General features: G+C 36.9%; 57 protein-coding genes and 1 pseudogene (2 of these 58 running past the window's edge). 32 read left to right on the plus strand and 26 right to left on the minus strand.

The features are described from left to right. Nucleotides 1–718, plus strand: partial view of a 5'-nucleotidase, lipoprotein e(P4) family gene (locus COE25_RS11850; protein WP_373605352.1) — the 3' portion only. The gene continues 62 nt to the left of window position 1, outside the view; the window shows 718 of its 780 coding nt (coding positions 63–780); its start codon lies off the left edge, out of view; its stop codon occupies nt 716–718. 77 nt (nt 719–795) lie between these two features. Here COE25_RS11850 and COE25_RS11855 read toward each other — a convergent pair whose 3' ends face one another. From COE25_RS11855 to COE25_RS11865, 3 genes and pseudogenes are all read right to left on the minus strand, one after another. Then, on the minus strand, nt 796–1161 hold the full coding sequence (locus tag COE25_RS11855; protein WP_088085957.1) for a cytochrome-c oxidase: 366 nt from the start codon (nt 1159–1161) through the stop codon (nt 796–798). 153 nt (nt 1162–1314) lie between these two features. Next, a complete protein-coding gene (locus COE25_RS11860; RefSeq protein WP_088085958.1) occupies nt 1315–2571 on the minus strand; it encodes a DUF445 domain-containing protein in 1257 nt (418 codons plus the stop codon). Between the two features lie 131 nt (nt 2572–2702). Beyond that, nucleotides 2703–2834: pseudogene (locus COE25_RS11865) on the minus strand (DUF3939 domain-containing protein); the annotation flags it as partial. A 298-nt stretch (nt 2835–3132) separates the two neighbouring features. Between COE25_RS11865 and COE25_RS11870 the strand changes: the two are divergent. After that, entirely contained in the window at nt 3133–3663 is a 531-nt protein-coding gene (locus COE25_RS11870) for a YgdI/YgdR family lipoprotein (RefSeq protein WP_088085960.1), read from the plus strand. Between the two features lie 77 nt (nt 3664–3740). On the opposite strand, the gene COE25_RS11875 is transcribed toward COE25_RS11870, so the two are convergent. Continuing rightward, nucleotides 3741–4052, minus strand: coding sequence for a HesB/YadR/YfhF family protein (locus tag COE25_RS11875; RefSeq protein ID WP_088085961.1), 312 nt, complete (start codon nt 4050–4052; stop codon nt 3741–3743). Between the two features lie 286 nt (nt 4053–4338). Here COE25_RS11875 and COE25_RS11880 point away from each other — a divergent pair, with 286 nt between their 5' ends. Next, entirely contained in the window at nt 4339–4596 is a 258-nt protein-coding gene (locus COE25_RS11880; RefSeq protein WP_088085962.1) for a CGCGG family putative rSAM-modified RiPP protein, read from the plus strand. A 104-nt stretch (nt 4597–4700) separates the two neighbouring features. Then, complete coding sequence (locus COE25_RS11885; protein WP_088085963.1) at nt 4701–4997, plus strand: hypothetical protein; 297 nt, start codon at nt 4701–4703, stop codon at nt 4995–4997. Between the two features lie 99 nt (nt 4998–5096). Here COE25_RS11885 and COE25_RS11890 read toward each other — a convergent pair whose 3' ends face one another. The 4 genes from COE25_RS11890 to COE25_RS11905 form a co-directional block, all read right to left on the minus strand. Continuing rightward, nucleotides 5097–6449 (minus strand): hemolysin family protein, encoded by a 1353-nt coding sequence (locus COE25_RS11890; protein WP_088085964.1) that lies wholly within the window; start codon nt 6447–6449, stop codon nt 5097–5099. Nucleotides 6450–6741: 292 nt separating this feature from the next. Beyond that, entirely contained in the window at nt 6742–8070 is a 1329-nt protein-coding gene (locus tag COE25_RS11895; protein ID WP_098932805.1) for a hemolysin family protein, read from the minus strand. Nucleotides 8071–8213: 143 nt separating this feature from the next. Beyond that, nucleotides 8214–8768, minus strand: coding sequence for a GNAT family N-acetyltransferase (locus tag COE25_RS11900; RefSeq protein WP_088085966.1), 555 nt, complete (start codon nt 8766–8768; stop codon nt 8214–8216). Between the two features lie 122 nt (nt 8769–8890). Next, the gene (locus COE25_RS11905) at nt 8891–10042 is read right to left on the minus strand and encodes a histidine kinase N-terminal domain-containing protein (RefSeq protein ID WP_088085967.1); all 1152 of its coding nucleotides are present in this window, start codon (nt 10040–10042) and stop codon (nt 8891–8893) included. 295 nt (nt 10043–10337) lie between these two features. Between COE25_RS11905 and COE25_RS11910 the strand changes: the two genes are divergently transcribed. The 7 genes from COE25_RS11910 (at nt 10338) to COE25_RS11940 (ending at nt 19713) form a co-directional block, all read left to right on the plus strand. Next, on the plus strand, nt 10338–10562 hold the full coding sequence (locus COE25_RS11910) for a FeoA family protein (RefSeq protein ID WP_098932806.1): 225 nt from the start codon (nt 10338–10340) through the stop codon (nt 10560–10562). Further along, complete coding sequence (gene feoB, locus COE25_RS11915) at nt 10562–12565, plus strand: ferrous iron transport protein B (RefSeq protein ID WP_098932807.1); 2004 nt, start codon at nt 10562–10564, stop codon at nt 12563–12565. Before COE25_RS11910 ends, feoB begins: the two co-directional genes overlap by 1 nt. Before the next feature lie 21 nt (nt 12566–12586). After that, nucleotides 12587–12742: a FeoB-associated Cys-rich membrane protein gene (locus COE25_RS11920; protein WP_088085970.1), complete on the plus strand. Its 156-nt coding sequence runs from the start codon at nt 12587–12589 to the stop codon at nt 12740–12742. 110 nt (nt 12743–12852) lie between these two features. Continuing rightward, nucleotides 12853–13308, plus strand: a complete 456-nt coding sequence (locus COE25_RS11925) for a helix-turn-helix transcriptional regulator (protein WP_088085971.1) — start codon at nt 12853–12855, stop codon at nt 13306–13308. 153 nt (nt 13309–13461) lie between these two features. Then, nucleotides 13462–15510 carry a transglycosylase domain-containing protein gene (locus tag COE25_RS11930; protein WP_098932808.1) on the plus strand — a complete coding sequence of 683 codons (2049 nt, stop codon included), beginning with the start codon at nt 13462–13464 and terminating at the stop codon, nt 15508–15510. 433 nt (nt 15511–15943) lie between these two features. Beyond that, complete coding sequence (locus tag COE25_RS11935) at nt 15944–17701, plus strand: ABC transporter ATP-binding protein (RefSeq protein ID WP_088085973.1); 1758 nt, start codon at nt 15944–15946, stop codon at nt 17699–17701. Next, nucleotides 17698–19713 carry an ABC transporter ATP-binding protein gene (locus COE25_RS11940; protein ID WP_098932809.1) on the plus strand — a complete coding sequence of 672 codons (2016 nt, stop codon included), beginning with the start codon at nt 17698–17700 and terminating at the stop codon, nt 19711–19713. The genes COE25_RS11935 and COE25_RS11940 overlap by 4 nt, the downstream gene beginning before the upstream one ends. 225 nt (nt 19714–19938) lie before the next feature. Here the strand turns inward: COE25_RS11940 and COE25_RS11945 are convergent, their stop codons facing one another. After that, nucleotides 19939–20559: an NAD(P)-dependent oxidoreductase gene (locus tag COE25_RS11945; RefSeq protein ID WP_098932810.1), complete on the minus strand. Its 621-nt coding sequence runs from the start codon at nt 20557–20559 to the stop codon at nt 19939–19941. A 470-nt stretch (nt 20560–21029) separates the two neighbouring features. On the opposite strand from COE25_RS11945, the gene fumC reads away from it, so the two are divergent. Continuing rightward, nucleotides 21030–22412 (plus strand): class II fumarate hydratase, encoded by a 1383-nt coding sequence (gene fumC, locus COE25_RS11950; protein ID WP_098932811.1) that lies wholly within the window; start codon nt 21030–21032, stop codon nt 22410–22412. A gap of 76 nt (nt 22413–22488) precedes the next feature. Here fumC and COE25_RS11955 read toward each other — a convergent pair whose 3' ends face one another. From COE25_RS11955 to COE25_RS12000, 9 genes are all read right to left on the minus strand, one after another. Further along, nucleotides 22489–22692 (minus strand): alpha/beta-type small acid-soluble spore protein, encoded by a 204-nt coding sequence (locus COE25_RS11955; RefSeq protein WP_026566044.1) that lies wholly within the window; start codon nt 22690–22692, stop codon nt 22489–22491. Between the two features lie 634 nt (nt 22693–23326). Continuing rightward, entirely contained in the window at nt 23327–24427 is a 1101-nt protein-coding gene (locus COE25_RS11965) for an ABC transporter ATP-binding protein (protein ID WP_088085978.1), read from the minus strand. Nucleotides 24428–24532: 105 nt separating this feature from the next. Beyond that, nucleotides 24533–25444, minus strand: coding sequence for a PucR family transcriptional regulator (locus tag COE25_RS11970; RefSeq protein WP_098932812.1), 912 nt, complete (start codon nt 25442–25444; stop codon nt 24533–24535). 129 nt (nt 25445–25573) lie between these two features. Then, on the minus strand, nt 25574–25765 hold the full coding sequence (locus COE25_RS11975) for a hypothetical protein (protein WP_088085980.1): 192 nt from the start codon (nt 25763–25765) through the stop codon (nt 25574–25576). Between the two features lie 80 nt (nt 25766–25845). Beyond that, on the minus strand, nt 25846–26055 hold the full coding sequence (locus COE25_RS11980; RefSeq protein ID WP_088085981.1) for a YheE family protein: 210 nt from the start codon (nt 26053–26055) through the stop codon (nt 25846–25848). A gap of 85 nt (nt 26056–26140) precedes the next feature. Next, nucleotides 26141–27187, minus strand: coding sequence for a YheC/YheD family endospore coat-associated protein (locus COE25_RS11985; RefSeq protein WP_098932813.1), 1047 nt, complete (start codon nt 27185–27187; stop codon nt 26141–26143). Continuing rightward, the gene (locus COE25_RS11990; RefSeq protein WP_098932814.1) at nt 27184–28548 is read right to left on the minus strand and encodes a YheC/YheD family endospore coat-associated protein; all 1365 of its coding nucleotides are present in this window, start codon (nt 28546–28548) and stop codon (nt 27184–27186) included. Before COE25_RS11990 ends, COE25_RS11985 begins: the two co-directional genes overlap by 4 nt. Further along, nucleotides 28526–29629: a YheC/YheD family endospore coat-associated protein gene (locus COE25_RS11995; RefSeq protein ID WP_098932815.1), complete on the minus strand. Its 1104-nt coding sequence runs from the start codon at nt 29627–29629 to the stop codon at nt 28526–28528. The genes COE25_RS11990 and COE25_RS11995 overlap by 23 nt, the downstream gene beginning before the upstream one ends. Nucleotide 29630: 1 nt before the next feature. Continuing rightward, nucleotides 29631–31010 (minus strand): YheC/YheD family endospore coat-associated protein, encoded by a 1380-nt coding sequence (locus COE25_RS12000; RefSeq protein ID WP_179195734.1) that lies wholly within the window; start codon nt 31008–31010, stop codon nt 29631–29633. Between the two features lie 195 nt (nt 31011–31205). Between COE25_RS12000 and COE25_RS12005 the strand changes: the two genes are divergently transcribed. The 4 genes from COE25_RS12005 to COE25_RS12020 all read left to right on the plus strand — a co-directional run bounded on the left by COE25_RS12005 (nt 31206) and on the right by COE25_RS12020 (nt 36219). After that, nucleotides 31206–31553, plus strand: a complete 348-nt coding sequence (locus COE25_RS12005) for a YlbF/YmcA family competence regulator (protein ID WP_098932816.1) — start codon at nt 31206–31208, stop codon at nt 31551–31553. 1007 nt (nt 31554–32560) lie between these two features. Continuing rightward, nucleotides 32561–33430 carry a Cof-type HAD-IIB family hydrolase gene (locus COE25_RS12010; RefSeq protein WP_098932817.1) on the plus strand — a complete coding sequence of 290 codons (870 nt, stop codon included), beginning with the start codon at nt 32561–32563 and terminating at the stop codon, nt 33428–33430. Between the two features lie 221 nt (nt 33431–33651). Further along, the gene (locus COE25_RS12015; protein WP_098932818.1) at nt 33652–35271 is read left to right on the plus strand and encodes a long-chain fatty acid--CoA ligase; all 1620 of its coding nucleotides are present in this window, start codon (nt 33652–33654) and stop codon (nt 35269–35271) included. A 156-nt stretch (nt 35272–35427) separates the two neighbouring features. Beyond that, nucleotides 35428–36219, plus strand: a complete 792-nt coding sequence (locus COE25_RS12020) for an enoyl-CoA hydratase (protein WP_098932819.1) — start codon at nt 35428–35430, stop codon at nt 36217–36219. A 38-nt stretch (nt 36220–36257) separates the two neighbouring features. Here the strand turns inward: COE25_RS12020 and COE25_RS12025 are convergent, their stop codons facing one another. Beyond that, nucleotides 36258–36443: a YhzD family protein gene (locus tag COE25_RS12025; protein ID WP_098932820.1), complete on the minus strand. Its 186-nt coding sequence runs from the start codon at nt 36441–36443 to the stop codon at nt 36258–36260. A 122-nt stretch (nt 36444–36565) separates the two neighbouring features. On the opposite strand from COE25_RS12025, the gene COE25_RS12030 reads away from it, so the two are divergent. The 6 genes from COE25_RS12030 to COE25_RS12055 all read left to right on the plus strand — a co-directional run bounded on the left by COE25_RS12030 (nt 36566) and on the right by COE25_RS12055 (nt 44464). Then, a complete protein-coding gene (locus tag COE25_RS12030) occupies nt 36566–37465 on the plus strand; it encodes an ABC transporter ATP-binding protein (RefSeq protein WP_098932821.1) in 900 nt (299 codons plus the stop codon). Then, entirely contained in the window at nt 37458–38711 is a 1254-nt protein-coding gene (locus tag COE25_RS12035) for an ABC transporter permease (RefSeq protein ID WP_098932822.1), read from the plus strand. Before COE25_RS12030 ends, COE25_RS12035 begins: the two co-directional genes overlap by 8 nt. A 174-nt stretch (nt 38712–38885) precedes the next feature. Next, the gene (locus COE25_RS12040; RefSeq protein ID WP_098932823.1) at nt 38886–40106 is read left to right on the plus strand and encodes a metallophosphoesterase family protein; all 1221 of its coding nucleotides are present in this window, start codon (nt 38886–38888) and stop codon (nt 40104–40106) included. 18 nt (nt 40107–40124) lie between these two features. Next, nucleotides 40125–43130, plus strand: coding sequence for an AAA family ATPase (locus COE25_RS12045; protein WP_098932824.1), 3006 nt, complete (start codon nt 40125–40127; stop codon nt 43128–43130). Between the two features lie 50 nt (nt 43131–43180). Continuing rightward, the gene (yhaM, locus tag COE25_RS12050; RefSeq protein WP_088085995.1) at nt 43181–44125 is read left to right on the plus strand and encodes a 3'-5' exoribonuclease YhaM; all 945 of its coding nucleotides are present in this window, start codon (nt 43181–43183) and stop codon (nt 44123–44125) included. Nucleotides 44126–44239: 114 nt separating this feature from the next. Further along, nucleotides 44240–44464, plus strand: a complete 225-nt coding sequence (locus tag COE25_RS12055) for a sporulation YhaL family protein (RefSeq protein ID WP_098932825.1) — start codon at nt 44240–44242, stop codon at nt 44462–44464. 45 nt (nt 44465–44509) lie between these two features. Here the strand turns inward: COE25_RS12055 and COE25_RS12060 are convergent, their stop codons facing one another. Continuing rightward, nucleotides 44510–45382: a peptidylprolyl isomerase gene (locus COE25_RS12060; RefSeq protein WP_098932826.1), complete on the minus strand. Its 873-nt coding sequence runs from the start codon at nt 45380–45382 to the stop codon at nt 44510–44512. A gap of 209 nt (nt 45383–45591) precedes the next feature. On the opposite strand from COE25_RS12060, the gene COE25_RS12065 reads away from it, so the two are divergent. Beyond that, nucleotides 45592–45678, plus strand: coding sequence for a YjcZ family sporulation protein (locus COE25_RS12065; RefSeq protein WP_088085998.1), 87 nt, complete (start codon nt 45592–45594; stop codon nt 45676–45678). Between the two features lie 35 nt (nt 45679–45713). Then, nucleotides 45714–45806, plus strand: a complete 93-nt coding sequence (locus COE25_RS12070) for a YjcZ family sporulation protein (RefSeq protein ID WP_066251949.1) — start codon at nt 45714–45716, stop codon at nt 45804–45806. Nucleotides 45807–45900: 94 nt separating this feature from the next. Here COE25_RS12070 and COE25_RS12075 read toward each other — a convergent pair whose 3' ends face one another. Then, the gene (locus COE25_RS12075; protein ID WP_088085999.1) at nt 45901–46080 is read right to left on the minus strand and encodes a hypothetical protein; all 180 of its coding nucleotides are present in this window, start codon (nt 46078–46080) and stop codon (nt 45901–45903) included. Nucleotides 46081–46322: 242 nt separating this feature from the next. On the opposite strand from COE25_RS12075, the gene COE25_RS12080 reads away from it, so the two are divergent. Further along, nucleotides 46323–46658 carry a DUF1878 family protein gene (locus COE25_RS12080; protein WP_088086000.1) on the plus strand — a complete coding sequence of 112 codons (336 nt, stop codon included), beginning with the start codon at nt 46323–46325 and terminating at the stop codon, nt 46656–46658. 7 nt (nt 46659–46665) lie between these two features. On the opposite strand, the gene COE25_RS12085 is transcribed toward COE25_RS12080, so the two are convergent. Continuing rightward, a complete protein-coding gene (locus tag COE25_RS12085; RefSeq protein WP_088090333.1) occupies nt 46666–47241 on the minus strand; it encodes an HTH-type transcriptional regulator Hpr in 576 nt (191 codons plus the stop codon). Nucleotides 47242–47577: 336 nt separating this feature from the next. Here COE25_RS12085 and yhzF point away from each other — a divergent pair, with 336 nt between their 5' ends. Beyond that, nucleotides 47578–47769, plus strand: a complete 192-nt coding sequence (gene yhzF / locus COE25_RS12090) for a membrane protein YhzF (RefSeq protein ID WP_088086001.1) — start codon at nt 47578–47580, stop codon at nt 47767–47769. Nucleotides 47770–47826: 57 nt separating this feature from the next. Here yhzF and COE25_RS12095 read toward each other — a convergent pair whose 3' ends face one another. Both COE25_RS12095 and COE25_RS12100 read right to left on the minus strand, forming a co-directional pair. Then, entirely contained in the window at nt 47827–48354 is a 528-nt protein-coding gene (locus COE25_RS12095; RefSeq protein WP_088086002.1) for a tryptophan transporter, read from the minus strand. 145 nt (nt 48355–48499) lie between these two features. Continuing rightward, a complete protein-coding gene (locus tag COE25_RS12100) occupies nt 48500–48919 on the minus strand; it encodes an HIT family protein (RefSeq protein WP_088086003.1) in 420 nt (139 codons plus the stop codon). A 596-nt stretch (nt 48920–49515) separates the two neighbouring features. Here COE25_RS12100 and COE25_RS12105 point away from each other — a divergent pair. The 3 genes from COE25_RS12105 to COE25_RS12115 all read left to right on the plus strand — a co-directional run bounded on the left by COE25_RS12105 (nt 49516) and on the right by COE25_RS12115 (nt 52284). Then, nucleotides 49516–50256: an ABC transporter ATP-binding protein gene (locus COE25_RS12105; protein WP_088086004.1), complete on the plus strand. Its 741-nt coding sequence runs from the start codon at nt 49516–49518 to the stop codon at nt 50254–50256. Continuing rightward, nucleotides 50249–51460 carry an ABC transporter permease gene (locus COE25_RS12110; RefSeq protein ID WP_098932827.1) on the plus strand — a complete coding sequence of 404 codons (1212 nt, stop codon included), beginning with the start codon at nt 50249–50251 and terminating at the stop codon, nt 51458–51460. Before COE25_RS12105 ends, COE25_RS12110 begins: the two co-directional genes overlap by 8 nt. A gap of 98 nt (nt 51461–51558) precedes the next feature. After that, nucleotides 51559–52284, plus strand: a complete 726-nt coding sequence (locus COE25_RS12115; RefSeq protein ID WP_098932828.1) for an EcsC family protein — start codon at nt 51559–51561, stop codon at nt 52282–52284. Nucleotides 52285–52300: 16 nt separating this feature from the next. On the opposite strand, the gene COE25_RS12120 is transcribed toward COE25_RS12115, so the two are convergent. After that, nucleotides 52301–53479, minus strand: a complete 1179-nt coding sequence (locus COE25_RS12120; protein WP_098932829.1) for a M20 family metallopeptidase — start codon at nt 53477–53479, stop codon at nt 52301–52303. A gap of 146 nt (nt 53480–53625) precedes the next feature. Between COE25_RS12120 and COE25_RS12125 the strand changes: the two genes are divergently transcribed. Next, nucleotides 53626–54264 carry a phosphatase PAP2 family protein gene (locus COE25_RS12125; protein WP_180247495.1) on the plus strand — a complete coding sequence of 213 codons (639 nt, stop codon included), beginning with the start codon at nt 53626–53628 and terminating at the stop codon, nt 54262–54264. Between the two features lie 39 nt (nt 54265–54303). Here the strand turns inward: COE25_RS12125 and COE25_RS12130 are convergent, their stop codons facing one another. Further along, the gene (locus tag COE25_RS12130; RefSeq protein ID WP_088086009.1) at nt 54304–55701 is read right to left on the minus strand and encodes a hypothetical protein; all 1398 of its coding nucleotides are present in this window, start codon (nt 55699–55701) and stop codon (nt 54304–54306) included. A 302-nt stretch (nt 55702–56003) separates the two neighbouring features. On the opposite strand from COE25_RS12130, the gene hemE reads away from it, so the two are divergent. Continuing rightward, nucleotides 56004–57050, plus strand: coding sequence for a uroporphyrinogen decarboxylase (hemE, locus tag COE25_RS12135; protein WP_098932831.1), 1047 nt, complete (start codon nt 56004–56006; stop codon nt 57048–57050). Between the two features lie 172 nt (nt 57051–57222). Then, nucleotides 57223–57671, plus strand: the beginning of a protein-coding gene (gene hemH, locus COE25_RS12140; RefSeq protein ID WP_098932832.1) for a ferrochelatase. 484 nt of this gene lie beyond the right edge of the window; the window shows 449 of its 933 coding nt (coding positions 1–449); its start codon is at nt 57223–57225; the stop codon falls past the right edge of the window.

Raw genomic sequence — 57671 nt, forward strand, 5'->3', positions numbered from 1 at the left:
CTTGGCTGAACAAAATACGATGTCGGTACTTTGGTTTCAAAGCGCCGGGGAAGCAAAAGGGTTATATTATCAAGGCTATAACATTGGAAGGATGAGATTGGACGAAATCATGAAAAAAGAAAGGGGGAAAAATAACTTAAAGCCAGCAATTGTCCTTGATATCGATGAAACCATTTTAAATAACAGCCCACACCAAGCTAGGTATGTAATTGCCGGAAGAAAAATTCCTTTTAATTGGAATGAATGGTTCAATCGAACTAAAGCAAAACCACTTCCGGGGGCAATAGAGTTTTTGCATTATGCAAATTCTTTAGGTGTAGAGATTTATTACATTTCCAACCGTTATGAATCACAAAAAACTGCAGCTATTAAAAATTTACAGATTGTAGGTGCACCCCAAGCTGATTCAGACCATGTATTATTACTGCAGCCTGGTGAAATTGGGAAAGAAACGCGCCGCAGGCAAGTAGGGAGAACACATGAAATACTTCTATTATTTGGCGATAACCTTGGAGATTTTAGTGGTTTTGATGTGTTATCCGTTTCAGAAAGAAATCAAGCAGTGGACAGATATCGAGAGGAATTCGGTAAAAAGCTGATTCTGTTTCCAAACCCAATGTATGGTGATTGGGAAGGCGCCATTTATAATTATGATTACAAGAAATCTGATGAAGAAAAAGCCAAACTAAGAAAGAAATTCTTGCAAACGTACCGTTAGAATAAAAAAGACGCCAGAAAAGGCGTCTTTTGTCTGGACGAAATAAAATAAATAATATCATAGACAACAGGAGCAACTCAATTCCTTACATTTTTAAGGATATTGATTGCAAAGACAATGATACCTAATACCATCAAGGTCCCACCTGTAGCTACTGCAGGCGCGGCACTTTCCGTTCCGGTTACTAAAAAAGCGAGTCCAATCATCATAATGGGAAGAGAAATATTATGAAGCCAAAAGTGAACCTTTGCCAGTGTTGTTTCCGCAGCACCTGGAAAACCAACATAGATGAGACCAGCGACAGCCATAGTCAGCCAACCTAATAAATTAATATGGGCGTGGACCGGTGTGAAGTCGAAACTTTCCGTCATTGACATATACATACCCATGCAAACCCCAATGACAAAATACACAACAGAAATTTTAATCAACCTAATTGCCATTTTCCCGCCTCCTCTTTTTAACCTAAAAGATATGACTACAGTACTAATTATGTTGACATACTCTGAAAAATAACTTTGATTTCAAGAGGACGAAGCAAGAATTTCATGGACGAAAAAAAGCCACCAATAAATGGTAGCTTTTTTTGCAAAGCATTAAAAAAGTGCTTTAATACCTACTAAAACAATCCCTATTAAAAATCCACATACTGCACCATTGACACGGATCCATTGAAGGTCTTTTCCAACGTTAGTTTCAACCATATCGATAAGTGTTTTATCATCTAGTTTTTCTAAATTTTCTTTAACAAGCATTCCTATTTTTGAATGATTTTTATCAACAAAACTAAAAATATGATTTTTAATCCAAGCTTCAATAACGTTCACTTTTTCTGGATTTAATTCGATACCTTCTAAGCCCTTTTTAATTAAAGGGAGGAGATAATCATCATAAAAGGCAGGTTTTTCGACAAAGTCATAAGCTTTTTGCTGGATCTGACTTAATAAATCAGTAATTTGTTCTTGCAACTCCCATTTATCTACTAGCTGGGATTTAAAGTTATTAAGTTCTTCATAAATCTTTTCATCACTTTTTATTGATTGCAGCTTTTTATTCATATGAATCATTAAGGTATGTCTATTTTGATTTAAGGGGTCACTATAGCTGGCTACACCTTTTAGAATAAGACTTTGGATAATGTTCCCTAGCTTTTCTTCATTAACAAGGTTGCTAAATGACTTTAAGGCAAATTGCATAAAACCATCTGCCTTAATATTTTCCACCGCATCTACAGCCAACCCACCAAGTTTGTATTTTGTACTTTCTTTCCTGGCCCATTCATCAATTTCTTTTAGAATATAATCTAGTACTTTTTCATCATATTTTCTAATACTAATCTGGTCGATAAGCAAGGGGAGATAATTCTTGCTATCCAAATCGTTGATTCGTAATTTTAGTTCTTTTTCTAGAAGCGGAGCAAATTTTTTTATATCAAATATTTTAATTAAATGTTTAGAAATCATTAGGAAAGACTTTTGAACGGCTTGTGATGGTAATTCATTATAGATGATCTCAAATAGTTTTTTAGTGAAATTGATGGTGTCTATTTTTTTTCGAATACTCTCTTTTGTTAGCCAATCATTTTCTAACATTGAAATTATTCCAGCAATAATTCTGTTACGATTTTTGGGAAGGAGAGCAGTATGTGGAATAGGAATTCCTAGTGGATGACGGAATAATGCGGTTACCGCAAACCAGTCAGCCAGTCCTCCTACCAGACCGGCTTCAAATCCCCCTTGTAGGATGCTCCCCCAGATTGAATTCTGTATCGGAATAGTGGCTAAAAAGCCGATTCCCATCACAGCAAGAAAAATTGTCGCTAAATGCCGTGTTTTATTCTTACGATTTAACATTATGAAACCCCTCGTTTTTTGAGTATATTATTGTCTAATGCTATTATCTCAATTTTACAGAAAAAAAAGCAAAAAAAATTACTTATTATAGACTTATTTGTTAAAGCACCGAATAGAAATGAAGACACCTCTCAACTGTGAGAGGTGTTTTCCATTTTCTTCTTCTGAGGTTTTATATGTGTAATCAGTCCATCAAGATCGGTAATATAAAATTGTATTTTAGGTTCTTCTTTAAGAAAATGCTCTTGCTTTAACTGAAAATAATTAACCTTGTGTTAAAGGATCAATTCAAAAGAGCAAAGAAGCAGAAATTCTATAAAAACAGTACAGATGAATGACAACCATAAAAATGCAGAACGCCTGCCAGAGTAACATTGGCACAGATCAAGAGCTGCGACGACAAATCCTTGGGATATAGCACTGGCTAATAGAGCCAGCAATAAATGTAAGTTTGTTGATGGAACTTTAAAATTAAATTTTGTGACCCTTTTACTTTTCTCGTCTAAATTTATGTTGTAAAATATACAAGGTTTATTAAATAGAGAATTAGGGGGAATAGAAATGAAAAAGTTTTTTGTATTATTATTTGCACTAGCTATGGCAATTGGTCTAACTGCATGTTCCAGCAATAATGAATCAAAAACAGATAAGAAGGAAAAAAAGGAAGAAGCAGCACCAAAAGTGGATGTAAAAAAGGAATTAGTCAAATTTTATATGGATCTTGGAAATAAAATTAACGCAAAAGATACTGATTTAAATGTTTATGTCGCAAAGGCAACTAAGGAAGATGCCAAGCCTGAGGAATTACCAACTGCTGAAGACCGGGCTAAAGCGAGTGAAGCAGCAGCGGCTGTTGCAACAGAATTAAATAATTATCAAGTGCCTGCGGAATTAAAGGATAAAAAAGCAGACCTTGACTCAGCTATTAAAGATTATGCCGCTTCCTACCAAACAAAAGCTGATGAATTGAAAAAAGATGTTCCTAATCTTGATGCAGCATCAGCAAGCTTAACACAAGCTGAAGAAAAACTTGGGAAAGTATTCGAAAGTGAAAAATTACTGCCGCCAAGCCTAGATAAGCAAGTAAACTAATGAAACTAAAAAACAAGCCAGATGTACGATGCTGGCTTGTTTTTTTATACTTTAATTAGTTAGTAATTATCTTGATTTTAAGATACGGCTGAGCTTGCAAGTTCATTATATTGGACCAATAGTTCCTCTGAGTCATTATCAATCGTTAAGCAAGTTTCGGTATCTCCAAAAAACCAAACATCATTGACTTCAACAAAGAAGGTAATTCCATTTACATCAATTGTATAACCAACATTAGCAGGTGTTTCTGCTGAAAAAGCAAGGCTAAATCCTCTATGCTTCATTCCAAAACCGGCATATTGAGGAAACATCCGAATGCTAAATGGTTTATGAAATTCGAATTCTCTTGTGAACCATGAGGCAGCTCTTTCATCGATAGAAATAAACATCTAAATGCACCAACCTTTTCCTATTAGGTAATGATTCATAAGGAAAGAAATGGATGTAAAAAAAGAACCTAGATAAAAATTGATTCCCATTTCCCTATATTGAAAGAGTATAACTTTTATTTAGTTTTGCATGTGATATTATTCACGGACTTTCTTCAGGTATCATAATTTTTAAAAATGTTCATTTTTTTTCCTTAAAATGTTCACTTGTATGCGAAGAGTCACTACTTATTTTTTATAAAAGGTTTAAATATAACTAATAAATATATCTTTTATGGAGGATTATATGGATAAAGATTGGACGAAGGATTTAGAGCATGATGAATATGAATTTAATATTGATCTGATCATTAAAGATGCATTGCAGGCAGTGGAAGAAACGAAAAAGGGGCACTTTGTAAATCTAGTGACAGCTGAAACATTTGGAAATCCTGTCGATTATATACAGCCTCTACTAGAGGAGTTGTATCCTGATCAAGTAAAGATTAAATTCATTGATCAGTGTGGATGTGGTGGATATGTATTAAGAGTTTGGAAAAGTTAATTTTTTATGACCATTTAATCTACCGTACAAGTGTTGCTGATATTGTAACATATATATAGTGAAAATAATGTTACGATTAAGGCAAGAAAAAAGGGGGTTTTACAATGGTGAAGGAGTTCGATAAGTTAACAGAGAATGTTACTGACATTAAAAGCTTAATTCAAACATTCAATGAAACACTAGATAATATTGAAAAACGACTATCAAGGCTTGAAAAGATGGATAGCATTGAACACCGTGTAGAAGTAAACCAAATTGACCTTTCCGATATTAAAGAATCACTTCAGCGGATTGAAGAATCAAACAATAGCGATATACAGCATATTAATCGACGTCTTGATTCACATTTAGTTAAAATCGCAAAAGTTGAAGAGGATATGATAATTATTAAAACAAAATAATTTTTTTTCATAAGATAAAAAGATCAGATACAAACAATCTGATCTTTTTTTTCTCCACAAAAAAACCAGACCGGAAAACGATCTGGTTTAGGAAGTTTTTTAAGATAGCACTTCTGAATTGGATATTGATACTTGTGAGCTAACTGCCTCACCATTATTGGCATTTTTCGTGACCTCAATATATTTAATATGGTGCTCTTCCATATCGAGAATTTTAAAGGAATAGGTATCATGAAGTAGGATGTCTCCTTCTTTTGCTTCGTAATTTTCGGTTAGAATCCAACCGCCAATCGTATCGACATCTTCATCGTCAATCTCCACTCCCAATAAATCATTGACCTCACTAACTAATACTTTAGAATCGATAATATAATGGTTTTCCTTAATTTTGCGAATCTCTGGAATTTCATCCATATCGAATTCGTCACGAATTTCCCCAACAATTTCTTCTAAGATATCCTCAACAGTAACCAGCCCGGAAGTACCGCCATATTCGTCCATTAAAATCGCCATATGAACACGGTCTTTTTGCATTTTTACTAATAAGTCATGGATAGGAATCGTTTCTATTACTCTAATTATTGGTCGTGTATAGTTTTCTAGAGTCCGTTCAGCTAGTTTTTCATTACCAATTAAATCAGTCATAACTTCTTTTATATTAATAAGCCCAATTATATGATCCTTATCACCATCAATGATGGGATACCGTGTGAATTTTTCTTCACGTAAAACCTGAAGAAAAGTCTCTAATGTATCATCCTTAGATAAGGAAACGATTTCCGTTCTAGGGACCATAACTTCTTTGGCAATCCGGTTATCAAATTCAAAAATTTTATTTACATACTTAAACTCTGATTGGTTAATTTCACCACTTTTGTAGCTTTCAGATAGAATAATTCGAAGCTCTTCCTCTGTATGGGCGATTTCGTTTTCAGAAACAGGCTTAAGCCCAAAAAAACGTGTTGTAATTCGTGCAGAGCCATTAAGCAGCCAAATTACAGGAAACATCACCTTATAAAAAAGGATGAGCGGACGTGACATCATCAGGGTAATCCATTCTGCTTTCTGGATCGCCAATGTTTTAGGTGCAAGTTCACCAATTACGACATGTAAAAATGTAATCGCTGCAAATGCAAAGCCTACAGATAATATTTGGTTAAAACTTTCGGGAATATGCAGGCCTTTAAAAATAGGGTGCAGGATCTTTTCAAATGTCGATTCACCAAGCCAACCTAATCCAAGGGCAGTAATGGTAATTCCTAACTGACAGGCAGAAAGGTATTCATCTAGGTTCGAAATCACTCGTTTAGCAGTCACAGCACTCGAATTTCCTTCTTCGATTAACTGATCAATTCTTGAGCTTCTTACTCTGATAATAGCAAATTCTGAAGCTACAAAAAAAGCAGTTAAAGCAATTAAAATGGCTATAATAACCAAGTTAAATATGTCCAAATAAGTTCCCTTATCCCGTTTTTAGACAGGTAAGGAGTCACCTCCCAGTTTAATAAAAAAAATTAACTCGTATCACAATATACTCATATCTAGTTTTCTGCTAATCTCGTCTAATGGTCATTATACCACCTCGACAATTTTGTAAATTAACAATAATTATAAAGAATTTGAACCGTACAGTCAAACGTTCTGGTTAGTATATTGGTTGATAACTATATTTTATGGGAAAACATAGTGAATATGAACAGTAAAGACGAAATATTACAAAAATTATATAAAATAATACTGGCTCCTATTCAGGAGCCACTTCTACTTTTTTTTGTTCTGTTTTTGCTTTATAAACTTCAATATATAAGATATGGTGACCTTCTATCTCATTAATTTGGAATACAAATCCGTCGTTTTCGATGGAATCACCTTTATGTACATCAAACTTTTGTGTTAAAAACCAACCCCCAATCGTGTCTACATCTTGCTCATCAAGTGATGTGCCCAGTAGATCGTTTACTTCGCTTATCAGTACTTTTCCATCCAAAATAAAATGACCATCTGCTTTTTTCTGAACAAGGGGGAGTTCATCCAAGTCAAATTCATCCCTTATTTCACCAACAATTTCTTCAAGAATATCTTCGACAGTGACAATTCCTGCTGTCCCTCCATATTCATCAGATAAAACGGCCATGTGTGATCGGTTTTTTTGCAGTTTGACTAGTAGTTCCTGAATGGGAATTGTTTCAATGACATGAATGACTGGCTTAAGATAAGGGATAAGCGGTCTTTCGCCGGTACATTTTTGCTGAATACAATCGGTTAAGACCTCTTTAATATTAACAACACCTAAAATATTATCTTTGTCACCATCAATAAGGGGATATCTAGTGTATTTTTCTTCCTTGACTATTTCAATAATTTCTTCCATTGAGGCATCCCTGGATAGAGTTACAAGCTCAGTTCTCGGAACCATAATTTCTTTCGCAATCCGGTTATCAAATTCAAAAATTCGGTTCATATAACGGTATTCAGATTGATTTATTTCCCCACTCTCATAGCTTTGAGAAAGGATTAACCGCAGTTCTTCTTCCGAAAGGACGATATCATGATCAGATGCCGGTTGTATCCCGAACAGTCCAGTAACAAATCTGGCGGAACGATTAAGAATCCAAATAAAGGGATACATCAGCTTATAAAATAGGATTAACGGCCGAGCAAAAAACAAGAGGATTTCTTCTGCTTTTTGAATCGCTATCGTTTTTGGTGATAATTCTCCAATTACAACATGGAAATAGGTTATAGCAATAAAAGCAATGATAAACGAGATAATGTGCTTTAAAGATAAAGGTAATTGAATCCATTCAAAAACGGGATCTAGCAGTTTTCGAATAGTGGGCTCACCCAGCCATCCTAATATTAGGGAGATGATTGTAATTCCAACCTGAGTAGCCGATAAATATCCATCCAAATTAGAAATGACTTTCTTTGCTGCTTCTGCTTTTGGGTTTCCTTCTAACAGTAATTGATCAATTCTTGTTGTTCTAACCTTTACCATCGCAAATTCAGAAGCGACAAAAAGTGCGGTAAAGGCTATTAGGATAACAATAATAATTACATTCATCCAAATCATCTATCACCTTACAAAAGGTAAGGTTTGCCACCTCACTTACGTTTTACTGTATACATTATTTCAAAAAAAAATTCTATTAGCAAATCGGCCTATAAAAAATGCTGCCAATGGGCAGCATGCAACGATTTGTAATTAGACATTTTTTAATAGGCAATTCTTTTATTCCAGTCGCGGGCAAGCATACTATAAACAAAAAGATCATGAAATTGTCCATACAATTGTTCGCCGTCTCTAATGATCCCTTCCTTTACAAAACCGAATCTCTCAGGAATCGCACGGCTTTTTTTGTTTTTTATACCACAGCGAATTTCAACACGGTTTAAGCCTAATGTGAAAAAGGCATAGTTTATAAGGGATTGAACGGAACGAGTCATGATCCCATGACCTTCTGCATTTTTGGAAAGATAATAACCGATACTTGTCATACGGTTATGCCAATCAATTTGATGTAATCCAATTGAGCCCACTAGTTCACCTTTATAGAGTATCCCTACGTTTAATCCGCTATTTTCTGAGAACTGGGACAGCCATACGGGAATAATCGACTCAAATTGATAAAGGGAGTTCATGCTATCCACCCAGGGCATCCATTCACGTAAATGTTCACGATTCTCCTCAACCATCTTATACAGCATTAAGGCGTGATGCTGCTGAAACAACTGAAGCTCAATTTCATTATCAACCTTTAATGTAAACATGGGCCTAATCTCCTGATAAAAATTTTTAGTTCATCATATGCAACAGGAGTCTATTACGGAAGATATATTGAAGAGAAATAAAAAAATCCCTGCTTTAATGAAAGTGGGATTGGATAATAGGACTATGAATGACCATGTTCATTGCCACTATTGATGGCTGTGACTGGTAAGCTAATCGAAAATGTAGTTTTATCAGGGGTGGAATCACAATCTAAATTCCCTTTATGTTTTTCAATAATTTCTTTACATACAAACAAACCAAGACCTGTACCCAGTTTTTTTGTCGTGAAAAATGGTTCGAAAATGGATTTTCTAAGTTCAGCTGGGATCACTGGACCATTATTGGAAATATTGATTTTGATGGACTGATTTTTGAGACTGCTATTGATCTCAATTGTTGGAGTGGGATTCTCATCATGATTTAATACATCAATCGCATTAAATATGATATTAATTAATACCTGCCTAATTTCATCCGCATACCCATTAAGAGTAATATCTTCACTTAATTCTTTTCTTATTTTTACTTTTCCATCGAGAATGCTTGGATATAGAAAGTTTAATACTTCATCAATTAATTTATTTAAATTGAAGTCATCCTTTTCTTTTCCAATTAATTCCTTTTTTGATAAAAGTAAGAATTGCGAAATACGAAAATTAAGTTGATCCAATTCACTAGAAATGATATCTAAATATTTCATATCCGGATAATCAGCTTTCAGCAATTGAATAAATCCTTGAACAGATGTTAGTGGGTTCCTAAACTCATGAATAAAGCTTGATGTCATCTGGCCGAGTAGTGTTAATCGATCCTGATGGGTAGAATCGATGTGCATTGTTTTTTCTTCGATGATTTTGTTTTTTGCTTCAGAGTAATGTGAAACAGCATAGTATAAAAATTTATCAAAGCAAAAATTTATCCTGTTTAACGCTTCTTGCATATCTGACCATGGGATCCCAGTGTTACCTAAATAGCTGTATAAAACTGTTCTCCCAAGATTTACATTATAAACAAAATCTCCAAGGTTAATATCAGCCAATACTCTTTCTTCCGAAACTTCTATGGCTAGCTTTTCGATAATGTTTAAAAGCTCTTGCTTAGTCATTTTATGCATATTAAGCAAAGCTTCGAGTAAGGCGGCTCCGTTTTCATGAATCTTCAATTTAAAAGGGTCTGCTTTATTGGTAACAATAGCATTTTCCCATTCTTGAATCAATTTCTGTTTATTTTGATTAAAATAGTCAATTAAATCCGTTTGGCTTTCCGTGAACATGCCGTTTTCCCCCTATGCTATTGACAAAACTGCTTACAGTGTAAATTCGATGATTAAAGCAAAAATCCTTCTTTATTTTATCATAAAGAGTGTTACTTCCCATTTAATCATAATACTAGAATCATATGGGAAAATAAGAAATAAATCTAGCATCACTCAGTTTATATTTTCCTTGTAAAAGCCACAAAAGATTTCGAACTTTTGACAAATTTATTATGCTTATTACCTAGAATAAGTGTTAAAATGGCATATAGAAAGATAATCATTCTCAATTAACATAGATAGGGTGATATAAATGTTCGGATTGTTAAAAGCAGGGGGTAAAGGGAAAATCGTTAATCTTTCTCAGGTTGGTCTCCTAGTGCAAAGACGTTTACTTGACTTAGGGATCACAGAAGGCTCAGAAGTGTGTGTGAAGTGTGTGATGCCATTTGGCGGGCCAGTTATGATTGAATCATGTGGACAATGTGTCGGTATCCGCCGTAGGGAAGCAGTTCAGATTGAAGTGGAGAAAATATAATGGAAATCGCTCTAATTGGAAATCCCAATACTGGGAAAACTTCATTGTTTAATAATCTAACAGGATCCTATGAGTATGTTGGTAACTGGAGCGGCGTAACCGTTGAAAAGAAAGTTGGTATTTTTAAAAATAATATTGGCCATTTAATTGATTTACCAGGTGTGTATACACTTAATCCGCTGTCAAAGGATGAAGGAGTGGTTACATCCTTCTTTTTGAATGAATCCGTTGATCGCCTGCTAAATATATTAGATGCTTCACAATTAGAACGTAATTTACATTTGACCTTGCAATTGCTAGAGTTTGAAAAGCCTGCCCTTATTGGACTTAATATGATTGATGTGGCGAATATGCGCGGGATTCAAATAGATGCAGGAAAGCTTTCAAAGTTTCTCGGGGTGCCAGTCGTTCCGGTGGTGGCAAGAAGCGGTAAAGGCTGTGACAAACTAGTAGATGTCATCTCAACAAAATCAATCCAGCCTGTCAAAAAGAACCTCGTTTACTACGGAAAAGAGGTCGAAGAAGCGATTGTGACATTGACCGGTATGTTAAATGGAAAAACCGGACTTTCTGCACGCTTTTTAGCGATCCAATATTTTGAAGGAAATGAATACGTCAGAGACTATTTAAATAGCAGTGTAGATGTAACTAAGCTAACTACTATTACGGCAAATCTTGAATCAATATTACAGAAACAATATGATGTAAAATCTTTAGCCAACTATATTTATCAAAAAAGAAAAGAAGTAATCGAGAAGATTTTCGCGGAAGTTGCTAGGAAAAGTAATTCAGATATTCCTCTTTCTGAAAAAATTGACAGTATCGTTACGAATCGGTTTTTAGGAATGCCAATTTTCTTGTTGCTCATGTATTTTATGTTTATGTTGACTTTTGATTGGCTCGGAACACCATTATCTGATCTTTTGGATGGATTTTTAACTGGACCGATTACGGCAGGATTTGAGAAGGTATTCACTGCTATCCATGCCTCCGATTTTATTCATGCGTTAATTATTAAAGGCTTAGTTGCAGGGGTAGGCGGGGTTCTCGTCTTTGTACCGCAAATTTTTATCCTCTTCTTTTTTATATCTTTATTAGAAGATTCAGGGTACATGGCTCGAGTCGCATTAGTAATGGACCGGATTATGGAATCAGTTGGCTTAAATGGAAAGGCATTTATCCCAATGATGATTGGTTTTGGCTGCAATGTACCAGGAATAATGGCAGCAAGAACAATTGAAACACCAAGGGAGAGGCTGTTAACCATTTTACTAACTCCGTTAATGTCTTGCTCGGCACGATTACCGGTATATGCATTATTCGTTGGAGCGTTTTTTGCAGGAAATAAAGCATTGGTTGTCCTTAGCCTGTATGTACTTGGCATCATTGTTGCGTTAACCTTGGCAAAAGTTTTTTCTTCTACTGTACTTAAATCAGAAACTTCATTATTTGTTATTGAACTGCCACCCTACCGACTGCCCCAATTTCAATCACTTTGGAGAAGTACATGGGATAAAGGGAAAGGATTTGTAAGAAAGGCTGGAACATTTATTTTTGCTGGTTCTGTCTTTATCTGGCTGCTATCATATGCGGGTCCCAATGGTTTAAAGGTTGACATGGATGATAGTTATTTAGCGGCAATTGGAAATGTTATTGCGCCAATTTTTGATCCGATTGGTTTTGGAACATGGCAGGCATCCGCTTCGTTAATTACTGGATTCTTGGCAAAAGAAGCAATTATTTCTACCATGAATATCATCTATTTTGTTCCGAACGATGCAAGTCTGCAAGGTTTATTGGCAGATTATTATACACCGCTTGCAGCTTATAGTTTTATGGTTTTTATATTGTTATATATTCCATGCTTAGCGACGGTTGCAACAATCTATAAAGAAACGAATTCAAAGAAATGGACAGCTTTTTCAATGATCTATGCATTTGCTATCGCGTATGTCCTCTCTTTGATTATCTATCAAGGTGGCAAACTGTTTGGACTTGTGTAATTCTTAAAAGAGGTGGAACAAATGATTGCCAATATTTTGATAGGGGCAGCTATTTTTGGATACGCGAGCTGGGCCTTAGTCAGGTTTATTCATAAATCGAAAAAGGGAAAATGCGGCGCATGTGATTTGAAAGATTCATGTTCTAGCAAGTGCGGCATCCCTCCTAAAATACAATAATTATTAAAAGACTGCTATCCATGAGGTAGCAGTTTTTTAATGATAATATTTGAATGATACGACAATCTAGTGTAAAATTACACTAGTTGCAATTGAAGGAAGGGCTGAACGTGACCAGGGATGAAATTATGATGCAGGTTTCTGAAAAACTTCGTCTCATACGAACCGAAGCAGGTTATACTCAGGATAAAATGGCAGAAATCATTGGTGTCTCAAAGAAAACACTTGTTCAAATTGAGAAAGGCAGAGTTCTTGCCAACTGGTCTACCGCTGTTTCGATTTGCGCTCTTTTTCGTGAAACGGAAACAGTCCAATTCTTATTTGGAAATGAACCGCTCGAAGTGTTAGAAACGGTTGCCCGCGAAGGAATAGATATTCGTAAATCAAAAACGTTTGGCGGCAGGATCTGGTGGAGAGTATTATCAAAGAAAAACGGTTATATTCTTCAACAAAATATTCTAAGTAAACATTTTCGCATCTTAGATGAAAGAAATTACCGCATCTTTAGCAGTATTGATGAAAAGCTTTCAAGACAACGCTTTAAAGAATTGACAAAAAATGAATAAAAGACATTGAAAAGATGGGAATTCTGCCCATCTTTTTTCTTTTTTGTGGAATACTAATCGGTGGAGTTATCTTTCATAGAAAACCATCATAAAATCAACCCCATAATCAAAAAGTATACCTGTTATAGATTACAGTTAAAGGATGTTTTTCATTTGGTATTTAAAGATAAAGTTAGTGCCATTTTTACAAATTGGAAAAAGTGGCACTTACTACAAATATTAGTGCTATCAGTATTGGTTCTCGTCTTAAGTTTTTTCGGTCTTCTTTATTATTTTTCCAAGGATGCAGATATTTCTGGACTTAAAAACGAGCTGCCCCAAGCAACAGTGTTTTATGATGTAAATGAGGATGTAGCAAGTAAAGTGTCGGCCAATAAAAATGAAGGCGTCTCAATCAAGCAGGTCCCTGATTCAATGAAAAATGCCATCATTGCCATTGAGGATCGTCGGTTTTATCAACATAAGGGTGTCGATTTAATTGGAACCGCTAGGGCACTCATCCGTGACTTAAAAGCAGGGGGAATGGTCGAAGGCGGAAGTACCATTACTCAACAATTGACAAAGAATACTCTACTTACATCACAAAAAACTTTAAACAGGAAGATGGAGGAAGTTTTTTTAGCACTGCAAATTGAACGGGAGTATTCGAAACCCGAAATCCTCCAAATGTATTTAAATCAAATCTACTTTGGAAATGGTGCATGGGGAATAAAAACTGCCGCCAGCAAATATTTTGCCAAAGAAGTGAAAGACCTATCAATCAGTGAATCTGCCTTACTCGCAGGGTTAATTAAAGCGCCATCTGCCTTAAATCCGTACGAACATATGGAGAAAGCGACTGAAAGGCGAAATCTAGTATTAACTCAAATGCGAAAACAAGGGTATATTTCGAGTCAGCAATATGGGAAGGCGAAGCATGAAAAAGTGGTTTTGAACGATAGGGGAGGGGACCTGTTCCGAGGTAAATTCCCATACTATGTTGATCAGGTATTAGATGAAGCAATCAACCAATATGGCTTATCACAGGATAAATTACTAACAGGCGGCTATCAAATTTATACAGAGCTGGAACCGGTGATGCAAACAGCAATGGAAAAGACGTATCAAAATGATACATTATTTCCAGAAGGAAAGGTTCTCCTTATACAGAGTGGCGGAGTATTAGTTGATCCAAAGACAGGCGGGATCAGGGCCATTATTGGCGGTCGAGGGAAACACACCTTTAGGGGCTATAATCGTGCTTCACAATTAGAAGCACAGCCAGGATCCTCCTTTAAGCCATTAGCTGTTTATACACCTGCACTGGAAAATGTCTGGAAAATCACCGATATGTTAAAGGACGAACCTATGGATTTTGGCGATTATCAACCGAGTAATTACGATCATCAATATGCTGGAGAAGTACCGATGTATGAAGCCGTAAAAGAATCAAAAAATGTTTCAGCAGTATGGTTATTAAACGAATTGGGAATCGAAAAAGGGTTAGAATCTGTAAAACGTTTTGGAATTTCATTGGACAAAAATGACCGTAATTTATCACTTGCCCTAGGAGGCTTGCATAAAGGTGTTTCTCCTTTGAACATGGCAGAAGCCTTTGCTGTTTTTCCGAATCATGGTGTAAGAGTGAAGACCCATGCAATCAAGAAAATTGTTGATGCAGACGGGAATGTAATCGCCGAGTGGAAAACAAAAAAGGAGCGAGTCACTACAAAAGCTGTTACCGATAATATGACAACAATGCTCCTTGGTGTAGTTGAACAAGGAACAGGAAGTGCTGCACAAATACCTGGCCGAGAAACGGCAGGGAAAACAGGTTCAACTCAGGTTCCAATCAAGGGAATCAATGGTGTAAAGGACCAATGGTTTGTGGGTTATACACCACAGCTGGTTGGAGCCATCTGGGTTGGCTATGATAAAACAGATGCCGAGCATTATATAACTCCTACTAGCAATAATGGTTCTGCGGTTGTTTTTCGTGAAGCGATGACGGAGGCACTAAAGAATACGCCATCGGAAAGCTTTAATGTCCCACATATTGCTTCATTGATAGAGAAGAAAAGGCAGGAAAAAGAGGCGAAGAAACGGGGGAATATTCAAGAGAACTTTAATAATGAGGTTCAGAAATGGGAAGAGAAGTGGAATAAGCAAAAGGAAAAGTGGAAGAAGAGGTGGAAGAGTAAAGGGAATAGTAAGGGTCACTAATATTTTTATCGTAATAGACAATAGATAAAACAATTCTGAAAAATGGGAATTGACTTTCAAATAAACTGGTGATAATCTAACAAAGGAAGAAAAAATAGGAAAGGGAGGGTTACAAAAATGATTAAATTCAATCAAGCTTTTTTACCAATTGAATATTTGAATGTAACCTGTCCTGAAGAATTTTCCAGTTAATTTTAGACGCGAAAATTAATAAATGACAAAAACACAGGTTACGTTTTATTTGATACGTAATGTGTGTTTTTTAGTCCCTTTTTTTAAAAGGAGGCATACTGCACTACTGCGGTATGTCTTTTTTTATAGATAAAAGTGCTTAAGGGAGGTAAATTTGATGGGGAAATTAGAATTAGTCAGGATTGGAAAGACAACGGAGGCGCTAGAAGGCGGATAGTAAAACATAAGGGGGCATTTAGTTATGTTTGCGGTATTAAAAAAATTAAGTTGGTTTTTTAGAGAAAATTGGCAACGATATGTGATCGCAATAACGCTATTAATTTTAGTCGGTATATTGGATGTGATGCCGCCAAAATTAATTGGAATGGCGATTGATGATATTCATGTCGGTATTATAAGTAAAGAGAAAATTCTCAGGTACCTCGGTTTCCTTTTATTAATCATGGTGTCATCCTATGCGGTCACCTATGTATGGATGTATCGTTTATTTGGGGGGGCCTTCCTCGTTGAAAGGAAACTCAGGTCTCAATTTGTCAAGCACTTATTAGCAATGACCCCGGGATTTTATGAAAAAAATCGAACAGGGGACTTAATGGCACGTGCTACAAATGATTTAAAAGCCATCTCCATTACAGCAGGTTTTGGGATCCTAACTCTAGTGGATTCTAGCGTCTGGATGTTAACCTTGCTGTTGACAATGGGACTTTTCATTAGCTGGAAGTTAACATTAGCGGCCATTATCCCGCTGCCATTTATGGCCATTTTAATGAAAATTTATGGAAAAAGAATTCATACTCGCTTTATGGACGCTCAGGATGCCTTTGGTGAATTGAATGACCGGGTGCTTGAATCTGTCGCAGGAGTTAGGGTCATCCGTGCTTATGTTCAAGAAGTGGCCGATAGTAATCGGTTTCATCAACTCACGGAGGATGTTTACCATAAGAATATTAGGGTTGCAAAAATTGATGCCTTATTTGATCCCACGATAAAGGTGCTTGTAGGAATAAGCTATTTAATAGGTCTCGGGTATGGTGCTTATTTGGTTTTCCATCAAACGATTACATTAGGCAATCTGGTTTCCTTTAATGTGTATTTAGGGATGCTGATATGGCCAATGTTTGCTATTGGTGAGTTAATCAATGTGATGCAACGAGGGAATGCCTCACTAGACCGTGTGAATGAGACACTTAATTATAAGGTAGAAGTTGGCAATCCACTCGAACCTGTTGCAATCGCTACAGCGGATCGTATTGATTATCAAAAGGTAACCTTCAGGTATCCATCTTCTAAAAATGACAATCTAAAAAATGTGGATGTAAAACTTCTTCAGGGGCAAACATTAGGAATTGTAGGTAAAACGGGCTCAGGAAAGACCACCTTTATTAAGCAGTTATTAAGGCAATATCCACTTGGAACCGGTGAGGTATCCATTTCAGGGGTATCATTAGAGGAACAAACCTTGAATCAAGTCCGCAACTGGATTGGTTATGTGCCCCAAGATCATGTCTTGTTTTCTCGAAGTGTGAAAGACAATATTCTTTTCGGCAGGACAGATTCTAGCGAAGAAGAGTTAGAAACAGCCATAGATTTAGCGGCGTTCCGTAAGGATCTTGAAATGCTTCCAGAAGGATTAGCTACGCTCGTAGGAGAAAAGGGTGTGGCCTTATCAGGAGGACAAAAACAACGGATCTCGATTGCCCGCGCGCTTATCAAAAATCCAGAAATCCTAATTCTCGATGATTCCTTATCAGCCGTTGATGCGAAAACAGAAAAACAAATTATTGATAATATCCGCCTAGTAAGAACAGATAAAACAACCATTATTACCACTCACCGAATGTCTGCTATCCAGCACGCAGACCATATTATCGTCCTTGATGAAGGCAAAATTGTTGAAGAGGGGACACATGAACAGCTCATCGAACAAGATGGGTGGTATAAGGAACAATTTATCCGCCAACAGATTGCAGGTAAGGTTGAGGAGGGGGTATCAGCATGACAACTGGGAAGCGATTAACCAGGTACGCTTTTACTTATAAAAAAATTATTATAGCGGCATTGCTTATGCTGACCATTTCTGTCGGAACCGACCTTGCAGGACCGTTTATTGCTAAAAATATTATTGATCAGCATATATTAGGGATTGAATCTGTTTGGTATGAAACGGCAAGGGGCAATCGGGCAGTGAATTATGACGGTAAATTTTACACAAGAGAAAAATATTTATCTAAATCAGAACAAAAGGGAAAACAAATTCAAATTTTGCAAGTCGGTTCCAAGTTCGTTTTCATTGACCAAAAACCTGAATTTGATGGGAAGAGAAGCTTAAGAGAAGGAATTTTGGAGATTAAAAATGGTGTGCGAAAGGCAGAGTATCAGGCGAAAACCCTAAAGGGGTCTGAAACATTGTCCTTTTACGAGCCAGAGATTCCAGCTATCTTTCAACTATTGGCCATCTATTTTGGACTCTTGGTTATATCAGCCGTTTTTCAATACGGTGAACATTTTTTATTACAAAAATCAGCCAACCGCATTATTCAAAAAATGCGCGAAGATGTCTATGGTCAGATACAACGGCTGCCGATTCATTATTTTGATAATTTGCCTGCAGGTAAAGTGGTAGCAAGAATCACAAATGATACTGAAGCAATCCGTGAGTTATACGTAACAGTTCTTGCTACCTTTTTTACTAGTGCCATATATATTACCGGTATATATGTTGCCTTGTTTATTTTGAACGTAAAGCTTGCAGCGATTTGTTTATTGTTATTGCCAATTTTATATGTATGGATGTTAATTTACCGGAAGTATGCTTCTAAATATAACCGAGTCATCCGGTCCAGGAATAGCGATATAAACGCAACCATCAATGAATCCATCCAAGGAATGAGTATTATTCAGGCATTCAATCGTGAAAAAGAATCAAAAGCAGATTTTGAAAAAATTAACCATGAACATTTTACGTACCAGAATAAGCTATTAAGTTTAAATGCATTAACCTCTCATAATCTGGTTGGGATATTAAGAAATCTCATTTTTGTGGCATTTATTTGGTATTTCGGGGGCCAGGCACTGAATACTTCTACTATCCTATCACTTGGGATGCTATATGCCTTTGTTGATTACATCAACCGCCTTTTCCAGCCTGTTCAGGGGATTGTCAATCAATTGGCTAATTTAGAGCAGGCACTTGTGGCCGGTGAACGAGTATTCAAGCTGATGGATGAGCCAGGGGAAAATGTTAGTGGTGAGCGGATTGCTCGTTTTAAAGGGAATGTAAGATTTGATCATGTTTCGTTTGGATACAAAGAAGGAGAATTCGTGCTAAAGAATATTGATTTTGAAGCGAAGCAAGGTGAAACAGTTGCCCTCGTTGGTCATACAGGTTCTGGAAAAAGTTCGATCATGAATTTACTTTTCCGCTTTTATGATTGTCAAAAGGGGAAAATTACGATTGATGGAAGGGATATTGAATCCATCCCACGTCAAACGATCCGAAACCATATGGGCATCGTTTTACAGGATCCCTATCTATTTACAGGAACGATTGCTTCCAATGTAAGTCTTAATGATCCTTCGATTACAAAAGAAAAAATCGAGAAAGCATTAAAGGATGTTGGAGCAGAAAAGGTATTCAAAAATTTAGAAAATGGGTATGATGAACCTGTTATTGAGAAAGGAAGTACCCTTTCGAGCGGGCAGCGGCAGTTAATTTCTTTTGCCCGCGCGCTTAGCTTTAATCCTGCGATTCTAATTCTTGACGAAGCCACTTCTAGTATTGATACAGAGACAGAAGCAGTGATTCAAGAGGCTATGGATGTCCTGAAAAAAGGGAGAACAACCTTTATTATTGCCCACAGGCTATCAACGATTCGAAATGCGGACCAAATAATTGTATTGGATCGAGGGACGATCGTTGAGAAGGGGTCACATGATGAATTGATGGAGAATAAGGGGAAATATTATCAGATGTATCAACTTCAGCAGGGCAGCACAGATCTAGCAGGATAGGAAAATGGCCTCTTAACGAAATTTGTAAAGGGGCCATTTTTCCACAAGATAAGTATAGGTTTTTGAATCTAGACAACTGTCTAGCTCCAGCGCCCAGCGGCTAGTGTACTTCGCCCTTTTCCCTACGATAAGTCAAGCACGAATGCGCTAGCGCTCTCCGTGTTTCCTTTATCTCAGTCAAAGTGCTCCAGTCCATACGCCGCTAAACGGGCGCTTGCGCTTTTCTTAATAAGTAAGTCCCACTCGCGAGCCAATAAATTGATTGTTAAAAAGCTGTTGAAAGGCGAAATCAGCCGTATCATAAATCGAGATGGAAGAAGGATGATCTGGTAGAAAGTCTTTTTCGTACCTGTAATACCCTTTTCTTTCACCTACAGGCAAGTAGGTAGGACATACAACCGTCCAATCAAGTCCAGAATCTTTTAGCATTAAATAGGCATTTAAATGTTCCTCCGCATCACGAGTGCTTTTCCGTTTCGACTCAGATGATTGAAAACGATATAAATGTGGGGCAGAACGAGCCTGCAGAATTCCTGCTGTACCAATTGTAATAATTCGTTTTATTTCCTGCTCTTTCATATGTTTAATGATTAATGGCATCGATTCAGACAGTGTGGTGGTGCCATTTGTATTTAATGCACTAATAACCACGTCTGAACCGGTTAGGCTATTCGTAATGTCTGTTTCATTTAGGACATTACCTGTCTTAACCTTAAGACCTGCACCAATATTGTTTAGCTTTTTCATATCTCTCACTAGTGCAGTTACAGAATGTTGCTGGGACATAGCATTTTCTAAAATGATCGTGCCTACCCTGCCCGTTGCACCAAAAAGGCAAATGTTCACAAAATGTTCACCTCTTAGTCAATAATGTGTAATAATCATCACTTGTCAAACCCGCCGCTTGTGATATTTTAAAAATGTTTAAGTATTTAAATAATATCGGGGTGGATGTATATGTCAGAGTATTCAGTAGTACTATTGATCGGTAGTTTTTTAATCCTTTCTTATTATATCGGATATACAATCATTAAACATTAATTTATTTACTGCAGACAAGTGTCTGCAGTTTTTTTATACTCTTTTTAACTTGTCTGTTGATTTCCGCTCCAGGCGCTTCGCTTTCCGCGGGCGGGTCCGGGGAGCCTCCTCGGCGCTTAAGCGCCTGCGGGGTCTCCCCTGTCCCGTATTCCCGCAGGAGTCTCGCGCCTTCCGCTCCAATCAACATGGCCTTAATAATTGTAATTTGATTAATAAAATGGGTAGGAATGGGTATATATATTGAAGTATACGAATTTGTGAGGTGTGGATGACACGTGGAAAATTATCGAATCGAAAAAGATACGCTTGGTGAGGTTCGTGTGCCAGTAGATAAATATTGGGGTGCGCAAACACAACGAAGTAAGGAAAATTTTAAAATTGGCACCGAAAAGATGCCATTGGAATTAATTTATGGTCTGGTTTTTATTAAAAAAGCTGCCGCAATTGTCAATTTTCAATTAGGAAAACTCAGCGAAAGGAAAATGAAAGCAATCATAAAAGTATGTGATTCTATTCATAACGGAGAGATAGATGAACATTTTCCATTGGTAGTTTGGCAAACAGGCAGTGGTACTCAATCCAATATGAACGTCAATGAAGTCATTGCCAATCGAGCGAATGAATATTTAAAAGAGCAAGAAGCCAATCTTGAAAAAATCCATCCGAATGATGATGTCAATATGTCACAAAGCTCCAATGACACCTTTCCAACAGCAATGCATATTGCTGCCTATACAAAAATAGTTGAGGATCTCCTTCCTGCTATTTCAGAATTAAAAAACACGCTACTTGTAAAAGAGAAGGATTTTTCAAAAATAATCAAAATAGGGAGAACTCATTTGCAGGATGCAACACCACTAACGCTGGGACAAGAGATCAGCGGATGGCGGGTAATGCTTGAAAAATGTGAAAGGATGATAACAGAGGCAACCCAGTATCTGCTTGATTTGGCGATAGGAGGGACAGCGGTTGGTACAGGAATCAATGCTCCCTCACAGTTTGGAGACAAGGCTGCCGAGCAGATTTCCATGCTTACAGGTTATCCATTCGGTTCCTCTGGGAATAAATTTCACGCATTAACAAGTCACGATGAAATTGTTCATGTTCATGGGGCGCTAAAAGCTTTGGCAGCTGATTTAATGAAAATGGCTAATGATGTCCGCTGGCTTGCTAGTGGGCCGCGCAGTGGAATCGGTGAACTTAGCATTCCCGAAAATGAGCCAGGGAGCTCAATTATGCCGGGGAAGGTTAATCCTACTCAGAGTGAAGCGTTGACGATGATTGCGTGCCAGGTTTTTGGGAATGACGCCACCATCGGTTTTGCGGCAAGCCAAGGGAATTTTGAGTTAAATGTGTTTAAACCAGTTATAATTAATAATTTTATCCAATCAATCAGGCTCCTTTCGGATGGAATTAATTCATTTAATAAAAATTGTGCCTTAGGTCTCCAAGCCAATGAAGAAATGATCAAAGAGCATGTAAACCGATCTTTGATGTTGGTTACAGCGTTAAATCCTCATATTGGCTATGAAAAGGCAGCAGAAATTGCCAAACTTGCTTATAAAGATAATTGCTCATTAAGGGAAGCGGCCATAAAAATAGGTTATGTTACAGAAGAACAGTTTTCAAAATGGGTCATGCCTGAAAATATGATTTAAACAAAATGAAAGCCCCCTCCAAAAGGAGGGGGCTTAGCCATAATATTTATTTGTATTTACTGGGTTTTTCTAAAAATTAGCGTTGGAATCCGCCAAGTTGAGACTCAGCCATTGCTACAAGACGCTTTGTAATTTCTCCTCCAACAGATCCGTTGGCACGTGAAGTAGTGTCAGCACCAAGATTTACACCAAATTCTGAAGCAATTTCATACTTCATTTGACTAAGAGCTTGCTCGACGCCTGGTACTAGAAGTTGATTAGAGTTGTTGTTACTTGCCATAGTTGAATAACACTCCTCTTAATAAGTTTGGGGTCAGTATGGAATTGAACCATAATGGAGATTAAACCATTGCCGCCTTGGCCTAACCCATGTTATCAATGTTACCTTTGATAAGCTTCTACAAATTGGAGATTCTTTCATTGTCTTTTGTTTGGTTGGATGAGTCGGACTTGCACCGGCTATTACCCTTTTTGGTTTCACCCATCGTTGTAAGTAGGTGTTGCTTGCTTTGTAATACTTATTATGATTAAAACGGAAAGACTTATTCGAGAATTAAATTGGTAATTTATTCCATCACATATGGTTTGCAAGTTAACACAAACTAAGAATATCAACTAAACAAAAGGGTGATTTGTATGTCTGTATGCCCAATATGTAATGGTTTTCGGGAAGCTTACTTATTATGTACAAGTTGCGGTGAACCTATGATGGAGAGTGGACGTCTCATGGATTTTTATGATGATTATAGTCCATATATGGAAATAGATCTAATGAAGATGGAGGATGGGTATCCTGATACAAATTCAGGTCAAAAGTGTCCCCATGTGTATCGATGTCCTTCCTGTAATAAAGAAGAAGTATTCTTTATAAAAGAATAAGCCCCGTTTCGTGAACGGGGCTTATCGGTTCTTAATTATGGGCGGATTCTTGATTCTGTTTCAACATCAAAGAAGTGTGCTTTGTTCATATCAAAAGCTAGTTCTAATGTATCGCCAGGATGAATATCTCCACGGGAATCAACTCGGGCTACGAAATCTTGGCCGCCAATGCTTGAATAGATCATTAATTCTGCACCAGTTAACTCTGCAACATCAACGTTAGCATTAATTTTTGTACCTGCAGATGCATCAATGAAAACTGGCTCATCATGAATATCTTCAGGGCGAGTTCCAAGAATAATTGATTTTCCAACATAGCCTTGTTCACGAAGATATTTCATTTTTCCTTCTGGAACGGCTATAGATGTTTTTCCAATCACAAATTTTCCATCTTCTAGTTTTCCGTTAAAGAAGTTCATTGCTGGAGAGCCGATAAAGCCACCGACAAAGACATTCTCAGGCTTTTCATACACTTCTTTAGGTGAACCAACTTGTTGAATGACACCATCCTTCATAACAACTAGTCGAGTAGCCATTGTCATTGCTTCAGTTTGATCGTGCGTAACATAGATAGTAGTTGTATCTAAGCGGCGGTGAAGTTTTGCAATTTCAGCACGCATTTGAACACGAAGCTTTGCGTCTAGATTTGATAAAGGTTCATCCATTAAGAATACCTTTGCATCACGGACAATGGCACGTCCTAATGCTACACGCTGACGCTGTCCACCAGATAGAGCTTTAGGTTTACGGGTTAAGTATGCCTCTAAACCAAGAATTTTTGCAGCATCTTGTACACGACGATCAATTTCATCTTTAGGGAACTTGCGCAGTTTTAAACCGAATGCCATGTTATCATATACCGTCATGTGTGGATAAAGAGCGTAGTTTTGGAAAACCATGGCGATATCACGATCTTTCGGTGCTACGTCATTCACTCTTTTACCATCAATGTAAAAATCACCTTTTGAAATATCTTCAAGACCAGCAATCATTCGAAGTGTAGTAGATTTTCCGCACCCAGATGGTCCAACAAATACGATAAATTCTTTATCCTCAATATGTAAATTGAAGTCTTGAACAGCGGTTACTTTATTATCATAAATTTTATAAATGTGATCTAATTTTAACTCTGCCATTAGTAATTCCTCCCTTTATCTTGTTAACAATATTGTACAATTAGAGGGCGAAAATCAGTATGGACAGAGTGCACAAAGATTGAAAGCGCTTTTTTGGGCAGGTTGTTACTTTTCTAGACTCTGCTCAAATAGTAAACACGCTAAAAACACTGTAAAGGCACCGTAAAAATCCTTTAATTGGATTCCAGATTTATCGATGAATTTATCGATCCTGTATTGAAGTGTATTTCTATGAATATACAATTTTTTTGCCGTTAAGCTGGCATTTAAATTATTCTCAAGAAAGACTTTTATTGTTGAATACATCTCTGTGTCTTCATTAAATACCCCAAAGATTACTTGATTGACCATTTGTTTTAAATCAGCCGGCAAGTGATAAGCTAAATAGGCTGGGAAAACACGCTCAAATGTAAAGATATTCAAGTGGTTCACAAGATTCGCAATCCCAAAAGAGAAGTATTCTTTCTCCTGAAGATATTTTGCGCGGAGTTGATTGGAAAAAGGATGGAACTTTCCGAAAAAAATAGAAATTTTTACATAAAAATCGCTTTCTAATGTTTCAGTCATTGAAATCAAATCTTCTTCTGTCAGAGCAATTGCGCTGCCTGCTTCAATGACAATACCTCGATTGCTGTTTTCCCAGATAACTATGACTTCTTCAGAAAAAAAGCCTTTTAAGGCAGACTCAATTTCGCTTTGATTCGTATCATCGCTGTTAAATTGAAACTGAATGAAACGAAGATACGTCTCAGGTTTACAAGTCGGGAGAGGACCATCCAATAATAAATAGGTATCCCATCCCTTCGCAGCGGAATTGCTCGCAGGATTTTTATATTCAACTAATTGGTAAATTGTTTTAAGAAGGGTTAATTCCTTTTCAGTTACCACAGCTTTAGGAATAGCGATCCATTCGTTTTCAATCTCATTATAGAAGATATAAAATTGTTCAGAGGGATTCACTGGCTTATCTTGAAACAAAATGGAATTCTCATAAATAGACAATAATTTTTTTAACATGGTTGATTTCCCCGTTTTTTAATATTTACTTGATTCATTTATTATACAGTAGTTGATAAAAGCAAGAAAATAATAAAGGCTAGCCTTTGTTAATCCGGGCTAGCCTATCATATATGGTGGTAATAAAGATTAATCGCATTCATAGGGTGGTTGTTCTTCAAGGAACTCATGGGCTTCTTCGATATTAGTTGTATCATGGCGTGAATGGACAGAACCACCAGACATGCCTTCGTTAATCATACGGTCCACATCCATGAACACCTTATCTCTTCCTTCATAAGCAGAACCTAAATCCGTTACCTTGTCTTTTCCTTTATCCATAACCATCATCCCTTTCAGTAAACTATTTCTAGTTTGTGGAAAAGATGAGTTTTCATACGCTTTAAGATCCCGGTATTACATTATTCATAAACATGGTAAAGCATCAGTTCATGGATTTGGCTTGATAATGCCTCGATCTCATCTCGTTCAGGCACATTTGTTGTCCATTCTATATTCCCTGTTTGATGATAAATTCCGGTGACTCTTTGCTTTTTATGATAAAAGGAAAAATTCCATCCCGGAATATTTTTATTTTCAAATAATGGCTTGAATTGAAAGTGCATTAACATCGTGAAATCCCCCTTTTAATTTACTTACTATTAGCTTAACTTGTTTGGGAGATTTTTTAAATAGAATTTTCTGTCAATTTTTTTATCAGATCTGAAAATTTGAGAGTTGGAAGAATAAGCGGCAAAGTTGCTCAATTTTCTTTTCTTCTATTTCGTGTTCGTCAAAGCTCATGGGTTTGGAATTTACCTCGTAAATATAGTACTGCCCCGTTTTACTTACCCCAGCGTCGATGGAAAATTCACCGAAATAGCCAAATCGGTCAGATAATGCCCTTCCAATATAAGGGATAATTGTTTCGATAAATTGATCATGCTTTTCAGAATGCAAAATTTCATAGGGCAAGAGCCTCCCACCGGAGGGTATATGAGTAGTAATTCCTTGTTCTTGTGATTGCCTAATCCCAATCCCAGTTAAAATGTACTTACCTTCATCTGCGTGGGCAAGGATACGAAAGTCGAAACGATTACCTTCGTATTCAGCTGATGTTATTTCCTCTTGGGCTAGGTAGTTTTTCTCAAGTAGCTCCTTGCCCCAGATATCCCAAAAATGATTAAAGGATTTATAAATTTCCTGAAGATAGATTCCTTCTAATTGAACCTTGGAAGAACCCATCAACTTTAAGCGGAAAATCCCTTTTCCTTTCGATGATTGCGTAGGTTTTAAATATATGCTTATTTGCTTCTGCAGAAAAGTGATCAAGTCCTTTTTTTGCTGGATGAGGATTGTTTGCGGCAAAAAGGTTTGCAAAAACGGATGGGTTTTAAGTAATTCATATAACTCAAATTTATCGATAAAACATGGATTGAAAAAAGGGATATTTTTCTCCTTTAAAATCGAAAAAAAACGTTGGTATTGCTGATTTTGTTCTGACTTTCTGAAAGGAACCCGATTATAAACCAGGTTAGGATAGGGGAATATTTCCTTAACCCAGTGATTTTTATCAGGTGAATAGGTATAGCCAGTAATATGATCTGTATCTACATCTTCCGGAGTAAAGACAAAGCTTATTCCATCAAGTGAAATAAGCTTCTTTTGTAATGCTATAAAAAGCGAGCCATTACCCGCAATAGAACCATTTGATTTTCTCGCTGACATAATACCAATCAGTGGCCCTGCTTGATTGGCTTTCATGTGAATAACTCCTCTGGGTGTAATAATGATTGCTCGGTAAGAAAGACAGCAAACGCAATGGACAATTTACGTGTTAGCAAATCAAAATCTTTCAATTCGGGATGAGCAAAGATGGTCCTTCCAGGTTTGGAATTTGCTTCAAAGAGCCAAACATCTCCATTTCGGTCGATACCTAAATCAAAACCAATCTCACCAATAATGCCTTCTACATTCCTATCCAAAGAACTGCTTAAAAGAAGGGCGGAATGAGAGAGTCTTTCTTTATACAAAGTACGTTCATCCCCTGAGAATATTTCTTCGAGCGTTTTAACATCACCACCGCTTCTTTTATGAGTGGTTACGCTGCCAGGGCCTGCAATTTTCGCTGCAATCGCTGATACATGCCAATTTCCCAGATCATCTTTATTCGTGTGGACGCGAAAATCAATTGGTCTTGATTCGCTTCTGAGTAAATTAATGCCCTGCTGTACCAACATTTTTTCAAGTGATTGATTGGCGAATACGATACCCATCAATCGTTCTAAACTTGAAAATCTCCGCAAACGATTTGTACCACTTTCATCTTGATAGCGGCAAAAATAATCATCGGTGTGCTTGTCATATATTATTTGGTGAACACCTAAACCAAGACTGCCATTTTTAGGTTTAATAAAAACATGGCCATGGGTAGAAAGCATAGTCTCGATTGAGGAGAAGGATGTAAATGGCAGTGTTTCTGGTAGGAAGCTTGCAACTATGTCATCTTGAATAAGCCTTTCATGAATATCAAGCTTGTTAAAAAATCCAGGATTATACCAAGGAATAAGGTATTCCTTTTGCAAGCGGTCACGCACCTTAATTAATTTTGGGTTATTTTCACTTCTCCGATTGGGCAGCCGATCATAAATAACATTAGGAAAAGGCACTTCAAGCGTCTCCCATGCATTATTTTGAAAAATGTACCCTTCTATGATTCCTTGGTCCCAATCAATATGCTGTTCTCCAAATACAAAAGGTAAAGCACCCACCATTTTATTAACGGATAGAAGTTTTGAAAAGAACAATGTTCTTTCACCAATAGGTTCCAAAGGCAGTGAGGTAAATCCCGCTGTGAAAATACCTACAAGTGGACCGATAATAAGACTATGGTTATTGAAAAAGACATGAAGTGGAGTGTTGAAATTAGGAAAATGGAGTGCTTTTTGAATTTTTCTGCTTATCGAAACCCGGTCATCCTTATCAGGATGAGGAATAAAATCAACTTCTATGGATCTCGAACCAAAGGCAATCCTTGTGATCTCTTTATCTTTAAGAAATGATGGAGGACAGAAAACAATTAATTGATCATTTTGAGCAACTTCAATGAGATAATGTTTTCTCATAATAGCTCTTCCTTTCTTTTGAATCTATCAGGGTTAAGTGTTTCCCGTAAAGCAATGGGGCTAGGTTCAGAGAATCTTTAAGGTCTGGTTGAGTTTGCAAGAGCACTTTTCGCCCTGGTTTCGAATTTACATCCAAAATCCAGATTGAACCATTTTTCGCGATGCCAATATCTACTCCGAGTTCAAATAATGGTAAAAATGCATTTTCAAGAAGTGGAGGAAGATTGGTGAGAATGTATGTTAATTCTTGATTAATATATTCCCTAGTAGCAGGTGGGAGAGAAGGTGACCAATCGGCAAAGGGGAGGACGGTCCCACCAGCACTTAAATTTGATAAAATACCGCCAGTATTTCCTCTACGAATCCCTCTTCCTAATTCGCTCCATTTCCCATCCATATTTTTTTGCAGTAGGACGCGAATGTCGAAGGGCTGCAGTTCATTATTTGATAATTCAAGATAAGGTTGCAGTAAGTATTGACGATTACAAATGAGCGATTGTAACCACTGGGTTAGCTTCGTTTCATTTGGGAAAATCCGTGAAATAATCTTCTTTTGTTTTTCAGTTTTAACATGAAAGGATTTTTCATTTTTTTTCAAATAGTAAATGCCATTCCCTTGCGATCCGTTAATGGGCTTTAAAATAATCCTTTTCTTTGTTGTTAATTCATTTAATACGATGTTAGTATCGGAAACAGATTGAGTTACAGGTAAGTAAGCCGATAAAACTGTTTTTCTTAATTCTTCATAGAGTTCTAGTTTATTTGGCAGCCCATATCCTAAAAAGGTTATGTCAGTTCTGGTCTTTAGCCAAGATACAATCGGAATGCATTGTTTGGAATGCTCATCATCACCGTAAAAACAACGGTCATAAATAATCGTTGGAATGTGAAATTCACTGTCGACCCAGGATTTTGTAGTTAAATTAAATTTTTCCCCTTTTACTTGAAGTGTCAGCGGATCTATTTTTGAAGGGATGAAGCGGTAGCATTCCATCCCACAGGATTCTGCAAGGTTCGCGATTTCGTTTATATAGGACTGTTCACTTTCCATGCTAACTGTCATTATTCCAAATGCAATCAATTTAATGATCCTCCTTTACAATTGTAGATTCAAATGCAAGCAACGTACAAAATTGGATGAGCGCCTTAGCAGACGGCCTAATTTTTCCTAACCCATCCTCAAAGTTTTTAGAAGGTTTAGAGTTTACTTCTATTATCCACAGCTGTCCCTCTTGATCGACCCCGATGTCGATCCCTAATTCTCCGGTTATCCCTGTTGAAGAACCACTAATAGTCGAAGCCGTTTCAAGCGCTAATTTCTTCATAAGTGCAAACACTTCTACAGATTTTTTTTGGTCGAAACAGGTACGTAGAACATTTAAGGGTTTGAGGATTCTCCCGCCCCTAGCGATGTTAGAAACGAACTCATCTTCCGCTGCGACCCTTGCCACAATCGAGGTAACTTGCCAATGGTTGTTTAGAGTTTTGTGACACAAAACTCTAAAGTCCATGGCACAGGATTCATAAGTAACTAACTCTATCCCCTGTTGAATTATATAAAAACGATTATGAAGTATTTGCTTTATAAGTTGGTGGACTTCATCTAAAAGATAATTATTTCTAGATCTATCGTTAAGAGCAGCGATAGAGGTTTGTAAAGAGAATTGGCTATCTTCTTCCTTTTTCAATTTCATAATATTTCTGCCTTGACTGCCATGAACTGGCTTGATAAATACCGTTTCAAATTCTTGAGTAAGTTCATATAAGTGTTCTTTTGTATAAATTTTGGTTTTTGGTAAAAACGGAAAAAGATGTTTCTCATGAAATATTTGATTATATACTTCCCATTTTGAAAGAAAGCGTTCATTAAAAAGTGGGATCAGCAAGGCTTCAAGTTTATTACGGAAATGCTTGAATGGCTCAGAGTGTTCAAGTTTGCGGGAATGGATTCGATTGTAAATTACATCTGGCAAGGGATGTTCAAAAGGACTCCATTTCCCATTTATAAGGTAATACCCACGATTTAAAAATTGATCATAGGAAAAAACATAAAAAAAGCCGCCAATCTCGGTAATTCCATGATGAAGCTCCTCGCAAAAAGCGTGAATAGAACGAAAATGGGGTTCCTCTTCCTCATTTGAAGGGAAATCAGTTAATAGTCCAATCACAGGCCCAAGCTCAAGTGTAAGTAAATCAGGATGATAGATAGCCTGAAATTTATATTCCTGAATGGGGAGACAAAAATCTTTTAAGATATTTTCGGGTATAAGCATCATATTTGGGTCCATTTCAATCGTTTTGACTTTTGTTTTTATCGTCTTGTGTCCTAATTTGATATTTAAGTCAAGGTTATGATTCACTAGTAAATTGGTAAACAATTGGTTGGACATTTGCACAAAGCAGTCATTTTTATTTTTTTGTTTCCTTGGTTTAATCGTTATTGGAGTTATTGGAAAAAACATAAGCATTCCTCAATTTCTACCTAGAGCTTATAGGCATTAGTTGATATAGTAATGTATGTAACATTAATCTAGATGGTGATATTAACATTCTCGCATTTAAGTGAATAGTTTGTTATAGTTGATTCAGAATAGAAAAGCGGAAGCGCCCGTTTAGCGGCGCTGGAGCTAGACATCATTAAAAAGGAGTGAGTACTAGTGGCAGTTAATTTATATGATTCCGCCTATGCATTAGAAACAGCCATTCGTCAAAGTGAAGAATATACCCAACTACAGCAAGCTTATAAAGAGGTAAATGCTGATCCAGCAGCAAAACAAATGTTTGATAAGTTCCGTCAAATCCAAATGGACCTGCAACAGAAACAAATGATGGGGCAGAATATATCAGAACAAGAGGTCCAACAAGCACAATCAACTGTTGGACTCGTTCAGCAAAATGAAAAAATTGCTCAGCTTATGCAAGCGGAACAACGGATGAGCATGGTTATTGGGGAATTAAACAAAGTGATCATGAAACCATTAGAAGACCTTTATGGAAAAATGTAAACTCAGTTAGAAAAGCCTTGGGAAAAGTGACCGAAGGCTCAGGTTGTCGAAAAACTTTCGATAGCCTTTTCTTTTATTCCCTTTCTTTAATAATTCACCGCGTTAATTTGTAATAATAATAATATATAGATTTTCAACTAGTCTGTTGATTTGCGCTCCAGGCGCGTGCGGTTCGCGGGCGTGCCGGGGAGCCTCCTCGTCGCTTTGATCCTGCGGGGTCTCCCCTGCCCCGTACTCCCGCAGGAGTCTTCGCGCCTTCCGCTCCAATCAACGGTGTAGTATTCAATTTAAGCTCTTCAACTCATCTAAAAAATACGCTCTTTTCTAAAAGAATTTGCTTCTTAAACTCTCTCATAAAACACGAGATTCGCTCATAAAAGCTCATTATTCGCTCATTGAAGCCCAATATTCGCTCATAAAACTCTAAAATTCGCTCATTGAAGGAAAAAGACGATTAATATATCATGAATGTTCAAATGCTGAAGTGTAATTTTACACAAAATATCCTCTTTAATTATCTGATCATTAATTTATAACAACATTATCTTCTAAAACAGCCAAAAAATATTAAGAATAAGTGTGAAATCAATGTTTAAGCCAAAAGAGTTTTGCCAAAGTGAATATGAATTTGTGTCTATTGATGTACTTATATCAGAAGATTTAGTTGGGCTAGAAAAAGAATGTTGCAATGCTTTAGGTTAATTTGCCTCCCTGTTGATTGGAGCGGAGGGCACTCGACTCCTGCGGGACAGAGAGGTCACGGGGAGACCACGGAGGCGCCAAAGCGCCGAGGAGGCTCCAGGACCTCCCTGCGGAAAGAGAGTGCCCGGAGCGGAAATCAACAGGCCAGTTAGCAGGGACAATCAATTAATAATTTCAGCCCTACCATGACTATGCTTTGGTCAATATGCCTGCAAGGTAAAGCTTCCGCTTTTCTGTTCTATAAATGCCTAAAAAATCATAAAAGTGATATAAAGGCTAATTCACCAAGAACAGGGGGCAACGTAATGATTTATCGCTTGCTTGCTTTAAATATTGATGGCACACTTCTTCAAACAAATGGGAAAATCCATAAATCAACAAAAGAGGCAATCGAATATGTTCAACAAAAAGGGATCTATGTCACACTCGTAACATCAAGGAGTTTTCCTTCTACAAGGAAAGTAGCGAAGGCCTTAAAAATAAAATCACCATTAATCACTCATCAAGGCGCTTTTATTGCCAGTTCAGAGGACAAACCAATTTATGTGAAAAGGATAAATGAAGATATAACCTATGATACAGTGAGCTTCTTAGAGGCCCTGCCATGTCAAATACGTCTAGTCCACGAACAATTTTCATTAGCAAATAAATTAAAATTAAATAATAATTTGTTGGCTAAAACCGTTTTTACCTCAGGAGATCCAGTCTTCTATTCGCAGCAATTTGTTTCATCACTATCGGAATATTTACATGACCAACCAGTGAGCCCCCCTAAGATTGAAGTATATTTTGAAGAAGAGAGTGACCTTCAAGATGCCAAAAAGGCGCTTAGAAAAATGTTTACGGAGATTGAATTGATTGAGCTTGACTCGTTACGGTTAGATATTGTACCCGTGGGTGTTTCAAAGTTATCAGGGTTATCCTACCTAGCGAGCCAACTTGGAATCCATCGAAAAGAAATGGTCTATATCGGTGATGGTCTAGATGATATTCCATTGCTTGAAGCTTTAGGTCTTGGAGTATCAATGTGGAATGCCGATTTCGAAGTAAAGAGAGCATCCGATTGGGTTACCAGGTCAGAGAATGAACATGGTGTTGCTTATATGGTCAAAGAACATTTTAGAAAGCAGCAACCAATTGAGTTTTTAAGAAGGATGAACATTATTAAAAAATAACCCTTGTAAAGATATCAGTGGCAGTGCCGTTGATATCTTTTTTGTTTTGAATTATTTATCCAGAATAACTTCTACTATATGAATTTATTTTATGGGATTTTTCGTGTAATCTCGTTTCTTATAAAGGAATAATCTATCGCAATGACGAATAATTTATAAAGTTGACCATATTTTTTGTATTCAATTAGGTAAGCGCTTTCATATTAGGAGGGGATATATCTATGATGCAAACCGCTTTAACGATGACACAAATGATGGAAAGGGCAGAAAAGTATTTTCCAAAGAAAAAAGTTGTATCAAGGACTGCAAGTGGCATCCATACATTTACTTACAAACTAATTGCTGAAAGAACAAGAAGGCTTGCAAGCAGCTTGGTAAAGTTAGGCGTTTCAAAAGGCGAACGGATCGGAACACTGGCATGGAATCATCACCGCCATCTAGAAGCTTATTTTGCTATTCCGTGTATGGGGGCTGTTTTACATACAATAAACATTCGCCTTTCCCCACAGCATATTTCCTATATTATCAATCATGCAGAAGATAAGATTCTCCTCGTTGATTCAGACATCCTTCCATTGCTCGAAAAATGTGCCTCTGAATTGAAAACCGTTAAAGCTTTTATCATTATGACCGATGAAAAAGAACTACCTAAAACAACACTCTCCCCAGTCTATCATTATGAAAGTCTATTATCCGAAGCCGATCCTACTTACCAATATCCTGATGATATTGATGAAAATGATCCGGCTGGAATGTGTTACACATCGGCTACTACTGGTAATCCAAAAGGAGTGGTATATTCACATCGAGGTATCTTTCTACATAGTATGGCTCTTGGACTTGCCGACAGCGCAGCTTTAAGTGAAAAGGACATTGCACTCCCAGTGGTCCCAATGTTTCATGCCAATGCATGGGGGATGCCATTTGCAGCGGTCTGGTTTGGAACATCGCTTGTTTTGCCAGGCCCATATTTCACACCTAAATTGATTGCAGAACTCATTGAACAGGAACGAGTAACAATAACGGCTGGGGTTCCAACCATTTGGCTTGGATTATTAAAAGAACTAGATGAAGGATCCTATGATATGAGCAGTTTAAGAGGGGTATTATGCGGCGGGTCTGCAGCACCTAAAGGAATGATTAAATCCTATGAACAACTGCATAAGATCCCATTCATGCATGCCTATGGGATGACAGAAACTAGTCCCTTAGTTGTTATTTCAAATTTTAAAAGCTATCAAGAAGAGTTAGATGCAGAAGAAAGACTAGAAATAAGAGCCAAACAGGGAATTCTTGTCCCAGGCTTAGATTTAAAAGTGGTTGGTAAAGATGGAGAGGTCAAATGGGATGGTAAAGAAATGGGCGAATTGTGTATCAAGGGTCCATGGATTGCTTCTGAATACTATAAAGATGAACGGACAAAGGATGCTTTCCGTGAAGGCTGGCTTCATACTGGGGATGTTGTTACAATCGATGAAGAAGGTTTTGTCAAAATTGTCGACCGCACAAAGGACTTAATAAAGAGCGGGGGCGAATGGATATCTTCGGTTGATTTAGAAAATGCATTAATGGCACATGAGGCTGTTTTTGAAGCGGCGGTTGTTGCTGTACCACATGAGCAATGGCAAGAACGTCCAATAGGCTGTGTCGTTTTAAAAGAGGCATATAAGGGGAAAACAACGAAAGAAGAGCTATTGGATTTTTTAAAGCCGCAATTTGCAAAATGGTGGATTCCTGATGATATCCTCTTCCTAAATGAAATTCCTAAGACATCGGTTGGTAAATTCCTGAAGATGACTTTAAGGGATCAAGTGCAAAAAGATATGATTCGAAAAGCATAAGTAAGGAGGACAAGGGATATTCCTTTGTTCTTTTGGCTGTGCATAAGAATAAAAAATAAGATGTGGAAAATTCACTATATTTAAAAAACTTTTATTTATTTATCCCATCAATTCCTTATATAATGGAATTGATGAAAGAGGATGGGAGGGTTTGGCATGTCGATAAATTTTATTACCGATAAGGTGCATGTGAAGATTGCTGGCCGTGTTGCAACATTAGAAATGAATAGACCCGACGCTTTAAACGCAATGGACTCAGATATGATTAGGGGGCTTGTCTGCAAGCTTAAAGAAATCAGTGAATCCGATGAAATTGATATTGTTGTAATAACCGGAAAAGGTAGAGCCTTTTCAGCCGGCGGTGATATTAAAACAATGATTTCTAGCATGAATGAAAATGAATTTTATCCAGTCATGGATAGCATTAGCGAGCTTATTATTACTCTTTATAGTATGCCAAAATTAACGATTAGCGCTGTATCAGGGGCAGCAGCAGGCTTGGGATTCAGCCTAGCATTAGCTACAGACCTTATCATTGCCGAAAAGACTAGTAAGTTTGCAATGAATTTTATCGGAATTGGTTTGATTCCTGATGGAGGTGCCCATTTCTTTTTAGAGAAAAAATTAGGAGAAGCAAAAGCGAAACACGTAATCTGGGACGGTAAAATGATGAATGCTGCTGAGGCATTGGAGTTGGGGTTAATTGAAGAGGTAGCCACTGGAACGCTTCAGGAGACATTAGATGCTAGAATCGCAGATTGGTTAAGCAAACCGGTTCAAGCAATGATAAAAACAAAAAAAATATTAGCAGACATGAATCGTCCATATTTACTAAAAATATTAGAATTAGAAAAACTCTCCCAACAAAAAATGCGTGAAACGATTGACCACCAAGAAGGAATTCGAGCATTTATTGAAAAAAGGCCACCTAGATTTATAGGAAAGTAAACAAAGAAGCCACCCGGCTTCTTTGTTTTTTAGCCTTTTTAAGAATGAAACAGTAATAACTTTCCACTTGGCGAGGTGCAGCGATGTGTACGTTCTAATAAGTTTTTTTCAGTTAACATCTTTTCGGCTAATTCTTTTGCAGCCTCATCATGTTCAGCCTGAATAGATTCGTCTAAAATCTTTTCTCCATTGGTTTCAAATGCTGTTAATTTATAAGTCTTCATTCCACCAACCCCTTAATAAACTAGTGTTACTTAATATTTTCACATAATTAAAAAAAAAGCGCAAAAAGAAAGTGAAACCATTTTATGTAATATTCGTAATTAAATGTAGAGGAGTGTGTGAAATGGGTCTGATACTTGAACATGTTACGAAAAGGTTTGGAGATTTTGCTGCTGTTGACGATTTATCTTTAGAAATACCCGAGAAAGAAATGTTTGGCTTTTTAGGGGCAAATGGAGCAGGAAAAACAACGACATTCCGTATGATCTTAGGTCTACTCGATTCTAGCGGTGGAAAGATTACATGGGACGGGAAGCCGATTGATTATTCTTCGAGTCACTTAGTCGGCTATCTTCCGGAGGAGCGAGGCTTGTATCCAAAACTAAAAGTACGTGACCAAATTGTCTATTTAGCAAGATTAAGAGGGATGCAAAAGACGGAGGCACTTGCAGAATTAAGGTCATGGCTTGAGCGATTTAAAATTCAAGAGTATGAGAATAAAAAAGTCGAAGAACTTTCCAAGGGGAACCAACAAAAAATTCAATTCATTGCTGCTGTCGTACATAAACCGAAATTATTAATTCTCGATGAGCCATTTAGCGGCCTTGACCCTGTAAATGTGGAAATGCTGAAGGAATCAGTTTTATCCTTAAAAGAAAGTGGAGCAACCATCGTGTTTTCGAGTCACCGGATGGAACATGTAGAAGAAATGTGTGAGCATCTTTGCATTTTACACAAAGGAAGTCCAGTGGTCCATGGTTCATTAAAAGAAATAAAGCGGTCGTTTGGTAAAAAGAACTTGGTTATTCATGCTGATTTTTCGTTAGATTCCTTAAAAAGTTATCCTGGTGTTGTTAAGTCAAAACCTACTATGGAAGGAATTCATCTACAAATTGAAGGAGAGTACATAGCCGAAAAAATTCTTAAGGAGATAGTAAATCAAGGGTTTATTCGGAAATTTGCTCTTGAAGAGCCTTCTTTAAATGATATTTTTATTGAGAAAGTAGGTGACTCTTATGAATAGTTTTTGGATTATCTTGTTCCATACTTATATAAACAAATTAAAAACAAAATCTTTTATCATCACAACCCTTTTAACGGTTGTAATCGTCTTAGTCTTAACTAACTTATCAAATATCATTGATATATTTGATAAAAATGATGGGAAAGAAATGGTTGTTGTTTTAGATGAAACAGGACAATTATACAAACCATTGGAAAAACAAGTTAGATCAATTAATAAAAATATTAAACTGTCTCTTTACGAGGGCAGTGAAGCTGAAGCTGAAAAAGCGGTAGAACAGGGAGATTATCAAGGAATTCTTCTGCTCAGTTTCAATGATGAAAAACTGCCAGAAGCACAATTTAAAGCCATGAGTATTGCTGATTCAGCCTTGTTTACTGATCTTCAAACGAGCCTCCAGCAATTAAAAACAATGCTTGCAGCTTCTCATATCAATCTGACACCTGTCCAGCTTCAAAAGCTTTATGAACCCGTTTCTTTTGAGAAAATTGCTCTTGAGAAGAACGCAAAAACTGAGGAGGAATTAGATCAAGCAAGGGGTCTTGTCTACGTCTTGCTATTTATCATTTATTTTTCAGTTATTATGTATGCAAATATGATTGCGATGGAAGTTGCGACAGAAAAATCTTCAAGGGTAATGGAAATCTTAATCTCAAGTGTCTCACCGATTACGCAAATGTTTGCAAAAATAATCGGAATAGGTCTTTTAAGCCTGACACAACTTGCTGTATTCCTGTCTGTAGGCTATTTCTCGTTTAAACAAAATATGGAATCTTTAAAAGAAGGTTTTTTTGGTGTTTATGGTTTTGGTGATATCCCTGGAGATACGATCGTGTACGCGGTCATTTTCTTTATTCTAGGCTATTTTCTTTATGCAACACTTGCAGCATTTCTCGGGTCACTTGTCAGCAGAATTGAAGATGTTCAGCAAATGATTACGCCAATGACCATGCTCGTTGTTGCTGGATTTATGATTGCTATGTTTGGCTTGGGAAAGCCTGATGCACCGTTCATCACGATAACATCATATATACCGTTCTTTACACCAATGATCATGTTTCTGCGTGTTGGAATGTTGACAATTCCAGTCTGGGAGGCTCTATTAGGAATAGCTATCCTTGTAACAACTATTATTTTCTTAGCGTTATTTGGAGCCCGCGTATATCGTGGCGGCGTCTTAATGTATGGACAGTCAAACTCCTTTAAAGATATTAAAAAAGCATTACAGTTAACTAAGAAAGAATAAAGGTGAACTTTAGCTTTTACCAAGGTTAAAAGTTTGAGCTATTACCAAGGTTAAAAGTTTGAGCTATTACCCCAGGGTAAAAGCTCTTTATTTTTTCATCCCACAATTAACAAGAACGTGCATTCGTATTTCAGAGGTGCTACAATGGAGAAAAGATGAGGAAAGGAATTTTTTATGAAAAAGATATCGTTTATTCATGCCGCTGATCTGCACTTAGACAGCCCGATGGTTGGATTAAAGTATTTGCCGTATAACATCTTTTTACGAGTGAAAGAAAGTACGTTTACAGCCTTAAAAAAGGTTACGGCAGCTGCGATTTATCATCAGGTTGACTTCGTTATATTAGCAGGCGATTTGTTCGATGGTGAGGACCGCAGCTTGCGGGCACAATCCCGCTTTCGGACCGAGATGCAAAAGCTTGCAGAAAAAGAAATTCCTGTTTATATCGTCCATGGTAATCATGATCATTTAAACGGATCCTGGGTTCACCTCGACATGCCACCAAATGTACATGTTTTTAATAATGAGGTAGGAACCAAAGTTTTACATACAAAGAGCGGAGAAATCATCCATCTATATGGCTTTAGTTATCCGACGAGACATGTCTTTGATAGAAAAATAGATGATTATATAAAGAAAGAAGGAGCCGACTTCCATATCGGAATTCTTCATGGAAATGAGAGTTCTGGGGTTGAGCATGATAACTATGCTCCTTTTACAGTTAGTGATTTGCTTCGAAAAGATTTTGATTATTGGGCATTGGGCCATATCCATAAAAGAACGATCCTATCTGATAAACCGCCGATCATTTATCCAGGCAATATCCAAGGTAGAAATAAGAAAGAAACAGGAGTAAAAGGAATTTATTATGTTTCGTTAACCGAACTTGATTTGAAAATGACCTTTTTAGAAACAGCTGATATTATTTGGGAAGAGGCAGTGGTTGATGGATCTTCAGCCAGAAGTTTTCATGAACTATTACAATTATGCCAAACTCAAATCAATAGTGTACGGAAGGAACAGAAGGGGACGCTATTATCTCTTGTTTTGAAAAATATCCAATTAGACGATGAACGGGAAAAAAGAAGCGTCGATGCCGAACTTTTAGAGCTTCTCTTAGAGGATGAAAAAGATGAGGAATCATTTGTTTGGATTGTCGACTTAACCATCACAGTTAGTCAGCAAATAGATAAAGAACAAATGAAAAGGGACGCTAATTTTTATGCAGAGCTCTTTGATACCATTGACCAATATGACGATGTGGAGCATGCTTTGGCTCCATTGTACGAACACCATTTAGGGAGAAAATATTTAGCTCAGTTTACTGCTGCAGAGCAAAAAGAACTAGTCGGAAAAGCAGAGAAGTTGCTTATACAATTACTTTATCAAGCTTAGGGAAGGTGTGAGGAAGATTTGAAAATCCTCGAACTACACATATACGGGTATGGCCAATTAGAGAATGTCCAAATTACCAACTTTCACGATTTTCAAGTTTTCTATGGAGAAAATGAAGCTGGTAAGTCCACAATTATGGCGTTTATCCATGGCATCCTATTCGGTTTTCCTACAAAACAACAATCATTAGTGCTCCGATATGAGCCAAAACATAGTACCAAATACGGCGGAAAAATTAGAATTTATCATGAAAGTCACGGCGGGGCTGTGATTGAACGTGTTAAAGGAAAAGCTGCCGGCGATGTCAAGGTCGTTTTGGACAATGGTAGGATGGGCGGCGAGGAATTACTTAAAGAATTAACTGGAAACTTTGATAAAAGCTTATTTCAAGCTATTTTTTCTTTTAATTTGCATGGTTTGCAAAATATCCATCAAATGAAAAGTGAAGAGATAGGGAAATTCCTATTTTCCGCTGGAACATTAGGAACTGAAAGGTTGTCAAAAACAGAAGGTTTCCTGCAAAAAGAGTTAGATGCGCGCTTTAAGCCTTCAGGAAAGAAACCTTTATTAAATGAAAAGTTACAAGCACTTCATGAAATCAATGAAGAATTGAAAATAGCAGAAGCAAAAAATAAAAATTATTCAAATTTAGTAGAAAAGAAAGAGATGCTCCAGGAAGAACTAACCGGAATAAACGGGTCTATACAGGAGCTTGGGACAATGATTGAAAAACTAAATGAATGGAAAAGGATCGAATCCACCGTCAAGGACGAAAAGTGGACATCGAAGGAGCTAAAGGAACTAGGAGAGATTGGGTTTCCGGCACGTGGTATTGAACGGGTCGACAACATAAATCAACTCATCCATCCTTATCGTGCGGAGATTAACAGTATGACCGAAAGAATTGGAATTTTAAAAAAAGAAATAGCGATGATTCAGCCAGACCATTCTTTTCTAAAAAACGAGCCGGCTCTTCTTTCCCTGCTTGACCAAGTCCCGCTCTTTGAGCAATTAAAGCAGGAGAAACTGAAATGCGAAACGAAACTTTTAGCTATTGAAGAAGAGCTTTCTATAACTAAAGAAAAGCTTCATTTAAATTTAAATGAGGAAAATATCTTTTCTATTAATACAAATATTTATATGAAAAACCAAGTTGATGTAGTTTCTCGGAAAGTTCAAAGGCTAGAAGAAGTAAAGGAAGAATTAGAAAATCAATATCAAGAAGAAAAAGGCAATTTAGAAGAAATAGAAAAAGAAGTCCGACTAGCAGAGAGACATGTTCTAACTATACAGGAACGGTTGCGGCTTGAAGAGAAGTTAGTTTCGGGAAATGATAAGAAGAGCATTGAAGGAGAACTAAGGGCCTTACAAGACAAAATAGAATTCTATCAACAGATAAATGAACGAGATAAAGCTACTTCAGCAAAGCAAGATAAGCAGAAGAAACTTCAGTTTTATCTTTTTGAGTTTATTCTAGCTGCTGTAACACTTTATGGCATACTTTCAAAGCAATGGTTTTTAGTTACTTTAGGTTTACTAGGGTGTATTTTAATAGCCATTTTTATGACTAAAACGAAGAAGCAATCGAAGGAAGTAGACCTAAATCAAAGATTAAACGGTTTACGAGAAAAGGAAAAAGAGTTAACGAAAATACTCCAATCAGCTGAATATATAGAAATAACAAATCTTGAGGAGCAGTTAGAGCTTGATAACCAGAGGAAAGAAGAACTGCAAATAGTAAAAATGAAGTTAAAGCAGCAGCAAGCTCAATATGAAAAGGTCATTGCAAAATTTGAACAATGGGAATTGGAGTCAGCTCAAAATAAAGAAAAGCTGTTATCAATTAGCAATGAATTAAGGATTCCTGAATATATTGCAAATTCCTTTTTACTTGAAGCATTTGAACTAATTGAACACTATAAGTTGATTTATAGAGAGAAAAAACAATTACATTCAAGAATTGAGCAAATAAATCAGCAGCAGGAAAAAATAATAAAGAGTCTCCATCATTTTGAGAAGCTTTATTTAAATGAAAAAGGTTTAGATTTGTATAATGCTGCCTATGTATTGCGAAACAAGTTGAAAGAAGAACATAGCAAGCTAATAACGAGTCAAGAGAGACTAGCTAAGCTTACCGACCTTGAAGCTGATTTAAGTCAAAAGTCTCAGGAGTTGTCTCATCTGCATTCAGAATATAAAAAACTTATCTCTTCTGCACAGGTGGAAACGGAGCACCAATTTTATGAACTTGGAGCAAAGGCAGAAAAGAAAGTAAAGCTGACTGAAAGATTAGAATCACTGCAGAGCCAACTACAATATTCGATTCTCTCTGAACAGGAACGGGAAAACTTCCTCCAAATGCGACCTAGTGATGAATTACTGACTGAATGTAATCAGGAGGTCCAATTATTACAAGCAAAATTAAAAAAAATTCTGGAAGAACAAGCTTCCATTAAGTATGAAATTCAAGTCCTAGAAGAGGGCGGCATTTATTCAGATATTCTCCATCACTACAAGCAGAAAAAATTTGACTTTGAAGAGGCAGCGAAAGAGTGGTCCGTCTATTGTTTAGCACAAGAGATCCTCTCAGATACGATTGAAAAGTATAAAAATATTCATTTACCAATGATGCTCTCCAAAGCAGAGGAATATTTAATGTTTCTCACTGATGGCAACTATCATAGGATTCACTTACAGGACACAGGATCGGGTTTTTTAGTTGAGCGCAAGGATCGTACTATATTTGAAGCAAATGAACTAAGCCAAGCTACAACGGAACAATTATACGTAGCCATTCGACTTGCCTTTGCAGTTACGTTATATGAGAAACATCTGCTCCCAATTATTATTGATGATAGTTTTGTAAATTTTGATGCAAATAGAACAGAAAAAGTGATAGAACTACTAAAAGGGCTGGAGCGAAATCAACTATTATTTTTCACTTGTCATAAACATTTGCTTCCACATTTCCCAAGGGAAAATGTTCTTTTTTTAGAAAAAGGTGCTGTTCAGATAATTTCATAGAGTGATAATTGGATATGTTATACTCTTACTAGTGGAAAGGACGTGAAATTATGGGTAAAGGAATATTAAAGCATGAAGTAGGGGAACAGGTGGAACTTTTTTTATTAATAAAAAGTTCTACTAAAGGAATTGCAAGTAATGGCAAACCTTTTTTAACACTAATTCTCCAAGATAAAAGCGGGGAAATAGAAGCAAAGCTTTGGGATGTTAATGAAGAGGATGGAAAGAGTTATGCACCACAAAGCATTGTAAAAATACAAGGTGATGTGCATAGTTATCGAGGGAAAAGTCAGCTTAAAATCCGTCAAATTCGCCGTACTGGGCCGTCAGATGGCGTAAAATTGGATGACTTCTTGGAGACCGCTCCACTAAGCCAAGAAGAAATGTCAGGCAAACTCACTCAGTATATTTTTGAAATGAAAAATCCTAATATCCAAAGAATTACACGACATTTAATTAAGAAGCATCAGGCGGCTTTTTTAGAGTTTCCAGCAGCAACTAAAAATCATCATGAGTTTGTGTCAGGACTTGCATATCATGTTGTCAGTATGCTTGATCTGGCCAAATCAATTGCCATGCTTTATCCAAGCCTTGACAAGGATTTACTCTATGCAGGGGTTATTTTACATGATATGGGTAAAGTATTGGAACTTTCCGGTCCCATTTCGACGGTCTACACGATTGAAGGGAATCTGCTTGGGCATATTACGATTATGATTAATGAAATAGGCAAAGCAGCTGAAGAACTCGGTATTTCTGGGGAAGAAGTCCTTATTCTCCAACATCTTGTTCTAAGTCATCATGGAAAAGCAGAATGGGGCAGTCCAAAACCGCCAATGATTAAAGAAGCTGAGATTTTACATTATATCGATAATCTTGATGCAAAAATGAATATGCTTGACCGTGCATTAGAAAGAGTGAAGCCAGGTGAATTTACCGAGCGGATTTTCGCCTTGGATAATCGTTCCTTTTATAAGCCAGTTTTTCATAAATAAAATAACCCTCATTTGGGTTATTTTTTTTGCTTTAAAAGGTAATATGAATAATTTCATTTTAAGGGAATATCATTTAGTAATGGTGGACAACCACTAAGAAAGGAGCAAGAAAAATTGACTATTCCTATTTGGGTATATGCTGTTGTGGTTGGTATTGTAGTGAGTGCACTAATGGCACTGAAAACAGGAAGAGAAGAGCGACTAATGGAAATGGAAAACATTGAGCAGGAAGGCGAGATCTATATGAAACGCCTGGAGAGAGAAAAGGAATTGAAGGAAGAACTTAAAGAAGAACTAAAAGAAGAACTAAAAGAAGAACTTAAGGCAACAGGTGAATAAGAAAAGCGGAAGCGCCCATAGGAGGCGTTCCGCTTTTTTCATTTCTTATTGTGCAGCAGTTGCTGCTCCTGTTTGTGGTTTAAGTGCGTCTTTTAAGTCTTTATCACTAACCTTTACATCAGCAGCCTTAAGTTCACGTTCCATAGCTTTATTAATTTCTTCTGTAGTTAATTTAGAAGATTTTACTTGAGTTTCAATTTCGTTCTTCATTTCTGCGTATGGTTTTTTCTCTTTTTTATCTGTTAATTGGATAATATGATAACCAAATTGTGATTTTACTGGAGCACTAATTTCATTGACTTTTAAAGCATATGCAGCTTTTTCGAAGTCAGGATCCATCTTTCCAGTTCCAAACCAGCCTAAGTCCCCGCCGTTTGCTTTAGAACCTTCATCTGTTGAATACTGTTTTGCCATATCTTCAAATTTTGCTCCACCATCAAGTTTTTTCTTCACTTCATTTGCTGTTTTCTCATCAGCAACAAGGATATGACGAGCCTTTATTTCAGGTTGATAAGTAGCGTAGTAATCCTTTAATTCCTTTTCAGTTACCTTAACGCCTTTCATCGCAGCTTTTTCCTGCATCATACCGAGCTTCATCGTTTTCTTCAAGTCATCTTCGCTTTTATAACCATATTGTGCAAGCGTAGATTCAAAATTTGCACCAAGATCTGTTTTTAATTGGTCGATTTTCGCATTTAATTCCTTATCAGTAACCTTGTATTTCTTAGATAGAACTTTTTCATATACAAGCTGCTGAAGGGCTTGGTCCCCGTATTTATCCTTCATTGTATTGTATAGTTCTTCTTGCGTAACGTTACCAACTTTGCTCTCTGCCACTGTATCAGATCCGCTTTGATTACATGCAGTTAATGCAAGTACTCCACCAGCCAATGAAAGGGCTAATAACCATTTTTTCATGATGAAATCTCTCCTAAACAGTAAATTCTTGTCCACAAACTCTACTATAACATAAATGGGAACTACTGCAAAAATAATAACGATGTTTATTTTTTGAAATTTATAAAAAAGGCAGCCTAAAAATCATTTCAAAAAAAGTGGGAAGTGCCTAAACGAAATGAATACGGTTTGAATAGTATATCGTAGTAAATGAAAAAGGAGGTATTACGATGAGCCATGGAAGTGGAGCTGGCTTTGCTCTAATTGTAGTACTTTTCATACTATTAATTATTGTAGGGGCTTCTTGGATTTGGTAAGACCAAATTAAACATTTATGAATGGAGGTAAATATATGTCTGGTGGAGCAGGTTACGGTGGAGGATTTGCCTTAGTGGTTGTCCTATTCATTTTATTAATTATCATCGGAGCTTCTTGGGTTTATTAATAAAAGTACCAAACTAAAAGCGATGAGAAATGCTCTCATCGCTTCTATTTTTAATGAATACAAATCCCTTCGCTCGCTAAGCATTCTAATTGGATTATGTATATAAAATTTCCAAATATGAAGAGATCAGAAGAATCGTAATTAGGATATTTATGGTACGAAACACCTTATGTTGGTTTTCTTCAGGAATTTCTTTTTGGATACAGAGTGAATTGGTCATTTTATTTACATAAAACAAGATAAAAATAGCGAAGACAATAAAAATGGAGATCATCAATGATTCCCTCCCTGATGTACGTGTTATGATTAATACAATATCAAAAATCACCCAAAAAAGATAGTCAAAAAGAATGGAAGAATGTTAGGCTCTTAATGGATGCATTAACCATTTATATTCTGTCTGGAACACCTAATTAAAAATTTTACCTGATATTATTAAAAATGGTTTACCCAATGTTTTAAAAGGTTAATAATAAACATATAAAAATGTTAAAGTTCTGAAAAGAGGGCAATAGGATGAATGAATATGAATTACTGGAAAGAATAAACTTGCTTGAATATCATCAAAAGCTATTATTAAAGTTGCTTAATGATCCAAAGCTTGAATTATATAAACTAATAATTGAAAATGGGATTACCGAACAGGAAATAGAGAAGTTTTATTCTTTATGTGACAAAATGAACCTAAAAATGGAAGAACAAAAAGCGGAGGGGTATGTGTACTTCCATCCGCTTTTTCATGAATTATCTGTATCATTACCATCTACGCTAAATATAAGAGAAGTAATTAACGCGTGTTTAACGCAAAAGCTTTACTTACCCCTTTTTCAAGAGATGGTAAAGTACTTATAAAACAATATTAAACGAGTTCTTGTTCAGTATTTTTTGATTTTCTTAGCTTACCATCTTCTTCAACAAACCTACTTTCAATATTATGAAAGGAACGTTCAAAGATTTCCATGAAATCTTCCCCATAAATGTTTCGGACGATTGCCATCATTTCAACAATCTCTGGAAACTTGCCGTATAAGTCACGAAGCGGCAAAGCACCAGAAAATACAGCATTGCCATTTGGCTCATAGGTTTCCATTAGTTGAAGTAAAATCTCGTCACCCTTTTCAGTAAGCTGGATATAAGTATTACGTTTGTCATTTTCCTTTTTTGAAAATTGAAGCAAACCTCGTTCTTCTAACTTTTTCGAAAAGTTAAATGCTGTTGAAACATGCATAACCCCGAACTTGGCCACATCCGATATAGAAGCCCCATTTAAATGGTAAGCAATCCATAGAATATGATGTTCATTAATATTTAAATCAAAAGGCTTTATCCATTGCTGCCAATCTTTCTCAATCGATTTCCACAAGGCTTTACTTAATTGTGCAACTCTCTGAGTAAAAATCATCGCTTCCTTCATTGAATATTGTTTTTCAGTCATCCCCATTTTCACCCACTTTATATTTCTCTATTTTCATTATGCCAATAAAGTAAAAATTAATAAAGTATAAATTCACAAAATTTTTAAAAATTAGAATAATATCCTATTGAATTTTAAAAAAATATGCATATTGTTGAAAAGAATCATATGTTTTGACTAGATCCACCGAAAAATAGCAACATTTAGAAAATTCACTCTAAAATTTTGTTTAAAGAACAGTTTCCAGTCATCCCTTTATTAACTTATTAGACCCTGTTCATAGGAATGGACGCCTAAACATATAAATAGTTACAACAAATGGTAGAATTTTTGAAACTAAATAGGGGGATAAGATAGATGAAGCTTGCTGCAACCCTTTTTTTAATTTTTGGTGCGATCTTTTTATTAGGAGCAATTAAATATTTTTTAAGATTAACAAGCCCCGGTGTATATCCACCTAAACAAATATTAAAGAAAAGAACATTTGCATTAGCTGGAGGTGGAGGGATTTGTCTGGTAATTGCTGTAATGATCACCTATTTTTTATAGAAAGTATATTAAGAAAAGAACCCCTCTGGGTTCTTTTCTTAAAAAGGATCCCGTTCATTATTTTTGAATGACGGAAGGTGTTGTTAATTTAGTTCGCTTAACAATTGATTGAGCTACTGGATACAAAATAACCATTGTAACGGTATTGAGTGCAATGGCGGGCAAAACACCTGCTGCAAATAGTGCGGTAAAAGACATAGGTAAGCCTACAAGATAGAATGCTGATGTTAAAAAGATTGTCCCTGAAACAGCAGTTCCAACCGCAGTTAAGACGGCAACACTTACAATAGAGTTTCGGTATTTTTTTAAGGATAAAAATAAACCGAGGAAGACCAAAGCAGTGATGGGCTTATCAATGATATTAGGAATTTGTCCACCTGGAAATCCAGTTGTTAATGCAGACAATACTCCAGTCACAATGGACAAGAGCAAGACACTCTTTATCTCAGGAATAAGGATTATTCCCAAAAACATCATAGCAAGCATCATGTCAGGTTTAATTCCAAGAAAACTTGGCATTACCGTATGCAAGACCACCCCAATCCCCGCTAATAGTGCTAAAATTACAATGTTCTTCGTATTCATTTCTCTTCTCTCCTCTGCTATACTAATCTATTTGTTCCTCCTGCAGTGCTCTAGTCGCCTGCAGCGAAAAACCTGCTCTCATTATAACATAATTATATAATAATAATAAAGATATAATTTTCAGACAATTAAAAATACCTTAGTTTTACACTTGATTATTAATATTTGCAGCCATTTCTTCTAACATTGGGAAAGTATATTCACTTTGATTACTTTTCCATACAGCTCCAAATCCGTCCCCTTTTCCATAACGCGGAAGTAAATGCATATGATAATGAAATACGGATTGACCGGCATGTTCACCATTATTATTTAGCGTATTTAATCCAATTGGTTCAAATTCTTTTTTTAAGGCATTCGCAATGGCAGGGACCACTTCAAAAAGGTTTCTGGCAATTTCTGGAGTTAGTTCAAATAAGTTTTCCTTATGTATTTTCGGAATAACTAATGTATGTCCTTTAGTTACCTGTGTAATATCCAAAAAGGCTAATACATGCTCATTCTCAAAAACTTTTGCGGATGGAATTTCTCCATTAACAATTTTACAAAAAATACAATCGCTCATTACATACACGATCCCTTCTAATTGGTTTGTATTATTTTACCATACAAACTCCAAAAAGAAAAAGGCAGGATCCGCGTGGAATCCTGCCCTCTCGAAGGGGAATTGCTTCAAAAGGTACGTTCAATAGGAGTGTTCTTTGATAAACACCTCATTTTTCATAGAGTGTTTTTTATAAAGAGACATTATTGTTCAAGCTGACCATCCCCTATAGTGTTTTTATATGTTTTCCCAACTTATAAAAACAGGTAGCGATCTGCGGTAAACACCTCATTTAATGTTTATTTTTTTAAGATAAACAGTTACTTGGTGTTACTAGAACTCAAAATGGTTACTGTGCACTTGGTACAAAACAACCATCCCCTTATCTGAAACGAATTGGAAGCTCACTTATTTGAAATGTAAATTGTCTTTGACAGACACCTCATCTCAAGTTTTGATGAATCGCTTCATCGAAGTAAGTTATTTCCCCTTCGAATATTATGATGTCCGATGTGAAAAGAAATATACAAAAAAAAGATAAAAATTTGAATTTCTATTTTTATCAAGGACAATTTGTTAAAATAATAAAATAATCGTGCTTAGGAAGGACGTTGCAAATGTCTTTATTAATGATTGAAAATCTTGTCGGGGGATATACACGAAACCCTGTCTTAAAAGATGTTTCCTTTGAAGTAAAGGAAAAAGAAATTGTCGGCCTTATTGGATTAAATGGGGCGGGCAAAAGTACAACCATAAAACACATTATTGGATTAATGGAACCACACCGTGGTGCAGTAAAAATAAATGGACAAACCTTTACAGAAAATAAAGAAGCTTATCGTAAAATGTTTACGTTTGTTCCAGAAACCCCGGTTTTATATGAAGAATTGACCCTTGAGGAGCATTTGAAACTTACGGCAATGGCGTACGGTCTTGACGAGGCTACTTATAAAGAGCGTATTACATCATTGCTGACAGAATTTCGTATGGAAAAGCGTTTAAAGTGGTTTCCTGCCCATTTTTCTAAAGGCATGAAACAAAAGGTAATGATTATGTGTGCATTTTTAATTCAGCCGTCTCTATATATTGTTGATGAACCTTTTGTTGGTCTTGATCCACTGGGTATTCAATCCCTACTTGATTTAATGAAAAAAGTGAAAGATAACGGTGCAGGTATTTTAATGTCCACTCATATTTTGGCCACTGCGGAAAAGTATTGTAATCGATTTGTGATTTTGCATGAAGGAAAAATACGTGCAAAAGGGACGCTTGAGGAGTTGAGGGAGCAATTTTCCATGCCAGCTGCTTCTTTAGATGATTTGTATATTCAATTAACAAAGGAAGAAAATTATGTTTGATGAAAAAAAGCTTTGGAAAGACCGAGCTAGCGGTCGTATTAAAGATTTAGGCAGGTATTTACGCTATATTTTCAATGGGCATCTGGTCGTTGTTTTATTGTTTTTAATTGGAACGGCCTCATTTTATTATCAAAAGTGGATTGAAACTCTTACAGATGGTTTTCCTGCAGAAATAATTATCGCTGTATTGATAGGTATCTTGTTAACCTATAGTCCAGTTTACAATTTCCTGCTTGAAGCCGATCAGGTGTTTATACTCCCGCTTGAGGAAAAATTAAAAGGGTATTTTCTTCGTTCAGGAGGAACGAGTCTTGTTTTTCAAGGGTATCTTCTCCTTATGTTGTTGGCAGTATTGATGCCAATGTATGCCCAAATAAGTAGTAATGGCTTCCGTTCATTTATCCCCTTTCTAGTTATACTTTTGGCCTTAAAGGCTTGGAATTTAGCGACTAGCTGGAGAATTGACTTTTTCGTACAATCTTCTATCCATAGATGGGATATCTTTGTTCGCTATTTAATAAATGCAACTTTTACATATTTGTTATTTAAACATGCGAGTATTTTTATCCTATTGCTAATTGTTGTAGTTTGTATTTTTTATTACTTTTACTTTTATGTTCAAACTAAGAAAATGGGCCTTAAATGGGATTTATTAATTAATCAAGAAGAGAAAAGGATGGCGTCCTTTTACCGGCTGGCAAATATGTTTACAGACGTGCCAAAATTAAGGGATACGGTAAAAAGAAGAAAATGGTTAGATATATTCATTAACCGAATTGCCTTTTCCCGCGATAAGACCTATCATTATTTGTTTTCGAGAGCCTTTTTACGGTCATCTGATTATCTAGGACTCTTTACGCGCTTAACAGTAATTGGTGCACTTGCGATTTATTTTATTTCTTTTGGGTTAGGTCAAATTTTACTTGGAATTTTATTCTTATATTTAACGGGTTTTCAGCTTCTTCCACTTTGGAATCATCATCAAAATAAACTATGGGTAGACTTATATCCTGTGGAACAAAAATATAAAACAGGAGCATTTTACTATTTATTAATGACCATTTTAGTGATCCAAACAGTCATCTTTTCATTATTTATATTGTTTAAAGGTGATTTGTTCATATCGTTGCTATCTTTAGGTGCTGGACTTGTTTTTAGCTATGTTTTTGTTTATTTTTACGCTAGTAAACGATTGAAATCATAATCGGAAATCCCCTTTTAAATCATAAAAGGGGATTTTTGTGAAACTATTGGGCGGAGAACTTCGAATGTATGCATATTATTATTGTGGAGGGGTTGCCAATGAACGAGTATGAATTAAAGGTTTTTGAGGAAGTCGAAGAGTGGAAACGAAAATTAACGAGACGTTCAGGGATGATGAACCGATTATCGAAAAAAGCTCAAGGGAAAATAAATGAATTAATTCCTGAAAAGGTTCATGAGGTAATGACAGAAAGTATCAAAGCAATGGTAAAAGCAACGTTATTCGGCTCGCAGGTGACAACCAGTAAAGATCAGGCACGTGGCTTAACGCTTGCAGAAAGAGATGAGTTAGCAGTTATAAAAATTGCTTCTTTTCAAAAGACAGCGATGATTGAAGGTGCGGGGACTGGGGCTGGTGGTATTTTGCTTGGACTAGCTGACTTTCCGTTACTGCTTTCCATTAAGATGAAATTTCTATTTGAAGCAGCATCCATCTATGGGTTTAGTACAAAGGAATATGCAGAAAGACTTTTTATTCTTCATGTTTTTCAGCTTGCATTTTCAAGTGAGGACATCCGTAAGAGTACACTAGATGAAATTGAAAACTGGGAGAATCGAAAGCGGGTTCTTGTGGAAATGGATTGGCGCAAGTTTCAGCAGGAGTATCGGGATTATATCGACTTAGCTAAAATGCTCCAACTAGTCCCGGGCATTGGAGCTTTTGTCGGTGCTTATGCCAATCACAATCTCCTTAAGCATTTAGGAGAAACAGCTATGAATGCCTATCGATTAAGACTACTGCAAAAATCCCCTGACTCAATTTGAGTGCAGGGGATTTTCCTTAATCATTACCATGAATACTTATTGCGGCCACACCCAATGTTTTCGCTGCAATTAACATTGCCTTTTCATCAATATCAAATTTGGGGTGATGATGAGGGTATCCAGTTTCGCTGCCTACCGGCTTTGCTCCAGTGAAGAAGAATGTACCTGGCACGTTTTGCAAATAATAGGAGAAATCTTCACCGCCCATTTGCGGCTCGCTTTCTTCGATAGTGGTTACTTCTGCGACCTTCTGTGCACAGGAAGTCAAATAAACGGTTTCTTTCTCATGATTGACCACCGCAGGGTAGCCCCGATCAAACCTAAATTCATACGAACTGCCTGACATAGAGCATGTACCAGCAATAATTCTTTCCATTTCATCCTCGATAAATTGACGGACGCTATCATTAAAAGTCCGCACAGTGCCAATGAGATGCGCTTTGTCAGCTATTACGTTGAAGGCATTCTGTGCCGTGAAAGAGCCAATGGTGACAACAGCGGAATCAATCGGATTAATCCTGCGACTGACAATTTGCTGTAGATTTAAAACAAGCTGAGAAGCAATTACGATGGCATCTACCGTTTTATGTGGCTGGGCACCATGACCGCCTTTACCCTGGATGTCAATTTCAAAGCGGTCAGCCGCCGCCATGATTGGTCCGGTTCGATATTGGATGGTTCCCGTCGGTTCACTTGCCCATAAATGAGTACCAAAAATCACATCAACACCATCTAAACATCCATCTTCAATCATTGAAATCGCACCACCAGGAGCATACTCCTCAGCGTGTTGATGGATAAAAACATATGTGCCTTCCAATTCCTCTTTTAAATCGTTGATTGTTTTTGCAAGGACGAGGAGAGTAGCTGTATGACCATCATGTCCACAAGCATGCATCACTCCTGGAACTAAGGATTTGTATGGAACTTCCTTTTCATCCTGAATGGGTAATGCATCAAAATCAGCGCGTAATGCAACCGTTTTACCAGGCTTCTTTCCATAAACCTTAGCAACTACACCATTACCACCCACGTTAACTCTTACTTCAATTTGGAGCTTCTCATAAAAGGATTGAATGAATTTTGCTGTATTATATTCCTTAAAAGATAACTCTGGATGCTGGTGCATATAACGGCGTAAGGCAACCATTTCTTCATATGACCCTTCTAAAGCAGCAAACAGCTTGTTTAACAAATCGATTCCCCCAAACGTATCAGAAATAAAGAATGTATTTTCAAACTATTTTATCACTTTTATCCTATAAAGTAGATTTTTATATTCCTATTCATTATACTTTTATTAGAATTTCTACTAGATAGATGCAGGAAAGGGTTTGGGGAATGGGGAAAAATCAAAACAGGTGGAATCCTTCTTTTATTTTTATGTTTATTGCTGTATTAATTGCCTTATTTACTACAATCAAAGTCGGAATCCACAGCCAATTTTGGATTGATGAAAAGATAGCAGGGCTATTCTCACATGTACCTGAGACAATCATTCCTTTTTTTATTCAACTAACAGAAATGGGAGATAAAAAAGGGATTGGGGTTGTGGCCTTGCTAGCGTTAGCCTGGTTACTACTAAAAAAAAGGAGCTATATTGGTGCTGCCGTTCTGGCTTTATCAATAGCATTAGGTAATGAAATTAGTAAGCTTTTAAAAGATCTTTTTGAGCGACCTAGGCCAGACCTTGAACATCTTGTCAATGTGAAAAGCTACAGTTTTCCGAGCGGTCATGCCATGGTAGGGATGATTGTTTATTTTATGATTGCGTATCTTTTAATTGAGGGAACAAAATCAAAGGCAGGAAAAATAACCATTGCTGCAATTACAACCATCTTACTATTATTAATAGGTGCTAGCCGAATTATTTTACATGTTCATTATCCTTCCGATGTCCTTGGAGGCTATGCCTTAGGTTATCTTTGGGTAGTGATTTGGATTCAAATATATACCTATTTAAAAAAACGTATAAAATAAGTAAAGAGGCTGATCACTGGATCAGCCTCTTTACTTGGATTAAATGAGAAACATTGCTGCAATCGTTGTCACGACGAGACCGATCACAACTGGTAGGAGGTTTCTTCTGGCTAGTTCAAATGGATCAACATTACAGATAGCGGCAGCCGGGATTAACGCCCATGGTACAAGTGTTCCGCCGCCTACCCATATAGCAGCGATTTGCCCGAGTGCAGTCAATGTGGCAGCACCTTTACCTATAGCCACAGCAAATAGGCTGGCAACGGATCCAGCAAGCGATATGCCTGAAAAGCCTGAACCATCCAGACCAGTGATGGCACCTACAGTAGTTAGGGTAATCGCCCCAACTTCTTTGCTTAACGGAACGATATTCGCGAGAGCAACGCCTAAATCATTGACAATCCCTTGGGAAGCCTTCGGTAAAAAGTCACCAATGATTTTCCCAAATCCGGCGTCACCCAAATAGAAGAACGCGGCAATTGGAATAACAGGACCAAAAACTTTAAAACCAAATTGGAATCCTTCTATTAAATATTGGGTTGTTTTTTCTAAGCCTTTATTTTTATGGCTCGTTAAAGTGATTAACAGAAGAATAAGAATGGAGGTACCACCAATTAATGCTGTGGCATCACCACCTGCTAAATCAAGGATTGACATGGCGGCAACATCTGCAGCAAATAATAATGGTACTAATATAGCAAAGAAGCGTTTTTGAGCAAGTGATAAAAGCGCAGGATGGTCAGTGCTGCTCGAAGGCGAATCCGAGTTGACAGAAGTTGTAGTGGTTAGAACACCACGCTTCATATCCCTTCGTAAGAAGTAGAATGCCGTAACGGTTGTAACAAGACCCATAATAAATACTAATGGAATGCTGGCATTAATGACATCTTGAATTGGAATACCTGCTGCATCAGAGGTAAGCTTAGGGGCAGCCTGAATCACAAAGTCACCCGATAAAGCGATTCCATGACCAAACAAGTTCATTGCCATGGCAACACCAAGGGCAGGAAGTCCTGCTCGAATCGCAACTGGAAGAAGGACGGCACCTAAAAGTGCAACAGCAGGGGAAGGCCAGAAGAACCAGGAAATAATCATCATTAGAATTCCTATTGTCCAATAGGCGAGAGTTGGGTTACGAATAAGTTTTCGAAAAGGTGAAATCATGACATCATTAATTCCGGTTACCGTTAATGTATTGCTCATCGCTACAATTATTGAAATAACAAGAATAGTAGATAATAATTCTGTAATGGCATAACTGAAACTGTTGAAAATACTACTTATCGAATGACTTAACGAACCGGTTGCTGTGATAGCAATTAGGAAAATACCTACGATACAAACAATGGATGTGTCCCTTCTCATTACCATAAACCCAATAATAAGAACAATAAAGGTCACATATATCCAATGAAGAGCAGTAAGCTCGACAATCATACAATTTCCTCCTTTCTTTCACCCAGGGGGGCTATAGCCCTGTTGGATGTAATACAGAATATGAAAATTGCATCAAGTGGTGAGAGCTGAAAGTGAAAAAAATATTGGGAAGTAAGCCTGCAGATTTAACGAATTTTAAAACATAAAAACGACTTTTTTTTGACAGTTAATAGCGTTATCTATACACAAATAGGATTAATAGATATAGTAAATACAGTTTAGAAAGAATCAGTAAGTTTTAAATTCATGCTATATATATTAAAATGGACAACAGACATGTTTTTGAAAGGTGGACTACCCTAATGACAAGACCGATTAATGAAACATTTTTAAAAGCAGCCAGAGGTGAGAAAACTGACCATGTACCTGTATGGTATATGCGCCAAGCTGGTCGTTCACAACCAGAGTACAGAGAGATTAAAGAAAAGTATTCCTTATTTGAAATCACTCACCAGCCTGAGCTTTGTGCGTATGTAACGCGCTTGCCTGTTGAACAATATAACGTCGATGCAGCCATTTTATATAAAGATATAATGACACCCCTGCCAGCGATTGGTATGGAGGTAGAAATAAAAGGTGGGATTGGACCAGTTATTGACAATCCGATCCGTTCTTTAGCAGATGTTGAAAAGCTAGGCGAAATTAATCCAGAAGAAGATGTTCCTTATGTATTGGACACAATTAAATTATTAACCCAAGAGCAATTATCCGTGCCATTAATCGGCTTTTCTGGTGCACCATTTACTTTGGCAAGTTATATGATCGAAGGCGGCCCTTCTAAAAACTATAATAAGACCAAAGCGTTTATGTACACCGAGCCAAAGGCATGGTTTGCACTTATGGAAAAACTTGCGGACATGATCATTACATATGTAAAGTCGCAAATTAAAGCTGGTGCAAGGGCCATCCAGATTTTTGATTCATGGGTGGGAGCACTCAATGTAGAGGATTATCGTTATTTCATTAAGCCTGTCATGAATCGTATCTTTACTTCATTAAAAGAGGAAAATGTTCCGTTAATTATGTTCGGAGTTGGTGCTAGCCATCTTGCATTAGAATGGAATGACCTGCCAATTGATGTTGTAGGTTTAGATTGGCGCTTGCCAATTCACGAGGCAAGGGAAATGGGCATTCATAAAACCGTTCAAGGCAATCTTGACCCGGCTATTTTGTTAGCTCCATGGGAAGTAATCGAAGAAAGAGCGAAAGCAATATTAGACCAAGGAATGGCACAAGATGGTTACATCTTTAATTTGGGTCACGGTGTATTCCCTTCAGTTAACCCAGAAACGTTGAAAAAATTAACTTCATTTGTCCATGAGTATTCAGCATCAAAACTCAGTCGTTAAGTTTCCATCTTAAGTCTTTAAATTGGTAAGCAGTCCAATTTTTTGGCACAATAATATGGGCTGCTTGATATTGGGTCATTAAGAGCACTCCAGCTTTTATTGGCCCCAAACCTAATCAGTCGTCCAACATTGAATACGGAAAAGCGAAGAGACTTTAAAATGAGGTGCGGACATGACAAAAAAGAAAATGGGTCTGCTGGTAATGGCATATGGTACCCCATATAACTTAGATGATTTAGAGAGGTACTATACACATATTCGCCACGGCCGGAAGCCAACTCCAGAAATGATTGAAGAGCTTCGCAGTCGATATGAAGCGATTGGCGGGATCTCCCCTTTGGCAAAGATCACACTCGAGCAAGCAGAAAAACTCGAAGAACATCTAAATAAAATCCAACAAAATATAGAATTCAAAATGTATCTTGGTCTAAAACATATCCAGCCGTTTATTGAAGATGCTGTTCATCAAATGCATGCTGATGGGATCGAAGAGGCTGTAAGTATAGTTCTTGCTCCGCATTTTTCAACCTTTAGCATAAAATCCTATAATGGAAGAGCCCAAGAAGAAGCAGAAAAATTAGGCGGGCTAAAGATAAGAACAATTGAAAGCTGGTATCAGGA

It is taken from the genome of Bacillus sp. AFS031507 (genome assembly GCF_002584635.1).
Taxonomy (GTDB): domain Bacteria; phylum Bacillota; class Bacilli; order Bacillales; family Cytobacillaceae; genus Neobacillus.

What these genes read in the sequence shown, in the direction of transcription:
- COE25_RS11910 (WP_098932806.1), top strand. Translation starts at nt 10,338, where the DNA reads ATGTTCGGATTGTTAAAAGCAGGGGGTAAAGGGAAAATCGTTAATCTT.
- COE25_RS12060 (WP_098932826.1), bottom strand. Translation starts at nt 45,382, where the DNA reads ATGAAAAAATGGTTATTAGCCCTTTCATTGGCTGGTGGAGTACTTGCA.
- COE25_RS12025 (WP_098932820.1), bottom strand. Translation starts at nt 36,443, where the DNA reads ATGAAGACTTATAAATTAACAGCATTTGAAACCAATGGAGAAAAGATT.
- feoB (WP_098932807.1), top strand. Translation starts at nt 10,562, where the DNA reads ATGGAAATCGCTCTAATTGGAAATCCCAATACTGGGAAAACTTCATTG.
- COE25_RS12100 (WP_088086003.1), bottom strand. Translation starts at nt 48,919, where the DNA reads ATGAGCGATTGTATTTTTTGTAAAATTGTTAATGGAGAAATTCCATCC.
- COE25_RS11860 (WP_088085958.1), bottom strand. Translation starts at nt 2,571, where the DNA reads ATGTTAAATCGTAAGAATAAAACACGGCATTTAGCGACAATTTTTCTT.
- COE25_RS12000 (WP_179195734.1), bottom strand. Translation starts at nt 31,010, where the DNA reads ATGTTTTTTCCAATAACTCCAATAACGATTAAACCAAGGAAACAAAAA.
- COE25_RS12095 (WP_088086002.1), bottom strand. Translation starts at nt 48,354, where the DNA reads ATGAATACGAAGAACATTGTAATTTTAGCACTATTAGCGGGGATTGGG.
- COE25_RS11895 (WP_098932805.1), bottom strand. Translation starts at nt 8,070, where the DNA reads ATGATTTGGATGAATGTAATTATTATTGTTATCCTAATAGCCTTTACC.
- COE25_RS11975 (WP_088085980.1), bottom strand. Translation starts at nt 25,765, where the DNA reads ATGGATAAAGGAAAAGACAAGGTAACGGATTTAGGTTCTGCTTATGAA.
- yhaM (WP_088085995.1), top strand. Translation starts at nt 43,181, where the DNA reads ATGGGTAAAGGAATATTAAAGCATGAAGTAGGGGAACAGGTGGAACTT.
- COE25_RS12125 (WP_180247495.1), top strand. Translation starts at nt 53,626, where the DNA reads ATGGGGAAAAATCAAAACAGGTGGAATCCTTCTTTTATTTTTATGTTT.
- yhzF (WP_088086001.1), top strand. Translation starts at nt 47,578, where the DNA reads ATGAAGCTTGCTGCAACCCTTTTTTTAATTTTTGGTGCGATCTTTTTA.
- COE25_RS12015 (WP_098932818.1), top strand. Translation starts at nt 33,652, where the DNA reads ATGATGCAAACCGCTTTAACGATGACACAAATGATGGAAAGGGCAGAA.
- COE25_RS11970 (WP_098932812.1), bottom strand. Translation starts at nt 25,444, where the DNA reads ATGTTAAAAAAATTATTGTCTATTTATGAGAATTCCATTTTGTTTCAA.
- COE25_RS12080 (WP_088086000.1), top strand. Translation starts at nt 46,323, where the DNA reads ATGAATGAATATGAATTACTGGAAAGAATAAACTTGCTTGAATATCAT.
- COE25_RS12010 (WP_098932817.1), top strand. Translation starts at nt 32,561, where the DNA reads ATGATTTATCGCTTGCTTGCTTTAAATATTGATGGCACACTTCTTCAA.
- COE25_RS12020 (WP_098932819.1), top strand. Translation starts at nt 35,428, where the DNA reads ATGTCGATAAATTTTATTACCGATAAGGTGCATGTGAAGATTGCTGGC.
- COE25_RS11855 (WP_088085957.1), bottom strand. Translation starts at nt 1,161, where the DNA reads ATGGCAATTAGGTTGATTAAAATTTCTGTTGTGTATTTTGTCATTGGG.
- COE25_RS12085 (WP_088090333.1), bottom strand. Translation starts at nt 47,241, where the DNA reads ATGACTGAAAAACAATATTCAATGAAGGAAGCGATGATTTTTACTCAG.
- COE25_RS11990 (WP_098932814.1), bottom strand. Translation starts at nt 28,548, where the DNA reads ATGAGAAAACATTATCTCATTGAAGTTGCTCAAAATGATCAATTAATT.
- COE25_RS12110 (WP_098932827.1), top strand. Translation starts at nt 50,249, where the DNA reads ATGTTTGATGAAAAAAAGCTTTGGAAAGACCGAGCTAGCGGTCGTATT.
- COE25_RS12040 (WP_098932823.1), top strand. Translation starts at nt 38,886, where the DNA reads ATGAAAAAGATATCGTTTATTCATGCCGCTGATCTGCACTTAGACAGC.
- COE25_RS11940 (WP_098932809.1), top strand. Translation starts at nt 17,698, where the DNA reads ATGACAACTGGGAAGCGATTAACCAGGTACGCTTTTACTTATAAAAAA.
- COE25_RS11885 (WP_088085963.1), top strand. Translation starts at nt 4,701, where the DNA reads ATGGTGAAGGAGTTCGATAAGTTAACAGAGAATGTTACTGACATTAAA.
- COE25_RS12030 (WP_098932821.1), top strand. Translation starts at nt 36,566, where the DNA reads ATGGGTCTGATACTTGAACATGTTACGAAAAGGTTTGGAGATTTTGCT.
- COE25_RS11965 (WP_088085978.1), bottom strand. Translation starts at nt 24,427, where the DNA reads ATGGCAGAGTTAAAATTAGATCACATTTATAAAATTTATGATAATAAA.
- COE25_RS12115 (WP_098932828.1), top strand. Translation starts at nt 51,559, where the DNA reads ATGAACGAGTATGAATTAAAGGTTTTTGAGGAAGTCGAAGAGTGGAAA.
- COE25_RS11920 (WP_088085970.1), top strand. Translation starts at nt 12,587, where the DNA reads ATGATTGCCAATATTTTGATAGGGGCAGCTATTTTTGGATACGCGAGC.
- hemE (WP_098932831.1), top strand. Translation starts at nt 56,004, where the DNA reads ATGACAAGACCGATTAATGAAACATTTTTAAAAGCAGCCAGAGGTGAG.
- COE25_RS11980 (WP_088085981.1), bottom strand. Translation starts at nt 26,055, where the DNA reads ATGTTAATGCACTTTCAATTCAAGCCATTATTTGAAAATAAAAATATT.
- COE25_RS11880 (WP_088085962.1), top strand. Translation starts at nt 4,339, where the DNA reads ATGGATAAAGATTGGACGAAGGATTTAGAGCATGATGAATATGAATTT.
- COE25_RS11905 (WP_088085967.1), bottom strand. Translation starts at nt 10,042, where the DNA reads ATGTTCACGGAAAGCCAAACGGATTTAATTGACTATTTTAATCAAAAT.
- COE25_RS12105 (WP_088086004.1), top strand. Translation starts at nt 49,516, where the DNA reads ATGTCTTTATTAATGATTGAAAATCTTGTCGGGGGATATACACGAAAC.
- COE25_RS12130 (WP_088086009.1), bottom strand. Translation starts at nt 55,701, where the DNA reads ATGATTGTCGAGCTTACTGCTCTTCATTGGATATATGTGACCTTTATT.
- COE25_RS11985 (WP_098932813.1), bottom strand. Translation starts at nt 27,187, where the DNA reads ATGAAAGCCAATCAAGCAGGGCCACTGATTGGTATTATGTCAGCGAGA.
- COE25_RS11955 (WP_026566044.1), bottom strand. Translation starts at nt 22,692, where the DNA reads ATGGCAAGTAACAACAACTCTAATCAACTTCTAGTACCAGGCGTCGAG.
- COE25_RS11935 (WP_088085973.1), top strand. Translation starts at nt 15,944, where the DNA reads ATGTTTGCGGTATTAAAAAAATTAAGTTGGTTTTTTAGAGAAAATTGG.
- COE25_RS11875 (WP_088085961.1), bottom strand. Translation starts at nt 4,052, where the DNA reads ATGTTTATTTCTATCGATGAAAGAGCTGCCTCATGGTTCACAAGAGAA.
- COE25_RS12035 (WP_098932822.1), top strand. Translation starts at nt 37,458, where the DNA reads ATGAATAGTTTTTGGATTATCTTGTTCCATACTTATATAAACAAATTA.
- COE25_RS11900 (WP_088085966.1), bottom strand. Translation starts at nt 8,768, where the DNA reads ATGTTTACATTAAAGGTTGATAATGAAATTGAGCTTCAGTTGTTTCAG.
- COE25_RS12075 (WP_088085999.1), bottom strand. Translation starts at nt 46,080, where the DNA reads ATGATCTCCATTTTTATTGTCTTCGCTATTTTTATCTTGTTTTATGTA.
- COE25_RS12065 (WP_088085998.1), top strand. Translation starts at nt 45,592, where the DNA reads ATGAGCCATGGAAGTGGAGCTGGCTTTGCTCTAATTGTAGTACTTTTC.
- COE25_RS12070 (WP_066251949.1), top strand. Translation starts at nt 45,714, where the DNA reads ATGTCTGGTGGAGCAGGTTACGGTGGAGGATTTGCCTTAGTGGTTGTC.
- COE25_RS11870 (WP_088085960.1), top strand. Translation starts at nt 3,133, where the DNA reads ATGAAAAAGTTTTTTGTATTATTATTTGCACTAGCTATGGCAATTGGT.